47 protein-coding genes (1 of these 47 cut by a window edge) are annotated in these 57671 nt (G+C 71.2%); 21 read left to right on the forward strand and 26 right to left on the reverse strand.

What is annotated here, in order from left to right:
* Nucleotides 1-67: 67 nt before the first annotated feature.
* The 3 genes from RNC47_RS01240 to RNC47_RS01250 all read right to left on the reverse strand — a co-directional run bounded on the left by RNC47_RS01240 (nt 68) and on the right by RNC47_RS01250 (nt 2914).
* Nucleotides 68-1393 (reverse strand): hypothetical protein, encoded by a 1326-nt coding sequence (locus RNC47_RS01240; RefSeq protein WP_311594683.1) that lies wholly within the window; start codon nt 1391-1393, stop codon nt 68-70.
* Nucleotides 1394-2318: 925 nt separating this feature from the next.
* A complete protein-coding gene (locus RNC47_RS01245) occupies nt 2319-2732 on the reverse strand; it encodes a cytochrome P450 family protein (RefSeq protein ID WP_311594684.1) in 414 nt (137 codons plus the stop codon).
* Nucleotides 2732-2914: a hypothetical protein gene (locus tag RNC47_RS01250; RefSeq protein WP_311594685.1), complete on the reverse strand. Its 183-nt coding sequence runs from the start codon at nt 2912-2914 to the stop codon at nt 2732-2734. Before RNC47_RS01250 ends, RNC47_RS01245 begins: the two co-directional genes overlap by 1 nt.
* Nucleotides 2915-3590: 676 nt before the next feature.
* Here RNC47_RS01250 and RNC47_RS01255 point away from each other — a divergent pair.
* Nucleotides 3591-4511, forward strand: a complete 921-nt coding sequence (locus RNC47_RS01255) for a GNAT family N-acetyltransferase (protein ID WP_311594941.1) — start codon at nt 3591-3593, stop codon at nt 4509-4511.
* Between the two features lie 306 nt (nt 4512-4817).
* On the opposite strand, the gene RNC47_RS01260 is transcribed toward RNC47_RS01255, so the two are convergent.
* The 4 genes from RNC47_RS01260 to RNC47_RS01275 all read right to left on the reverse strand — a co-directional run bounded on the left by RNC47_RS01260 (nt 4818) and on the right by RNC47_RS01275 (nt 8116).
* Nucleotides 4818-5510, reverse strand: coding sequence for a lytic polysaccharide monooxygenase (locus RNC47_RS01260; RefSeq protein WP_311594686.1), 693 nt, complete (start codon nt 5508-5510; stop codon nt 4818-4820).
* A gap of 248 nt (nt 5511-5758) precedes the next feature.
* Nucleotides 5759-6394 (reverse strand): HAD family hydrolase, encoded by a 636-nt coding sequence (locus tag RNC47_RS01265; RefSeq protein ID WP_311594687.1) that lies wholly within the window; start codon nt 6392-6394, stop codon nt 5759-5761.
* A 108-nt stretch (nt 6395-6502) separates the two neighbouring features.
* Nucleotides 6503-7177, reverse strand: a complete 675-nt coding sequence (locus RNC47_RS01270) for a GntR family transcriptional regulator (protein WP_311594688.1) — start codon at nt 7175-7177, stop codon at nt 6503-6505.
* A gap of 21 nt (nt 7178-7198) precedes the next feature.
* Nucleotides 7199-8116 carry an NAD(P)-dependent oxidoreductase gene (locus RNC47_RS01275; RefSeq protein ID WP_311594689.1) on the reverse strand — a complete coding sequence of 306 codons (918 nt, stop codon included), beginning with the start codon at nt 8114-8116 and terminating at the stop codon, nt 7199-7201.
* A gap of 215 nt (nt 8117-8331) precedes the next feature.
* Between RNC47_RS01275 and RNC47_RS01280 the strand changes: the two genes are divergently transcribed.
* The 4 genes from RNC47_RS01280 to RNC47_RS01295 all read left to right on the forward strand — a co-directional run bounded on the left by RNC47_RS01280 (nt 8332) and on the right by RNC47_RS01295 (nt 13596).
* Entirely contained in the window at nt 8332-10377 is a 2046-nt protein-coding gene (locus RNC47_RS01280) for an alpha-amylase family protein (protein ID WP_311594690.1), read from the forward strand.
* 78 nt (nt 10378-10455) lie between these two features.
* Nucleotides 10456-11805, forward strand: a complete 1350-nt coding sequence (locus tag RNC47_RS01285) for an ABC transporter substrate-binding protein (RefSeq protein WP_311594691.1) — start codon at nt 10456-10458, stop codon at nt 11803-11805.
* On the forward strand, nt 11792-12742 hold the full coding sequence (locus tag RNC47_RS01290) for a carbohydrate ABC transporter permease (RefSeq protein ID WP_311594692.1): 951 nt from the start codon (nt 11792-11794) through the stop codon (nt 12740-12742). Before RNC47_RS01285 ends, RNC47_RS01290 begins: the two co-directional genes overlap by 14 nt.
* The gene (locus RNC47_RS01295) at nt 12739-13596 is read left to right on the forward strand and encodes a carbohydrate ABC transporter permease (protein ID WP_311594693.1); all 858 of its coding nucleotides are present in this window, start codon (nt 12739-12741) and stop codon (nt 13594-13596) included. The genes RNC47_RS01290 and RNC47_RS01295 overlap by 4 nt, the downstream gene beginning before the upstream one ends.
* A gap of 177 nt (nt 13597-13773) precedes the next feature.
* Here the strand turns inward: RNC47_RS01295 and RNC47_RS01300 are convergent, their stop codons facing one another.
* Complete coding sequence (locus RNC47_RS01300; RefSeq protein ID WP_311594694.1) at nt 13774-14448, reverse strand: response regulator transcription factor; 675 nt, start codon at nt 14446-14448, stop codon at nt 13774-13776.
* 376 nt (nt 14449-14824) lie between these two features.
* Between RNC47_RS01300 and RNC47_RS01305 the strand changes: the two genes are divergently transcribed.
* The gene (locus RNC47_RS01305; protein WP_311594695.1) at nt 14825-17053 is read left to right on the forward strand and encodes an MMPL family transporter; all 2229 of its coding nucleotides are present in this window, start codon (nt 14825-14827) and stop codon (nt 17051-17053) included.
* A 113-nt stretch (nt 17054-17166) separates the two neighbouring features.
* Here the strand turns inward: RNC47_RS01305 and RNC47_RS01310 are convergent, their stop codons facing one another.
* The 7 genes from RNC47_RS01310 to RNC47_RS01340 all read right to left on the reverse strand — a co-directional run bounded on the left by RNC47_RS01310 (nt 17167) and on the right by RNC47_RS01340 (nt 25447).
* Nucleotides 17167-18420 carry a sensor histidine kinase gene (locus tag RNC47_RS01310; RefSeq protein WP_311594696.1) on the reverse strand — a complete coding sequence of 418 codons (1254 nt, stop codon included), beginning with the start codon at nt 18418-18420 and terminating at the stop codon, nt 17167-17169.
* A gap of 238 nt (nt 18421-18658) precedes the next feature.
* A complete protein-coding gene (locus tag RNC47_RS01315) occupies nt 18659-19519 on the reverse strand; it encodes an aldo/keto reductase (RefSeq protein ID WP_311594697.1) in 861 nt (286 codons plus the stop codon).
* Between the two features lie 183 nt (nt 19520-19702).
* Nucleotides 19703-20473 (reverse strand): aldo/keto reductase, encoded by a 771-nt coding sequence (locus RNC47_RS01320; RefSeq protein ID WP_311594698.1) that lies wholly within the window; start codon nt 20471-20473, stop codon nt 19703-19705.
* Between the two features lie 180 nt (nt 20474-20653).
* The gene (locus RNC47_RS01325) at nt 20654-21907 is read right to left on the reverse strand and encodes an MFS transporter (RefSeq protein WP_311594699.1); all 1254 of its coding nucleotides are present in this window, start codon (nt 21905-21907) and stop codon (nt 20654-20656) included.
* Nucleotides 21908-22166: 259 nt separating this feature from the next.
* Nucleotides 22167-23045, reverse strand: a complete 879-nt coding sequence (locus tag RNC47_RS01330; RefSeq protein WP_311594700.1) for a helix-turn-helix transcriptional regulator — start codon at nt 23043-23045, stop codon at nt 22167-22169.
* 242 nt (nt 23046-23287) lie between these two features.
* A complete protein-coding gene (locus tag RNC47_RS01335; protein WP_311594701.1) occupies nt 23288-24427 on the reverse strand; it encodes a multidrug effflux MFS transporter in 1140 nt (379 codons plus the stop codon).
* A 750-nt stretch (nt 24428-25177) separates the two neighbouring features.
* Complete coding sequence (locus tag RNC47_RS01340; protein WP_311594702.1) at nt 25178-25447, reverse strand: TetR/AcrR family transcriptional regulator; 270 nt, start codon at nt 25445-25447, stop codon at nt 25178-25180.
* A gap of 551 nt (nt 25448-25998) precedes the next feature.
* Between RNC47_RS01340 and RNC47_RS01345 the strand changes: the two genes are divergently transcribed.
* Together RNC47_RS01345 and RNC47_RS01350 are read left to right on the forward strand one after the other, a co-directional pair.
* Nucleotides 25999-26256, forward strand: coding sequence for a hypothetical protein (locus tag RNC47_RS01345; RefSeq protein ID WP_311594703.1), 258 nt, complete (start codon nt 25999-26001; stop codon nt 26254-26256).
* A 156-nt stretch (nt 26257-26412) separates the two neighbouring features.
* The gene (locus RNC47_RS01350) at nt 26413-27117 is read left to right on the forward strand and encodes a GH12 family glycosyl hydrolase domain-containing protein (RefSeq protein WP_311594704.1); all 705 of its coding nucleotides are present in this window, start codon (nt 26413-26415) and stop codon (nt 27115-27117) included.
* 328 nt (nt 27118-27445) lie between these two features.
* Here the strand turns inward: RNC47_RS01350 and RNC47_RS01355 are convergent, their stop codons facing one another.
* From RNC47_RS01355 to RNC47_RS01375, 5 genes are read right to left on the reverse strand one after another with little or no spacing between them, the layout of a single operon-like run.
* Nucleotides 27446-29479 carry a right-handed parallel beta-helix repeat-containing protein gene (locus RNC47_RS01355; protein WP_311594705.1) on the reverse strand — a complete coding sequence of 678 codons (2034 nt, stop codon included), beginning with the start codon at nt 29477-29479 and terminating at the stop codon, nt 27446-27448.
* A gap of 28 nt (nt 29480-29507) precedes the next feature.
* The gene (locus tag RNC47_RS01360) at nt 29508-30707 is read right to left on the reverse strand and encodes a mandelate racemase/muconate lactonizing enzyme family protein (RefSeq protein WP_311594706.1); all 1200 of its coding nucleotides are present in this window, start codon (nt 30705-30707) and stop codon (nt 29508-29510) included.
* A 1-nt stretch (nt 30708) separates the two neighbouring features.
* Entirely contained in the window at nt 30709-31536 is an 828-nt protein-coding gene (locus RNC47_RS01365) for a carbohydrate ABC transporter permease (RefSeq protein ID WP_311594707.1), read from the reverse strand.
* Nucleotides 31536-32444 carry a carbohydrate ABC transporter permease gene (locus RNC47_RS01370; protein WP_311594708.1) on the reverse strand — a complete coding sequence of 303 codons (909 nt, stop codon included), beginning with the start codon at nt 32442-32444 and terminating at the stop codon, nt 31536-31538. Before RNC47_RS01370 ends, RNC47_RS01365 begins: the two co-directional genes overlap by 1 nt.
* Before the next feature lie 4 nt (nt 32445-32448).
* On the reverse strand, nt 32449-33714 hold the full coding sequence (locus RNC47_RS01375) for an ABC transporter substrate-binding protein (protein WP_311594709.1): 1266 nt from the start codon (nt 33712-33714) through the stop codon (nt 32449-32451).
* 150 nt (nt 33715-33864) lie between these two features.
* Between RNC47_RS01375 and RNC47_RS01380 the strand changes: the two genes are divergently transcribed.
* A complete protein-coding gene (locus RNC47_RS01380; protein WP_311594710.1) occupies nt 33865-34635 on the forward strand; it encodes a FadR/GntR family transcriptional regulator in 771 nt (256 codons plus the stop codon).
* A gap of 78 nt (nt 34636-34713) precedes the next feature.
* Here RNC47_RS01380 and RNC47_RS01385 read toward each other — a convergent pair whose 3' ends face one another.
* Nucleotides 34714-35628 carry an alpha/beta hydrolase family protein gene (locus RNC47_RS01385; RefSeq protein WP_311594711.1) on the reverse strand — a complete coding sequence of 305 codons (915 nt, stop codon included), beginning with the start codon at nt 35626-35628 and terminating at the stop codon, nt 34714-34716.
* An 86-nt stretch (nt 35629-35714) separates the two neighbouring features.
* Nucleotides 35715-36818 (reverse strand): non-reducing end alpha-L-arabinofuranosidase family hydrolase, encoded by a 1104-nt coding sequence (locus RNC47_RS01390; protein ID WP_311594712.1) that lies wholly within the window; start codon nt 36816-36818, stop codon nt 35715-35717.
* Between the two features lie 672 nt (nt 36819-37490).
* Here RNC47_RS01390 and RNC47_RS01395 point away from each other — a divergent pair.
* A complete protein-coding gene (locus RNC47_RS01395; protein WP_311594713.1) occupies nt 37491-38525 on the forward strand; it encodes an AraC-like ligand-binding domain-containing protein in 1035 nt (344 codons plus the stop codon).
* 47 nt (nt 38526-38572) lie between these two features.
* Here the strand turns inward: RNC47_RS01395 and RNC47_RS01400 are convergent, their stop codons facing one another.
* From RNC47_RS01400 to RNC47_RS01410, 3 genes are all read right to left on the reverse strand, one after another.
* A complete protein-coding gene (locus RNC47_RS01400) occupies nt 38573-40975 on the reverse strand; it encodes an FAD-dependent oxidoreductase (RefSeq protein WP_311594714.1) in 2403 nt (800 codons plus the stop codon).
* A 1-nt stretch (nt 40976) separates the two neighbouring features.
* A complete protein-coding gene (locus RNC47_RS01405) occupies nt 40977-42035 on the reverse strand; it encodes an alpha/beta fold hydrolase (RefSeq protein ID WP_311594715.1) in 1059 nt (352 codons plus the stop codon).
* Between the two features lie 343 nt (nt 42036-42378).
* Nucleotides 42379-43578, reverse strand: a complete 1200-nt coding sequence (locus RNC47_RS01410) for an asparaginase (RefSeq protein ID WP_311594716.1) — start codon at nt 43576-43578, stop codon at nt 42379-42381.
* 564 nt (nt 43579-44142) lie between these two features.
* Here RNC47_RS01410 and RNC47_RS01415 point away from each other — a divergent pair.
* The 6 genes from RNC47_RS01415 (at nt 44143) to RNC47_RS01440 (ending at nt 50982) form a co-directional block, all read left to right on the forward strand.
* On the forward strand, nt 44143-44979 hold the full coding sequence (locus tag RNC47_RS01415; RefSeq protein ID WP_311594717.1) for an IclR family transcriptional regulator: 837 nt from the start codon (nt 44143-44145) through the stop codon (nt 44977-44979).
* Nucleotides 44980-45077: 98 nt separating this feature from the next.
* Nucleotides 45078-47372 (forward strand): CaiB/BaiF CoA-transferase family protein, encoded by a 2295-nt coding sequence (locus tag RNC47_RS01420; RefSeq protein ID WP_311594718.1) that lies wholly within the window; start codon nt 45078-45080, stop codon nt 47370-47372.
* A gap of 32 nt (nt 47373-47404) precedes the next feature.
* Nucleotides 47405-48178 (forward strand): enoyl-CoA hydratase/isomerase family protein, encoded by a 774-nt coding sequence (locus tag RNC47_RS01425; RefSeq protein ID WP_311594719.1) that lies wholly within the window; start codon nt 47405-47407, stop codon nt 48176-48178.
* 121 nt (nt 48179-48299) lie between these two features.
* Nucleotides 48300-49175, forward strand: coding sequence for an alpha/beta fold hydrolase (locus RNC47_RS01430; protein WP_311594720.1), 876 nt, complete (start codon nt 48300-48302; stop codon nt 49173-49175).
* Nucleotides 49172-50026, forward strand: coding sequence for an alpha/beta fold hydrolase (locus RNC47_RS01435; RefSeq protein ID WP_311594721.1), 855 nt, complete (start codon nt 49172-49174; stop codon nt 50024-50026). The genes RNC47_RS01430 and RNC47_RS01435 overlap by 4 nt, the downstream gene beginning before the upstream one ends.
* Entirely contained in the window at nt 50026-50982 is a 957-nt protein-coding gene (locus tag RNC47_RS01440; RefSeq protein WP_311594722.1) for a zinc-binding dehydrogenase, read from the forward strand. Before RNC47_RS01435 ends, RNC47_RS01440 begins: the two co-directional genes overlap by 1 nt.
* Here the strand turns inward: RNC47_RS01440 and RNC47_RS01445 are convergent.
* Nucleotides 50951-52489, reverse strand: a complete 1539-nt coding sequence (locus tag RNC47_RS01445; RefSeq protein WP_311594723.1) for an AMP-binding protein — start codon at nt 52487-52489, stop codon at nt 50951-50953. The genes RNC47_RS01440 and RNC47_RS01445 overlap by 32 nt on opposite strands.
* Nucleotides 52490-52664: 175 nt before the next feature.
* Between RNC47_RS01445 and RNC47_RS01450 the strand changes: the two genes are divergently transcribed.
* The 5 genes from RNC47_RS01450 to RNC47_RS01470 form a co-directional block, all read left to right on the forward strand.
* Complete coding sequence (locus RNC47_RS01450) at nt 52665-53894, forward strand: Rieske 2Fe-2S domain-containing protein (protein ID WP_311594724.1); 1230 nt, start codon at nt 52665-52667, stop codon at nt 53892-53894.
* A 115-nt stretch (nt 53895-54009) separates the two neighbouring features.
* Nucleotides 54010-55383, forward strand: coding sequence for a M20 family metallopeptidase (locus tag RNC47_RS01455; protein WP_311594725.1), 1374 nt, complete (start codon nt 54010-54012; stop codon nt 55381-55383).
* A complete protein-coding gene (locus RNC47_RS01460) occupies nt 55380-56330 on the forward strand; it encodes a DODA-type extradiol aromatic ring-opening family dioxygenase (RefSeq protein WP_311594726.1) in 951 nt (316 codons plus the stop codon). Before RNC47_RS01455 ends, RNC47_RS01460 begins: the two co-directional genes overlap by 4 nt.
* Nucleotides 56327-57100, forward strand: coding sequence for an IclR family transcriptional regulator (locus RNC47_RS01465; RefSeq protein ID WP_311594727.1), 774 nt, complete (start codon nt 56327-56329; stop codon nt 57098-57100). Before RNC47_RS01460 ends, RNC47_RS01465 begins: the two co-directional genes overlap by 4 nt.
* Nucleotides 57101-57180: 80 nt before the next feature.
* Nucleotides 57181-57671, forward strand: the 5' portion of a protein-coding gene (locus tag RNC47_RS01470; RefSeq protein WP_311594728.1) for an NAD(P)/FAD-dependent oxidoreductase. The gene runs 532 nt beyond the window's last position; only the first 491 of its 1023 coding nucleotides appear in the window; the start codon lies at nt 57181-57183; the stop codon falls past the right edge of the window.

Raw genomic sequence — 57671 nt, forward strand, 5'->3', positions numbered from 1 at the left:
TCAGCCTGACCGACTTGAGTCGAAGCCGCAGGCGGGGACCGGCCAGTCGGGTGATATGAGCCGGCTGTTAGAAGATTCTGTCGTCCCCCTGAGTGAAGACATAGTTCTCCGGCGTCATTCCGACCCACCTGCCATTTTCGAAGTCGAGAATGGCATGAGGATTGCAATTAATCGCTGCGAGTCCCTTGAAGTGTTTGCTGCCCGTCTTGGCGAACTGTCCCGTATCTTTCACGGACACGTCGCCCGGCTTCTGTGCTTCGGCGCTGAACTTCAGCTCCAAGATCTTGTTGTCGCTTCTGCCGACAAGGAGCACCGTCCACCAAGTCTCGGTGCCCAGTTTCACGTGTTCCGCCGAGGCGCCCGGCTCGAAACCGGCAGGGAAATCCCATTCGGATAGTTTCCCCTTCCGTACCAGACTGTACCCTTCATTCCCGTTGAGGCGAATCCAGCTGTATCCTTGATCGGTGAAGAAGATGTATTCGCGATTCGCCACATGGCCGTGTAGTGTAATGGCAGAAGTGATTTTCTTGACATCGTCGAGGCCGGGAAACACGTCTCTTGCCTGCCCCTCGGTGAGGGTCTGGACTACATATCTGGAGAATTGCGTCTCGGCTTCCAGGTGAACTTCGCGGTAGGCGCTTCCCGAATACAGGTAGAAGAAATTGATTTTGTCACCTGTCGCGGCAGCGTCGGGCAGACTTCCACTTGCTTCCTGGGGGAACTTCAGGGAATTGATCATCGCGATCTTCTTCTCCGGGTGTTCCCACGAGATCGTCACCGTTGTTTTGTCGGGGCCGATGGGTGGCCACTCACGAAACCCCGCAGCAACGTCAGGCTTCTCGGTATGCCCGTATTCGGCTCGGCACACAATATTGTTGTACACGATCCATGACTCGTCCATCCCGGTTTCGATCTCCACACTGCGATGGTCCTTGGTCATGACCATGAGCCGCATGGGCCTAGTGCCTACGGCATCCGCGACTCCGCTGGGATTGAGCCTGTTGATGAGACCCAGCTTCCCGTCTGAGTGAACAAGCTCGGTCTGCTGAAAGTCGATCTTGATGCTCTGCTCCCACACCCATTCATAGACCTTCTTCGCCGCCTCCTCGATATGTCCGCCGCTGGTGACCAAGCCACCCCACAGCACTTGCGTTGCGAGGCCGACGATCCTGAGAAGGCCCCCCGCAGTAGCCGCTCCCTGAACGGCGTCGTACCCTCGAATGCCCTTCACCGTCGCGTTCAGCGCGCTCAAGCCAGATCTCACTTCGCTGACGCCGACGGCGATCATCGCGACATCAAAAACGATGTCTGCTGCCTGCCAAGCAGGGGAAAGGTACGGAAGGATCCTGATTTCCTGGTCCCGGGATTTAGCCGGGATAGAAAATCCAGACATGTTTGTCCCTGATTCATTATGTACGTAGATGTGCGTATCCCAGCCAAGCGCAGGCGTTCCAGTCATAAGGGATCCCATCAGCCTCTGTCAGCGACTTTACCGCTCATTATGTGAACCGGAATCAAGTACCTCTCGCTGCTCGCTGCATGTCTGGCAAAGTGCACTCGATGGGATGCTGGCGAAGCTGCCAGAGACCGCGGTCGCGGGCGTCCACGCCCGGGGAACACATGATCAGGCGAGGTCCGTCTCAGTGTCCGACCGGAACCGGACGGGCCGATGCTCGGCCGTTGACCGATGCCGGTCCTGAGCCGTCGTCACTCGGGTTGCGGACCGACTGCGGTGCGGGTTTCGCCGACGAGGCGCAGTGGGCCGAGGACGACGATCAGGCCACCGAGTCCGGCGACTTCGCCGGCCCGGTGCGGCGCCGACGGGGGCTTCGGCCGTCAGGCCATGGTCCCTGGCGGTCGAGGGAGAGCCAGCTGTGCGGGGCGGCGGTGTCCGCGAACTGGGCTGGCCGGGACCGCACCACGAGGACCTGCACGGTCGGCGAGCCGGCGGCGACTGGCGACCACGGACGCGACCTGTACGCAGTCGCCGAAACACCGTTCGGCGCCCGACTGATCGGCGGCGACGTCTCCGGCAAAGGTGTGGACGGGGCCGCCGCGGTGTCTGTGGTGCTTGGGCGTTCCGTGGGTGGGCCCAGACCGGCCCGACCTGCTCGCTCTGAGCGCGCGGGTCGAGCAGGCCCTGCTACGTGAGAACAACAGCTCCCGTTGCCTGGACCCTTACGAGGGGCTGTTGCGGCTCGGTACCTGCCAGCCCGCGAGAACGCCCTGTCCCCGGGGCTGTTCAGCAGGTGTTCTGCTTCGGCGCGGGGATCGGTCACGGGGGCTCTCCGCCCGGGTGGCCGGAGGCCGAGAGCGCGTCACGCCACCGCCCTGTCCAGACGACAACGCCAGGCCTCCGCCATCAGCCCGCCCCCCGGCCGGCGCGCGCCCGTCAACGCTTCAGACCGCTTCCCGTCCGCCGCGTCCTCGACGTAGCCCAAGATCCTTCCGCCACCGGGCGATGCTGCCCTCAGGCCAGCCGCGTCAAACAGTACATTGTGCTGGAGCAGAAGGGTGGTGCCCCGCGCGATCATGCTGGCGCTCGGCTCGTGACCGGCGACCAGCAGCAACACCCCGGTCCCGGTCGCCTCCTCGATCGACACCTCACCGGTGCGGATCGGGCCGGCCAGCCCCGAGAGCAGGTCATCACCCGGATCCGCGAGCTCGCCGGTCACCAGCTCGCGCAGGTAGTCACGCAGCGCGCCGGCCGCGCGGCCACGCTCCTGCGGCATCACGGTCCTGCTGTTGAGGACCTCGGCCTGCTCCTTGAAGAAGACGTGTACGGCACGCCGAGCAGTTCGCAGATCACCAGCAGGGAAACGGGCAGCGCCAACGCCTCGATCCGCTCGTCCACGATCCGCCGCACGGCCGGTCGCAGCGTCTCCACCCGCCGCGCGGTGAAGGTACCGGTCACCGGCCGCCGCAGACGGGAATGATCAGGATCGTCTCGGATGATGAAGCAGGCCCGAACCCGGCCACCGGGCCGGCGAACAGACGAGCCTGCGGGAACCCCGGGCTCGCCACGTCCGCGCTGACCTCGGATCGGCCGGCAGCGCACGCTGCTCGGCGTGGCGGGGCACCAGCCAGGGCGTGCTGCCGTCCCAGATCCGAACTCGGACCAGCGGCGCCCGCGCGTCGTCGGCGTCTTCGATGACCATGTGGCCGCGGAGGACCATCAGGTGGCCTTCGCCGCGAGGCACTGGCGGGCGGCACCGCAGCTTCGCCGGTCTCCGAGCTCAACCGGCCCCAGCGAGGTCTCCACGGCGTGCGGCAGGGACCCGCCTGGAGCGGCCCGACGCCCAGGCCCGCCAACAGCGCCGCAGCGCTGTCAATCCGCACCGGCCATGCCGGGTTCCAACGCTCCGTCGAGCGCGGCCTGGTGCTCGCCGCGGTGACGCGTGCGGAGGAAAACGACATGACCGGGCTGCATGTCACGGCTAGAGTGCCGGAGTAACTCCTATGCCAGCGACACGAGTTGAAGAGAGGAGGCGTCTGGTGTCAATCGATCTCCCACCGCGTCTCCGCCCCTGCGGGGGGCGTTTCGGGGACTGACCCGGAAGGCGCGGCCAGCCCTGCGGGAAGGACTCTGCCTGATGAGTCTCGTCATACGCGCCCTCGTCGAAGACGATGCGCACTCCCTCTTCTTCTCACTGACCGATCCCGGCCTCGTCGGGCGCGCGATTCTCGATCCGCCGCTGAACACCTACGAGACCGTGGCGCGTGGCGGCGAGTACCGGCCCGAATGGACCTGGGTCGCCCTACAAGACGGCCGGGTGGTCGCCCGGGCGGCCTTCTGGGGCGGGCCGGACGACGAAGCGCCCCGTGCTCTGGAATGGTTCGACTTCACCGACCGCACGGCGGCTGTGGAGCTCTTGCGGACCATTCCCCACCGCGCCGACTACGAACTCGTCCTGCCGCCGAACTGGCGAGCGGATCCCGCCGTGCGAGCGGCCGCCCGGGCGCGCCTCGACGCGGCGCAAGAAGCGGGCTACCACACGCCGGTGGAGCGGTACCACTATCTGTGGACCCCCGAGTGCGGGCTGCCCGAACGACCGGGGCGGCTCACCTTCCGCCCCGAACCGGACGACGAAGCGGTCCTGGCGATGCTGCGCCGTGTGCACGAGCACTCGTTGGACGGCCACACCTCGCGGTCCGTTGCGAGGGGAGGCGTGGCGTTGGCGGCCCAGGAGGAGTTGGACCACCTCCGCTGGTGTGCCTCACCGCGTGCCTGGTGGCGGCTGGCGTACACGTCGGACGGTGAGCCGGTCGGCTTCCAGGCCCCGGTCATCAACCAGGGCATGCCCGTGATCGGCGCGATCGGTGTCGTCCCGGAACACCGGGGCTGTGGCTACGGGTACGACCTGCTGGTCGAGGGCACCCACCAGCTGGTCGCCGAGGGCGCCGAACGGATCGCGGCCTCGACGGACGTGGGGAACAGCCCGATGGCGGCTGCTTTCACCCGCGCCGGTTACCCGATCCTCCATCACCGTCACCGCCTCACCTCGCCCTGACAACTGCTTGTCCCCCTGGTCGTGTTGGGGGAGCCAGCCGTGGCCGCCGCCATGCGGGTTGGTCAACCGCAGCTCAGGGGCGGTTGACCAACCCAGGCAACCTGGTCAGCCCTGGCCCCCCCAGGCAGGCACCGGCCGGACCTCTGTGGGTGGCCGGCCGGTGCCGAATCTTGCCCGCGAGCGCGGGCTACGCACACGTTGGACTTCCGCACTCCGAGGCGAAAACCCTCGACCTCGGGCTGTTCCTGGTCCCCGCCGGCGAGGCGGGAGGACATCGGTCGCTCGGCGGGGCCGCGGGGGAGCGGGTCAGAAGGTCACGTCGCTGCACATGAAGTAGATCTGGTCGGCGTGGGAGGCCTTCCAGATCGTGTAGACGACGTGGTGGCCGGTGCGGCCGGGCGCGCTGACGTCGACCGTGTAGTGCTCGGCCGGCCCGTAGCGGCCGGTCTCGGCGACCAGCTCCAGGTCGCCCCAGTCCAGGGCGTCGGTCATGGCGTCGTAGCCCTGCCTGGTGACGTAGACCTGCAGGTAGTCGGCGCCGTGCCTGGCCAGGTCGTAGACGTCGACGGTGAAGTCGTTGTCGAGCTCGGTGGTCCACCAGGGGCCCGGGGCGTCCATGGCCGCGAACTCGGCGTCGTAGGTGTGGCCGGCGCTGCAGAGCTGGTTGTCGGGGATGTGCGCCTGGAAGTCACCGCCGGTGCCCTCGCGGTACAGGCCGGGCCAGCCCCACATGGCGTTGGGGTTCTCCTGCCACGCCCGGTAGCACATGGGGTCCTGCTCTCCCACGGCCGGGTCGTTCCAGGTGTACTCCCAGCGCAGCATGCAGCCGTAGACGCGGGAGACGGGGTCCTGGACCGACCCGTGGGCGGAGGCGGTCGGGGCCGACCAGGGGCTGGCGACCACCATGGCCACGGCCAGGGCCGCTGTCAGCACGGCGGCCAGGAGGGCGCGGGGGGTCCAGGTCCGCGCCTCGGTTCGCTGGTGTCGAGGGGATGACATCACGGCTCTCCTCTCTGCATGCCCATGACATGCAGGCGGGTGTCTCGGCCCTCCGCTCCCGGCGAGGTTAGTGCGGGGCACTACGACTGTCGATAGCTTTCGTGAGCAACTTTCCGTCAAAAAACAGAGATAGTTTCCGACTTGATGGCTGCCGAGTGTCAGGAGGGTGCCCGTGTCGGAGACGAGAGGAGGCGATCACCGCGGACGCGCAGTCGTCTAACGCTGAGCCACCGTGGACTGCCCCCGGCTCAGGTCCTTGCGAGAAGTCCGTGGGTGATCAGCAGGTTTCGCACCTCTGTCAGGGACGCGGCGCACATGTGTGCCTGCCGGAGTGATTCCTCCTGGTGGGTTGTCGTCACGCCGATCACAGTGCAGCCGGCCGCCACCGCCGCGCTTATGCCAGCGGGGGCGTCCTCCACCACCAGGCACGCCGAGGCGGCGACGCCAAGCCGGGACGCGGCCAGGGCGAAGCAGTCCGGCGCGGGCTTCGCGTGTTCCACGTCGCTGCCATAGACCCGCACGGCGGGGAGGGGGAGTCCCGCCGCTGCGAAACGGGATTCGACGAAGGCCCGGTCGCCAGAGGTCACGATCGCCCACGGGCTGTCGGACAACTCCTTCAGCAGATCAGCGGCGCCGTCGACCGGCAGGACGCTGTCTCTTTCCTGGGCCAGCAGCCCGTCCAGTACCTGCCGCTCGACTACCGGGTCCAGATGCCCGGCCGCGTCCTTGACGGTGTCCTCGGGGCGCCGCCCGAAGGTGAGCTGCCACAGCTTCTCGGGGTCCAGACCTCGCGCCAGCGACCAGGAGTTCCAGGCTCTCCGGTGAACTGCCGCCGAGTCCAGCAGGACTCCGTCCACGTCGAAGAGCACCGCAGAGATCGTCATACTCCGGGATGTTCTCACCCGGGGCAGGCACAACACCGAAGACGTCAGCACGCGTGAGCGACGCCAGTGGCCTGTGGTGTCACTCCGCGTTCGGTGGAGTTCGCTTCGCTACTTCGAGACAGCGAGGTTGGCGACCAGGCGGTCGCGCGCGGCGTGCAGGTGGAACAGCAGTGCCTCGTGTGCCGCCTCCGGGTCGCCGGACTCGATGCCGGCCAGGATCGCGGCGTGCTCGCGCTCGATGTTGCTGGGGTGGGTGGCCTTGTGGGCCTGCGCCTGTCCCATCGTGAGCTGGACCTCGCCCATGATGAGGTCGTGCATCTTGGCCAGGTAGGTGCTGCCGGTCGCCGCGACCAGCGCCGAGTGGAACAGGATGTCGGACTCGACCTGGGCGGGGAAGTCCAGGTCGCGGACCGCGCGTTCGATGAGCCGCTGTGACTCCACCGCGTCCGGTGGGACGGGCGCGCCGCGGGCGGCGAGCGTGGTCACGGCGAAGCTCTCCACCGCCTCCCGGCCGAGGAAGAGGTCCAGGATCTCCTTCGCGGTCAGCTCGGGGACGACCGCCGACTTGTGCGCCGACCTGCGCAACAGCCCTCGGGCGATCAGCCGTTCCAGGCAGGCCTTGGCCGTCGGGCGGGCGACGGAGTACTCGGTGGCGACCCGGGCCTCGGTCAGCTTCTCGCCGGGCGCGATCTGGCCGTTGACGATGCGCTTGCGCAGGGAGTCGAAGAGGGCGTCCGTCAACGACGCGGGCTTGAGGACGAAGCGCTCCGCGTGGTCAGACATGGGTCACATTGTCGCACAGGTTTACTGGGCAGTCGTTTCTCGTCGCCCGCGCTCGGCGCCGGTCGGGCCGCCGCTCAGCCCCTTGATCAGCGCCAGCATCGCCGAGTGGTCCTGGCCGCCGCGCCCCTGGGCGACCAGGGCGGCGAAGAGTTGGGCGACCAGGCCGGTCATCGGCAGCGCGACGCCCGCCTCCCGGGCCGCGGCCAGCGCGATCCCGAGGTCCTTGAGGTGCAGTTCGGAGCGGAAGCCGGGGGCGAAGTCCCGGCGGAGCATGCCCTCGGACTTCAGGTCGAGGAACCGGTTGCCGGCCAGGCCGCCGGCGAGCACCGAGAGGGCGGGCGCGGGGTCGATGCCGCTGCGCTCGATCAGCACGATCGCCTCGGAGAGCAGCCCCGAGATCCCGCCCACCAGCAGCTGGTTGGCGGCCTTGACGGTCTGCCCGGCGCCGTGGCCGCCGACGTGGACGACGGTGGTGCCCAGGGCCTGGAGCACGGGTCGGGCCCGGGTCACGTCCTCGGCCTCGCCGCCGACCATGATCGACAGCGTCGCGTTGACGGCGCCGGTCTCCCCGCCGCTCACCGGGGCGTCCAGCGTGCGGACGCCGCGTTCGCGGGCCGCGGCGGCGACGGCGGTGGAGGTGCCGGGGCGGACGGTCGAGCAGTCGACCAGCAGCAGACCCTCGGCTGCGTGGGCCAGCACGCCGTCCTCACCGAGCACCACCCGCTCCACATCGGGGGAGTCGGGCAGCACGGTGAGCACGACGGTGGACCGCTCGACCACCTCGGCCACACTCGCCCCGGCCCGGCCGCCGGCCGCCACCAGGCGTTCGACGGCGGCGGGGGAGCGGTTGAAGCCGGTGACCTCGAAGCCGGCGCGCACCAGGTTGGCGGCCATGGGGCCGCCCATCACACCGAGACCGATGACTCCGACCCGTTCCATGGGTGAACCAGCCTTCCTGACCGTGGGGTTGGGCGCGGCACAGCCTGCCATCCGAAGGATGGTCGGGCAACCTCACTGACATGACCAGTATTTCTGGCAGTGGATATGTCCAGAGCACTTGACTGACAATCCTGCCGTGCATACGTTCCCGCCGACGCACCCCGACCGGGGCTCAGCCCGACCGAGAGACAACCCAACCGAGTACGAGGAGCGCGGTGTCCACGCACCTGACGGCCTGGTGGAATCAACCCTTCCGCATGTACCAGACCAATCTCGCCGAGATCGACGCCGGACTCGACGTCGCAGCCACCCTGGACCGCATCGAGGAACACGGAGCGGACGTCTGGCTGCTCAACGCCGGCGGCATCCTGGCGTTCCACCCCACCGACCGCCCCGACCAGCGCCGCAACCCCCACCTCGCCGACCGCCCCGGGCACGACCTGCTCGGCGAGGCGGTCGCCGCGGCGCACGACCGGGGCGTCCGGCTGATCGGGCGGCTCGACTTCTCCAAGGTCCAGCGCGAGATCGCGGAACAGCACCCCGAGTGGTGCTTCGTCGGCCCGCGAGGGCACTGGCAGGAGTACCAGGGACTGGTCAGCGTCTGCCCCAGCGGCGACTACTACCAGCAGCGCTCGCTCGACATCATCGACGAACTCCTCGACCGCTACCCGCTCGACGGCTTCTTCCTCAACTGGCTCTCCTTCAACGAGGCCGACTACAGCCGCGTCTACCACGGCGTCTGCCACTGCACCGCCTGCGCCGGCGGCTTCGCCGAGTACGCCCCCGGATGCCAACTGCCCACCGGCCCCGACTCCCCCGACTACGCCACCTGGAAAGCGTTCGCCGCCGGCGTCATCGACCGGCTGACCGCCCGCATCCACGGCCACATCAGGGCCCGCGACAAGAACGTGGCGCTCATCCTCGGCAGCAACGCCGACATCCTCTTCTTCGAGGCCAACAACGCCCTCGGCCGCCAACTCCCGCTCTGGATACACGGCACGGGCGAGGCCGTCAGCCGCTGGCGCAGCATCCACCCCGACAAGCCGGTCGTCGTCAACGCCGCCGCCTTCGTCGACATGCCCTACCGGCTGGCGTCCGAGGAGCCCGAGCACTACGCCCTCTACCAGGCGCAGGCCGTCGCGCGCGGCGCCAACCCCTCCACCTACCTGATGGGCGAGCCGGGACGGCTGGTCAACGCCGCGGCCGCGGAGGGCAGTCGGTTCGCCCGCTTCCACCGCGACCACGCGGAGCTCTACACCGGGCTGACCTCGCGCGCGGCGGTCGCCCTCGTCAAGCCGGCCTTCCACGGCTGGCACGACGACGGCTGGGACTCGCCCGCCGAGCGCGAGTACCGGGGCTGCTACCTCGCCCTGCTGAGCGAGCACGTCCCCTTCGACGTGGTCGCCGAGGAGGCGCTGCCCGGCCTGCTCGGCACCCCGGAGCGCGCGGCCCGCTACCGGGTGCTGCTGCTTCCGGAGACCCCCCTGCGCGAACCGGGCGTGCGGGCGCTCGTGGACGCCTTCGCCGCCGCCGGTGGGACCGTCGTGGCCACCGGCGACGTGGCCCCGGCCGGCGGCGACCAGATGGGACTCACCTGCCTCGGCGTCGAGGCCGTGACCGGCGTGCGGCAGGGGACGGAGGGCATGTTCGGCTGCTACCTCGCCGACGGCACCGACACCGCGGACCTGACCTCCGGGCGCGTGGTCTACCCCCTGCACGACCAGTTCCGCCACACCCGACTCAGGCCCGGCGCCACCGGCCGCCTCCGCCTGCTGTCCCAGGCCCCCTACGGGCCGCCCGAGAAGTGCCACGGTCACATCCCGCTGGACCACGTCGGCGTCGTCCACCACACCCACGGCGCCGGACGCACCGTCTACTTCCCCTGGCCGGTCGGCCGCGGCCACGTCGACTTCGGCCTCTCCCGCTTCGGCACCCTGATCGCCGACACCATCAGGGAGACCACGCCCGACGCCGTGCCGCTGCGCACCACGGGGCTGCCGGAGGCCGTGGAACTGATCCTCTCGGCCACCGGCGACGGCCGCACCCTGCTCCAACTCATCAACTACACGGGCCAGTCCGATCGCCGCTTCCGCGCCCCGGTCACCGTGCACGGCGCCCGCGTCCACTTCCCGGGCGACCCCGCCTACCGCACCGCCACCGCGCTGGTGGCCGGAGCCGACGCCGCCCTCACCGAGGAGGGCGGGGAGCAGGTGCTGACCCTGCCGGAACTCGGGCTCTTCGAAGCCATCGTGTTGGCGTGACCCACCCGCCCACCGCTGCCACCGCCGGCGGCCCGCGCCGCCGCACCCGACCATCAGCTTCAACGAGGAGGCCCCCGCATGGTCCCCGTCCACGGCTCGACCGCGCCACCGGCGCGCGCGACCCGCCCACCCTCCAGAACCGGACGCCCCGGGCCCACCCGGCGCGGCCTGCTCCGCGCCGCGGCCGGCGGCGCCACCGCCGCCCTGCTCGGCGCCGGCTGCTCGGCCGGCGGCGGCGACCGCGACCACATCACCTGGGCCATCGGGCTCGACCCCGTCGGCGGACCCCACTTCCAACGCATCGCACGGGAGTTCATGGACCGCAACCCCGGGGTGACGATCGAGCTCACCCCGGTCCCCAACGGCGACCTCAACGCCTGGCTGGTCACCCGGCTCGCCGCGGACCGCGCCCCTGACATCGTCAACATGGGCGTCTCCGCGGTGGGCCGCTACACCACCAACGGCGGCACCGTCGACATCGGCGACCAGCTGCCGGACGGCTTCCTCGACGACTACCAGCCCTCGCTGCGCGCCCTCGTCGAGAAGGACGGCGGCGTCTTCGGCATCCCCCAGGAGACCAACTGCGCCGCCACCTACTACCGCACCGACATCCTCCGGCGGATCGGCGTCGAGCCCCGGAACGACCTGGAACGCGCCTGGACCGCCGAGGAGATCCGCGAGATCGCCGTCGAGGCCAAGCGGGTCACCGGCGCCTACGGCCTCTCCTGGGGCTACATCAACGAGAGCTCGGGCAACCGCTGGCTGCCGGTCCTGTACATGTTCGGCGGCTCGCTCTTCCGCGAGGACGGCAGGACACCCGCCATCGGCGACCCCGAGGGCATCGAGGCCCTGGAGTGGACCCGCCGGCTCTACGCCGACGAGCTGATCCCGGCGAGCAACACCGTCAAGGCGAGCCAGGAGGACACCGCCTTCTCGCTCTTCACCACCGGCCAGGTGGGGCTGATGATCCACGAGTCGCAGTTCCGCAGCCTGAAGGACGTCATACCCGACGAGGACTGGTCGGTCGACCACCTCTTCCGCGAGCGGGGCGCCGCCACCAACCTCAGCGGCAGCGTCAACGTCGTCACCCGCAGCTCGCGCAACCCCGAACTCGCCGCCGAGTTCCTGGCCTTCGCCAGCACGCCCGAGCGCATCCTGGCCCGGGTCCGGGATTCGGGCGCCATCGCCCCCTACACGGGCGTCACCGCGAGGGACGTCGGCTACGCCTACCGGCCCGACCTCGTGCAGCGCTTCATCGACCAACTGTCCACCGTTCCGCCCCAGATGGCCAGGGAGCAGGCCGGTCCCGACTACCAGGCGATCCGGCAACTGCTCGGCGACTTCCTCGACCTGATGTTCATCGGCTCGGCGAGCGCCAGGGAGACCGCGGACGCCATCGCGGAGGGACTGCGCAATGTCCGGAACTGAGACCGTCACCCCGTCGCGCCCCGCGCCGGCGGCGGCGACCGGGCCCGCCCCGCGAACCGGGCGGCGCCGAGGCCCCACCGGCACCCGCGCCCCCTACCTCTTCCTGACCCCGAGCCTGGTGCTGTTCGGCGTCTTCTCGCTGTTCCCCATCGTCGCCGCCGTGCTGATGAGCACCCAGCAGGGCGCGGTGCTCGGCCAGACCGAGTACGTCGGCGGCGACAACTACCAACGGATGGTCGACGACCCGCTGTTCTGGACCGCGTTGCGGAACACGCTGGTCTTCACCGCCGCCACCGTCCCGCTCTCGATGGTCATCGGCCTGCTGCTCGCCCTCATGCTGAACCGGCCCATGCCGGGCCGGGCGCTGCTGCGCACCGTGTTCTTCACCCCCATGGTCGTCTCGGGCGTCGGCGTCGGCATGGTGATGGCCTGGATCTTCAACGGCGACTACGGGGTGCTCAACAACGCGCTGGCCACCGCGGGTCTGCCCCGCGGGGAGTGGCTGACCTCGCCGGACATGGGCATGGTCACGGTGGTGCTCGCGGTGCTGTGGACCCGGGTCGGCTTCTGCATGGTCCTCTACCTCGCCGCCCTCCAGTCCATCCCGCACAGCCTCCTGGAGGCGGCCAGCCTGGACGGCGCCGGCGCCTGGCAGCGGTTCCGGCACGTCGTCGTGCCCCAGCTCTCGCCGACCACCTTCTTCCTGCTCGTGGTCAACGTCGTCTTCTCGCTCCAGGCGTTCGACCTGCTGTACGTGCTGACCGGCGGCGGCCCGGGCTTCGCCACCACCGTGCTGATCCAGTACATCTACCGGTCCGCCTTCGCCAACGGCGAGATGGGCTACGCCAGCGCGCTCGGCGTGGTCTCCACCCTCCTGCTGATCACCTTCACCCTGCTGCGGTGGTACCTCGGCAGGAACGACGAGGACAACCGATGAGCACAGCACCCTCTCCCACCCGCCACCACCGGGGCCGCAACGGCGGCACCTGGGCGATCTGGACCCTGCTCGTCATCGCGGCCCTGATCACCGCCTTCCCGCTCTACTGGATGGTCGCCACCTCGCTCACCGGCGGCACCCTCACCCAGAGCCAGGACTTCCGGCTCTGGCCCGCCGACATCGGCCTCGACAACTACACCGCCGTCTTCCGCGAGCTGCCGGTGGGGCACTGGATCGTCAACTCGCTGCTCATCGCCACCGTCGGCACCGTGCTGACCGTCGTCGTCAGCCTGCTGGCCGGCTTCGCCTTCGCCAAGTACCGCTTCCGGGGCCGCACCGCGATCTTCTTCGCCTACCTGCTCACCATCATGGTGCCGATCCAGGTCACCCTGGTGCCCTCGTTCCTGGTCATCGTGAAGCTCGGCCTCGTCGACACCGTCTGGGGCGTGATCCTGCCGGGCGCGGCCGAGGCCACGGCGGTCTTCATCGCCCGCCAGTTCATGCTCAACATCCCCACCGAGCTGCTGGAGGCGGCACGCATCGACGGCGCCGGCGAGCTGCGGATCTTCCTGCGCGTGGTGCTGCCGCTGAGCGGTCCGCTGATCGGCGTGCTCACCGTGCTGGCCTTCATGGCCCGGTGGAACGAGTTCCTGTGGCCGCTCATCGTCCTCCAGGGCGAGGACAACCTCACCCTGCCGGTCGGCCTGGCCGGCCTCCAGGGCAGCGAGTCCTTCGCCGCCCCCTGGGGCCCCATCATGGCCATGGCCACCCTCACCACCCTGCCGGTGCTGGTCATCTTCCTGCTCTGCCAGCGCCAGTTCGTTCAGGGCATCGCCAACACCGGCCTGAAGTGAGGCGGCGCTCCCATGCTCGTCTCTCCTACGAGGCCGCACTGCGACGCCTCACGGGTGGGACCGGCGCCACGTTCTTCCACCCGACGACGAGCCCTCGCCCTCGCGCTCCCGGCATCCGCGGGAGCGCCGGGCGGATGGCCCCTCCCGCGGTCGACCAGACGCCGGACGGGCCGGGGCCTATCGCCGCCGGGCCTGCTCGACGAGGCCGGTCTCGTAGGCGATCACGACGAGCTGGGCGCGGTCGTTCGCCTGCAGCTTGCTGAACAGGCGGCTGACGTGGGTCTTGACGGTGGCGACGCTGATGTGCAGCTGTGCGCTGATCTCGGTGTTCGAATGTCCTGCGGCCACGTGGACGAGGACCTCTCGCTCGCGCTCCGTGAGCGGGTCGAGCAGGGCGGACGAGACGCCGGAGTCGAGGGCGTTGCGGTTGACGTAGTCACGAATGAGACGCCGGGTCACGCTCGGCGCGAGGAGAGCGTCGCCGGCGGCGACGGTGCGGATTCCCGCGAGCAGCGTCTCGGGCGGGGTGTCCTTGAGGAGGAAGCCACTGGCGCCGGCCTTGAGGGCGGCGAACACGTACTCGTCAAGGTCGAAGGTGGTGAGGATGACGATCCGGATGGCCTCGGTGGCCGGGTCGCCGAGTAGCTGCCGGGTGGCCTCGATGCCGTCCATGTCAGGCATCCGTACGTCCATCAGGATGATGTCGGGAAGGTGCCGGCGGCCGGCTGCCACGGTGTCGCGGCCGGTGCTGGTCTCGGCGACGACCTCCATGTCCGCCGCGGCGTTCACGAGCACGCTGAAGCCGGCTCGTACGAGGATGTGGTCGTCGGCCACGACCACCCGAATCGTCATCGCCGGCCTCCGAATGCGGACGTCGATCAGCTCACCGCGGGTAGCCAACATACAAGGCCGTACGCCCGGTCGTGACCGCCGATCCGAACGGCGGCCGCCCGACGGTGAGTAGCCGTCGGGTCACGGTCGCACCCGCGCGTACATCCAGGACTGTATGCCGACGGCCAGTACCCCCCTGGCCGGACGCCAGTACCGGACCGCGGCCTGACGACGCCGGGGCCGCCGCGGAGGCAGGCTTTGAGCCGCGGGAGAGGTCCGTGGGACAAGGCTGCGCGGACCGTGCAGCGCGGCAATGCGCTGAGCCCGACCTACGTCACGAAGGCAGAGTTGTGCACCATTTCGACAATCGTCAGATCGGGCTCCCGGGCGGGAGCCGATGAGCGGGATCGCGCGGTGGTGCTTCCGGCACCGGTTCATCGTCGTCGGCGGCTGGTTGCTGCTCCTCGCGATCCTGGCGGGCGGCGTGACCGCCGCGGGTGGCGCCTCCTTCTCGGAGGAGTACTCCCTGCCCGGCACCGAGTCGACCAGGGCCGGGGAACTGCTGGCGTCACAGTTCGAGCGCACCTCGGGTGACTCGGCCACCATCGTGCTGGACGCGACCAGCGGCAAGGTGACAGAGCCGGCCGTCCAGGCCGACATAGAGAGGATGCTGGCCCGGGTGGCCGAGGTGCCCCAGGTCGGCGGGGTGACCAGCCCGTTCGCGCCCGGAGGGGCGGCGCAGGTCAGCGAGGACGGTGGGACCGCCTACGCGACGGTCACGTTCACCGAGGAGCGCCAGGGCCTGGACACGGAGAACATCCAGCAGGTCGTGGACCTGGGCTCGGAGCTGCGCGGCGACACCCTGCGGGTGGAGTTCGGCGGCGCGGTGATGGGGGAGCTGGAGAGCCCGTCGACATCGAGTAGCGAACTGATCGGCCTCCTGGCCGCGGCGATCGTCATGCTGTTCGCGTTCGGGTCCTTGGTGGCGATGGCCATCCCGCTCATCGCCTCGGTCCTCGCGCTGGGCAGCGCGATTCTCTCGATCGACCTCCTCACCCACGCGATGAGCGTCCCCAGCACCGCCCCGATCATCGCCGCGTTCATCGGTCTCGGCGTCGGCACCGACTACGCGCTGTTCGTCGTCGCCCGCTACCGCAACGGCATCCGGGCCGGGCTCAGCCCGGAGGACGCGACCGTGGGGGCCATGAACACCTCCGGCCGGGCGGTCATCTTCGCCGGCGGTACGGTCGCGGTCGCGATGCTCGGCCTGCTCATGCTCGGGTTCAGCATCCTGTCCGGGATCGGCCTGTCGGCGGCGATCATGGTGGTGTTCGCCGTCGCGGTCGCCTTGACCCTGCTGCCCGCCCTGTTCGCGCTCTTCGGAATGCGGGTGCTCAGCCGCCGCCAACGCGCCCAGCTCAAGAACGAGGGGCCGATGGAGGCTCAGGTCTCCAAGGGATGGGAGCGCTGGGCCGGATACGTGCAGAAGCGGCCGGTGCCGCTGACGATCATGGCCACCGTGCTCATGGTGGTGCTGATGATCCCGTTCTTCTCGATGCGTCTTGGATCCTCCGACGCCGGCAACAACGCGGAGGACACCACCACACGTCAGGCTTACGACCTGCTCGCCGACGGCTTCGGCCCCGGACACAACGGCCCGCTGATGCTTGTGGCGGAGGTCCCGACCGCGGAGGCCGCGACCGCCTTCACCGAGCTGGCACAGGAGATCGAGACCGTTCCCGGGGTGGCGTCCGTGCAGACCCCGCCGGCCACGCCAGGCGCGACGGTGCAGACCATGCGGGTCATTCCCACGGAATCCCCGCAGTCGGAGCAGACGTCGGAGCTCATCGACACGCTGCGTGACGGCGTGATCCCCGACCACGAGGAGGGCGGGCTTGAGGTCCACGTCGGCGGGCTGACCGCCGTGCACAAGGACTTCGCGGCCGCGCTGAGCGGCAAGATGCCGCTCTTCGTCACCATCGTCGTCGTCCTGGGATGCCTGCTGCTGATGCTTGCGTTCCGCAGCATTCTCATCCCGCTCACCGCGGCGGTGATGAACCTGCTCTCGGCCGGCGCCGGGTTCGGCATCGTGGTCGCGGTCTTCCAGTGGGGCTGGGGCTCGTCCGCCCTGGGCGCGGGCCCGGGCGGGCCGGTGGAGTCGTTCCTGCCACCGATGATGCTGGCCGTCCTGTTCGGTCTCTCGATGGACTACGAGGTGTTCCTGGTCAGCCGCATCCACGAGGAATGGCTGCACACCGGGGACAACAACCTGTCCGTCCGGCGCGGCCAGGCCGCCACCGGCCAGCTCATCAACGCCGTCGCGATCATCATGATCTGCGTGTTCACGGCCTTCGTGTTCATGGGCATGCGCATCATCGCCGAGTTCGGTCTTGGCGTGGCCGTGGCCATTCTGCTCGACGCCCTGGTGGTACGCACGATCCTCGTACCGGCGGCCATGCAGCTGTTCGGGAAGTGGAACTGGTATCTGCCCGGGTGGCTCGACCGCATCCTGCCCCACGTCTCGGTCGAAGGACCCTCCGACGTGCTGGCCGCCAGCGGGCGGGCCCACGCCGCGGCCCCGGCCGATGACCAGCGTCCGGTCCTCACCGACAGGCACGGCGTCTGACGCCGTCCCCCATCCGCCGCGCCCCCGGCAGCGGGCCTACGCCTCAGGCCGCGCACCGGGGGCGCGGCCTGCCTGATCGTGGTCGACGAGACGACGGCGTGGGTGGCGCGGGCTCACGTGGCGTGGTGGCGGCGGTCAGGGGGCTGGACCGGCCCCGTACGCAGCAGTGCCTGGACTCGGAAACCGTTGCCGTGAGGGCCGGCGCGCAGGCGGCCGTCGAACAGGGCCGCTCGCTCGCGCATGCCGATCAGCCCGTGACCGGCCGAGGCGGCAGGCTCGGCGGCGGGGCGGAGTCCGGGGGCCTTCCGGCGGTGTGGCTCGGAGGGGCCGCTGTCGGTGACCTCGATGACCACGTCCTCGGTGCGGTACTCGATGCGGAGGGTAGCCCGGGTCGGCCCGGCGTGGCGTACGACGTTGGTGAGGGCCTCCTGGGCGATGCGATACGCCGACAGGTCCACCGCGGCGGGTAGCGCGCGGGCCGTACCGCGGATGTCGAGGCGCAGGTCGACGCCGGCACTGCGGATCTGGTCGGCCAGCGCGGCCGTGTCGGCCAGCCCGGGGGTGGGAGTGAGCGCGGGGTCGACGGCGTGCTCGTGGCGCAGCACCTCGACGAGCAGCCGCATCTCGTGGAGGGCCTGGCGGGTGGTGGTCTCGACGATGCCGAGGGTCTCCGCCACCTGGGCCGGATCGCTGTTCATGACCATGCGCGCGACACCGGCGCGTACCGCGATGAGGCTCATCGAGTGCGCGACGATGTCGTGCAGTTCACGGGCGATGACCAGGCGCTCGTCGATGGCGGCCTGGCGGATGCGGGCGGCGTGCTGACGTTCGCGTTCGGCCTCCTGCTCGGCAGCGGCGATGATCCTGTTCCGGTGTTCCCGAGCGGCAAGGCCGGCGAACCAGCCGACGCAGATGATCGCGACGTTGGCGGCGAGCACGGCCACCCAGCTCGAGGAGACACGCCCGATGGCGATCCCCGCGGCCATCAGCAGGCTGGCGACCCCGGGGCGAACCCACCAGAACGCGTATTCCGCCGTCCCCGCGGTGGTGTAGGCGGTGAAGGCGACGCAGATCGAGACCTGCGGTGCGCCGCCGAGCGCGGCGACCACGAAGGCACAGAGCGACGCCACGGCGAACGACGGGCGTGGACGGAGCCGGCGGACGGCGACGGCGAGCGCGGCGAAGACGATGCCAGCGGTCCGCAGCGCGAGCTCGCCGCCGACGGCACGGTGGGTGCCGCTGAGGGCGTCGGCCCAGAGCAGACCGACGCACAACAGGGCGGCGAGCGCGAAGTCGAGGAGGACCAGGGGGCGCGGTCGCCTGGCGAGAAATCGCTGAGCCTGCCGTGCTGGAATGATGCCGGACACACCAGCAGGCTACTGATGAGGAGAAGGCTGGTCGTCACGTCACAGTCGCGTTTGCCACGTGCATCACCGACCGCAGGCGGGCGGGCCGTACATCCCCGGTTGTACGCGAGGTCGTACCCGAGACCTCGATCAGTTCGGCCACGTCCGACTTCGGGATCCCGCCCTGCTCGCCCCCGCGAACCCGCGCACAGCCGTGGGAAGAAACCCCGGGCCGAGGAGGGCTTGGCGCGGCGTGGGGTCAGGTGTCGAACCGTACTCCGCCGAGCCACGCCGCCGCGGCGGGGTCGCGGTGGTCGAAGAGTTCGCTGCGGCCGGTGTCCAGGCTGGCGATGCGTGCCATGTCGTCGTCGGTGAGCTCGAAGTCGAAGACGTCGAGGTTCTCGGTGATGCGTGCTGGGCGCACCGATTTGGGGATGGCGACGATGCCGCGTTGGACCAGCCAGCGGAGCGCGACCTGCGCGACGGACCTGTCGTGCGTGCGGGCGATGTCCGCCAGCACCGGGTTCTCGAAGAAGCCCTGGCCGCCCTGGGCGAGTGGTCCCCACGACTCGTGCTGGACGCCGTGCTCTCGCATCAGCTTCTGGTCGTCGGTGCGCTGGAAGAACACGTGGGTCTCGATCTGGTTGACCGCGGGGACGATCTCGTTGTGGGTGACGAGGTCGGCGAGGCGGTCGGGGTGGAAGTTGCTGACGCCGATCGCCCGCGCGCGGCCGTCCCGGGCGAGGCTCTCCAGGGCGCGCCAGGCTCCGTAGTAGTCGCCGAAGGGCTGGTGGATCAGGTAGAGGTCGAGGTGGTCGAGCCCGAGCCGTGCGAGTGAGCGGTCGAAGGCGCGCTTGGCGCTGTCCTGGCCGTAGTCCTGGATCCACAGCTTCGTGGTGATGAAGAGTTCCTCCCGCGGGATGCCGCTGGCGGCGATGGCCCGGCCCACGGCACGCTCGTTCTCGTAGGCGGCGGCGGTGTCGATCGAGCGGTAGCCGGCCTCGAGTGCGGCCTCGACCGCTTGCTGGGTCTGGTCTTCGGGGATCTGGAAGACGCCGAAGCCGATGGACGGCATCTCCACGCCGTTGTTGAGGGTGATCCGGGGGACGCGCGTGGTCATGGGTGGGGGCTTTCTGTGGGTGGTGGTCAGCGGCGCCGGACGCCGGTCTGGGCGGCCGGGGCGAGGGTGGGTTCGGTGACTGGGCGTTGCCGAGGGCCTGGTCGACGGCCGTGAGCAGCAGCCGATGTGGCGCGGGAGAGCGTTGCGACCGGCGTCGCTCACCCGCGTCCCCGCTGGGCGGGGTCAGCGTCGGCGGGCCGCCGGTTGTAGGGCGGGATTGGTGAAGCTGGTGTCGGCCGGGTTGATGACCGTGCCGGGGGTGACGATCTGGTCGACGCGGTCCAGGACCTCGGGGGTGAGGACCACGTCGGCCGCGGGCAGTTGCGTCTGGAGGTGGTCCAGGGTGCGGGGGCCGATGAGGACCGAGGCGACGGCGGGGTGGTTGAGCGCGAAGGCGACGGCCAGCTCGATGAGCGTCAGCCCGTGCTCCTCGGCGAGATGGGCGAGGGCCTCGGTCGCCTCCAGCTTGCGCTGGTTGGCCGGCAGGGACAGGTCGAAGCGGTCGACCAGCCGCTGCCGGGCTGGGGAGGGGGTGGGCAGGTCGGCGTCCTTGCGCCAGCGGCCGGAGAGCCATCCCCCGGCGAGCGGGCTGTAGGTGATCACTCCCATGCCGTGCCGGGCCGCGGTGGGCAGGACGTCGGCCTCGATGCCGCGCACCAGCATGGAGTACGGGGCCTGTTCGCACACGAACCGCTCGAGGCGGCGGTCGCGGGCCGCCCACTGGGCTTCGACGAGCTGGCTGGCGGGGAAGGTGGAGGAGCCGAGGTAGCGGACCTTGCCCTGGCGCACCAGGTCGGTGAGGGCGCCCAGGGTCTCCTCGATGTCGGTGTCGGGCGAGGGCCGGTGCACCTGGTAGAGGTCGATGTGGTCGGTCCCCAGGCGGCGCAGCGAGTCCTCGACGGCGCGCATGATCCAGCGCCGTGAGTTGCCGCGCTGGTTGGGGTCCTCTCCCATCGGGTTGTGGAACTGCCCCAGGGGCCGAACTTCATCGCGCCTAGGCACATCTTGCTGACGGACAGCCCGGTCCTTCCCAGCAGGCGGTGCTCCATGGTGGTCTCCAACAGTCGTGAACGGGTTGTTCGGATCGAGGTGTCGGATGCCGGCGGGGATCGCCGGCACCCCCGGGTGGCGGTGTCAGCTCCGCGCTGTCGCCGCCTCGCGGTGGGATGCGGCCAGCAGGCCGAGGGGCAGCAGGGCCGCCAGGGCGAAGGCGAAGCCGGCCAGCGACGGGCCCTGCAGGCCCAGGCCGGAGGTCAGGGCGATGCCGCCGAGCCAGGAGCCGGCGGCGATCCCGACCTGGAAGGCGGAGGTGGCCAGGGCCATGGGTAGGGACCGGCCGGCTCCGGCTATGCGGACGACCTCGCCGACGACGATGGGGTTGCCCGCGAAGCCGGCTCCGCCGAGCAGCACGACCAGAACCACGGCCACGACGCTGTCGGTCGCCCACAGGGTGATCGCGCCGAGCAGCGCGGCGGTGAGGGCGGTGGCCGGGATGAGCGTGGCGTAGGGCCGTCGGTCACCGAGGCGCCCGCCGACCGTGGTGCCGGCCAGGGCGCCGACGCCGAAGCCGAGCATCGCCAGCGGCACCACGGCGGTCGCGACGTGGGCCCGGTCGGTCAGCAAGGGGGCGACGTAGCTGTAGGAGGCCATGATGCCGGCCTGAACGAGCGCGATGGCCAGGTAGACCAGCCACAGGCGCGGATGCCTGAGCGCGGCCGCCTCCGCACGGAGGGAGGTGTCGGCCCGTGTGGTGTCGGCGGGCAGCTGGCGGGCCACCACCACGGCGGCGGCCACGGCGAGCACGGCCAGCATCCAGAAGGGGGCCTGCCAGCCGGACAGCTGGCCGGTTGCCGTACCGAGCGGGACGCCGACGATGTTGGCGAGTGTGATGCCGCCGACCATCACCCCCATGGCGCGGGTGCTGGCGGCCGGTCCCGCGGCGGCGGTCGCCACCACCGCGCCCACGGCCCAGAACGTGCCGTTGCCCAGCGCGGCGGCGAACCGGCCGACGAGGGCGAGCCCCCGGTCGGAGCTGAGCGCGCCGAGAACGTGGCCCGCGGCGAAGACCAGCAGCGCGGCGACCAGGGCCGAGCGACGCGGCAGGCGCTGGGTGGCTACGGCCATCACGGGCGCGCCGATCATCATGCCGACGGCGAAGGCGGTGATCAGCGTCCCGGCGCTGGAGACGCTGACACCGAGGGCGCCGGAGATCTCCGGCAGCAGGCCGGAGACGACGAACTCGCTGGTGCCCATGAGGAAGGCGACGGCACCCAGCAGCCACACCATCGGTGGCAGCCTGACCTTCCCGGCAGGCACGGCCGTGCCGTCGTCGCCCTCGAGCGGTGCGGTGGCCGAGGTGTCCGGCTTCGTGGACGAGGGGGAACTCACTGACGGTCCTTCCAAGCTGAGGTGGCGCGGCCCCGGTCATCCGAAGGCGTACCGGCAGGTATGCGCGCCGAGCAGGGTGCGGGCGGAGTCCTTCCGGCCCGCCGCGATCCACGAAACCAGTGGCCGGGTCCGGCAGGCAGTCACGCCTGTGAGGGGTAACGGCAGGGTCCCCCTCCGGCCGGAACCGTGGCCCGCGGGAAACCAGGACGATCACTCACGGTCGCGGTGGAGGGGGCTGGACCGGCGTGGGTGCCTGGTGTCAGCGTTCGGCGTCGGACCGCGAGGCGGCCGCGTCCCGGTCCTGGCTCGCCGCCCAGCTGGCCAGGAGCTTCAGGGCGTCCGCGGCCGGGGTGTCCGGAGCAGCGCTGTAGACGGTGATGGACAGCCCCGGGTCGCCGGGCAGGTCCAGACTCTCGTGGACCAGCTCCATCTCGCCCACCGCCGGGTGGTGGAACCGCTTGGTGCCCTCGGTGAAGGTGTGCACGTCGTGCGCGCCCCACAGGGTGCGGAAGGCGTCGCTGCGGGCGGACAGCTCACCGATCATGTTCGACAGCTCACGGTCGTAGGGGTTCTTGGCGACCTCGACCCGCAGCACGCCCACCCCTTCGCGGGCCACGCGTTCCCAGTCGGGGTAGAGGCGGGTGGCGCGGGGGTCGAGGAAGACGAACCGGCAGGTGTTGGCCGGCTCCTGCTCGAACACCTCGCAGAGCAGGGCACGGGCGAGCGGGTTGGCGGCCAGGATGTCCATGCGGTTGTTGCGCACGTACGCGGGCTGGTCGTGCAGGCCCTCGATGAGGCGCAGCACGCTGGGCCGCACCTCCGCCTTCCTGGGCCGGCGCCGGGCGCGGGCCGGGCTGGCGTTGGCGGCGCGGGCCAGGGCGTAGAGGTGCTCCCGCTCGGTGTCGTCCAGCCGCAGGGCCTGGGCGAGGGCGTCCAGGACGCTGTCGGATACGCCACCGAGATTGCCGCGCTCCAGGCGCGTGTAGTACTCGACGCTCACCCCGGCGAGCATCGCGACCTCGCTGCGGCGCAGCCCGGGCACCCGGCGGTGCCCGTACACCGGCACCCCCGCCTGCTCCGGAGAGATCCTGCCGCGGCGGGACCTGAGAAACGCGCTCACCTCAGCCCTTTTGTCCATATCGCCAGCCTAGGCAGACGGCGCGGCCTCAGGGGGTCCCTGCCAGTACCCCTCACGGCACGGACTCCCACGGCCGAGCCCTCGGCAGGCGAAGGGGGACCCATGGCGACCGTGGGCCACGCACGGCGCGCCCCGCGTTGCGCGGCCGAGGCGGTGCGCCGCGGGCCGGGTGGGCGCCCGTGCCTGCTCCTGTCGCCGTGGGAGGTTCCGCGAGTGCCGCGCTTTTATTACCGACCAGGCTCTCATCGCCGCGTGACGAACAGCGCGTGGGCGACGGCGGCGAGTGCGATCGACGCGACGGTGACGAGGCCGAGTGGGAGGACGGCTCGATCGCCGCCGAGGCCGACGAGCGGGGCGGCGACTCCTCCGAGCCCGAAGCGGGCGCAGCCGAGTGCCGAGGACGCGGTGCCGGCGAGTTCCGGGTAGTCGGTCAGGGCGAGCGAAGTGGTCGGGGGCGAGGCGAACGCGACGCCGGAGGCGAGAACGAACAGGGAGGCGAGCACGACGGGAAGGGGCAGGTCACCCAGTCCGGTCGCGAGGAGCCCGAGGGCGCCGGTGGCGGCCATGGCGATGCCGATGACGAGCGTGCCGCGTTCGGACCAGCGCTCGGCGGCGCGACCGCCGACGTAGCCGAAGACCATGAAACCGAAGGAGTTCGCACCGAAGGCGACCGAGTATCCCTGCGGGGAGAGCCCATAGGCGCCCTGGAGAATGTAGGTCGCGCCGGAGAGGTAGGCGAACAGGGCGGCGTAGGTCAGACCGGAGATGAGCACCGATCCCACGAAGAGGCGGTCGGAGAACAGACGGCGGAAATCGCGGCCGGTCTGCTTCATGCCGCCGCTGGTGCGCTGGTCGTCGGGAAGCGTCTCGCCGAAGACGACCAGGGTGGCGACCAGCAGCAGCACTCCCACCACGGCGAGGAAGAGGAAGGTGCCGCGCCAGTCGGTGACGCGGGCGAGTTGCCCGCCCAGGACGGGGCCGACGATCGCGGCGAGACCGCCGAGGACGGTCAGACGCCCGTAATAGCGGATCAGGGCACCGCCCTGGTAGACGTCCCGGCCGGCTGCCTGCGCGATGACGATCCCCACCGCGCCCGCGAGCCCCTGCACGAGCCGGGCGATCACCAAGGTCACGAGGCTCGGGCTGATCGCGCACAGCACGGACGCGGCGATGTAGGCGGCGATGCCCATGAGCAGCGGTGGGCGACGTCCGAACCGGTCCGACAGCGGCCCGGCGACGAGCTGCCCCGCGGCGAGTCCGATCAGGCAGGCCGTCAGGGTGAACTGCGCCGCCGAGGTGGCCGCGCCGAGATCGCTCGTCAGCGAGGGCAGGAGCGGTAGATAGAGGTCCATCGAGATGGGGCCGAACACGGTCAGCAGCAACAGCAGGGGGGACAGTGCCGGGCCGACGCCTCGGGTAGGGCTTGTCGCCGAGCGGTGACCGGTGGGAAGTGTCGCCTGGTCGTTCACGCGATGGCCGCCACGGTGACGTCGCGTCCGTCGAGCCGGTCGAGTTCGTCGAGCGTGGCGTCGAGGTCGAGGGCAGGGCCTCTCAGGTCGCGCCCCGGTATGTGCTGGTGCATCGTGTCCTTCTTGGTGGTGGCCGTGCGGTGGTGGAGTGCGATGGCGCGGCCGCCGAAGCGTCGGACCTCCCTTCGGACAGCTCCTCGACACTCAGCCCGTTCTCCAGCGCCACGCGCGGGTGGCAGCCGAGACGAGCTTGGGCGCGATGCCGGTCAGTTCCCGGGGTGCGGTCTGCTTCGCCAAAGCGACGGCTCCTTCGCTCACGATCAGTGGTGGAACCCGGGCATCCCGCTCGGTGGCCGGGGCGCCCACCCCGGCGGCCCGAACTCTCGTCCGGGTGTCCGCCGGGAGCCGCGGCAGCGGCCTCTACCGAGGGAACCGCAGGTCACACTAGGGCGGAAGGTATGCCTGTACCAGGCACTGACAGGACCCCCCTCGTCGTGGCCCGGCCACCTCAGCCCGGAGGGTGTGTGCACCGAGAGCGACATCCGCGAGTTTCTGACCTCCCGCCACGGCAGGGTCACCCCGCGGCAGGCCGGACTGCCCGCGACCAGGTCCCGAGACCGGACGGAGGAGGGTTCAGTGCCTGCCTCGTCGTCAGCCCGGCCATCACCAGCGTGTGCCAGCGCGCGCGGTCGGCGGCCGGGCGGCTTCGGCCTCGTCCGGCGCTCGTTCGAGGTAGGCGGCCATGACCGACGCGACCAGGTCGGTTTTGGTGGGGAAGTGCCGGTACAGGGTGCCCACGGCCACGCCGGCCGCGGCGGTGATCTCGTCCGTGCCGACCTCCGGCCCGTGTAGAGCGATCTGTTCACTCGCCGCGGCGAGGATTCTCTGACGGTTGCGTACGGCGTCGGCGCGCTGCTGGCGGGGCGGTGTCACGGACGGCCCCCCTTGGTCGGTCGGCGGCATCAGGGCGACCAGCCCGGGCTGGGCCTCCTTCGACTTCGAGCCCCCACTCGATCCGCGCCTCACCTGGGCACGGACCAGCCACCGGACGGTACGAGTGGCCCGTACGGTCCCCCGACGGGCCGCGCTGATCGCCGCCGCCGTCACCACCGTCGCGCTGTACAGCGTCGTCTGGACATCACTGCGCTCGTCACCAGAGCCCGCATTCGCCCCGTCGTTGTCGAAGCGCTTCGCCTCTGGCCATAACAGCCGTCGAATCGCGAATCGAACTCTGCAGCGGGGGTTGTGCTACCCGCCCATAGACCTTAGTCTCAGCGTTTATCGAAGCGCTTCGATCATTCGTCTGACGTATGACCTGGCGCGGACGATGAGCCGCTTCCCCCACACCACCCACACCTCCCGTGTGCTCGCCCAGCGATCACCGCACCAGCCCTCGATCGCTCACGCTCGTGCCCACGTCACCTCCGCCGACAGGGCACGAGCCGCTTCACCTCTCGAGGAACCTCGCGCAAGAGGAGTGACTCGTGAAGCCTCGTCAGCACAGATTCGTGATCGCCTTAGCGGCGATCCTCCTCAGCCTGGTGGCCGTGCCGGCGACCGCGCTGGGTTCGACCGTCGGCACCGAAGCACAACAGGAGTGGCACCAGCCCTCCACGGCGGAGGTGGTGGTCGCGGCGATGCGGCCGGGCTGGAACGTGGGCAACACCCCGGACGCCATCCCCGACGAAACCTCCTGGGAATCCGCGGATCACTCCCGAACGCCACCCGCCAGATCACCCTGAACAGGACTTCTTCGCCGACGTCAACGACAACCCCCACCGTCGCGCTCACCTTCCACTTCCGGAGCGGCGAAACCCTCACCCACACCGGCACCGCAGCCTGACCGGTACCGGACCGATCAGAGACGAAGCGAGTTTCTCGAGAAAGGTGTGTCCTTCATGCGACGCAGATCGCTCCTCACCGCAGCACTGACCGTACCGCTGGCCTCCGCGGGCGCCGTCGGCGTCCTCCAGACCCCCGCACACGCCGCCACCTGGTCCTCTTCCGAGAAGTACGGGGAGTGGAGGGACGGCGCGTACACGGTGCACAACCACGTCTGGGGCAGCGGCACCGGCCCCCAGACCATCTGGGCGAACTCCTACTCGAACTGGGGGGTCTGGGCCGATCACCCGAACACAGGCGGCGTCAAGTCCTACCCACATGCCCGCTACATGCTGGGGCGCGACGTCTGGGGCATGGGGAACGTCTCCAGCAACCACAACGTCACCGTGCCATCGGGCTCGGGCCTCGCCTACGCCACCACCTACGACGTGTGGGGCAACGGCCACGACTACGAGATCATGATCTGGACACAGTGGCAGGGCCCGGTCGGCCCGATCGGCTCGTACGTCACGGACGTCAACCTCGGCGGCCGCGCCTGGGCTTACTACCAGGGCAGCAACGGGTCGAACGCCGTTCACAGCTTCCTGGCGCGCAACCAGACCACCGACTCGTGGGTGGACATCACCGCGCACTGCCAGTGGCTGGTGGGCCAGGGCCGAATGCCGCAGGTTCGCATCGACGAGATCGCGTTCGGCTTTGAGATCACCTCGTCGGCCGGAGGCTACAACTTCAACTGCAACAGCTACGCGGTATGGACGTAGCGGGCGATCCGCCGCCGGGCCCCAGTGCGGGCCCGGCGGTCCACCGTCTCAGCGTTGAAGGCGGAACCGCTCACGCATGCCCCGGACTTCTGGCCAGGGGATTCGTGAACACGGCCCGGTACTCCAGCCTGGCTACGCGATCTCGCGTCGGACCCGGTGCTGCGCGTCGCCGGGGAGACGGAGCTCCCCGTGGTACGTCGACATCGACGACGTCGGCGGTGCGCGGCAGGCCACGGAGCATCTGACCGGCACGGGCCGCCCAGGGAGCGGCGGCCCGGTTTCGCCGGCGATCGTCATGGAAGCGGGTGCGGTTGGGGGGGAGGAGGGTTCAGGACGGGTCGCGGTGTGTCCCTCTCGGTCCCGCGTCGGCGATGATCCGGCGGGCCTCGGCGGGGATGTCGCCGGGGGTGAAGACGACGGTGCCCTCGACGGTGTTGCCGCGTTCGCCGGTGACCAGGCCGGTGATGGCCGGGTTGGTGGTGTAGTTCCGGGTCAGGGTCTGGTCGCCGGTGCGGTTGCCGTTCTGGTTGTTGGCGTGCGCCCACTGGCCCGCGGTGTTGAGGAAGACGTTGCGGGTGGCGGTGAGGTATCGGGAGCCCTCGTCGAAGTACAGGCCGAGTTGCCCGCTGTTCTCGCAGAGGTTCTCCTCGATGGTGCTCCGCGGCATCGCGGAGAGCGTGTAGACGCAGCCGGCGTCGAACAGCGTGTGCACGACGTCTCGGATGTGGTTGCCGACCACACGGACGTCGGTCAGGGTGGTGGGCGTGTCGTAGACCGGCTGGAAGTCGTAGAGCCCGCGGTTGAGGTACTCGGGGCTGCCGCCCGGGTCGTTGGCGCCCCAGCCGTATCCGATGCCGATGCCCGTGTAGGGCATGTCGGACACCTCGTTGTGAGCGATGGTCAGGCGCGTGACGTAGCTGGCGAAGATCCCGTCCTGGTCGAGGTACTCGAGCGCCGTGGAGAAGACGCGGTTGTCGCTGATCAGGATGTCGCTGTTGGTCATCCGCCCGTCTGAGGGGTGGTGGGCGTCGGGGCGCACCCCGCCGACCACGATGCCGCCGCCAGCGCTGGCCGTGAACGTGTTGCCGGTGACGGAGACGTTCCGCGCCCCCAGGCCGACACCGGTGGCGTGCGCGTTGGCGTCGTTGCCGACGCCGAGGCCGACCGAGCCGAGGTTCACGAACGTGTTGCCCTCGAAGGTGATGCGGTTGGCCGCCGACACCTGCACGGCGGCGGGGGCTTGGGCCCAGTTGTTGCGGGCTCCTTCGAAGCCCCGGCAACCGACCGCACAGGAGGTGAACGCGTCGGCGGGCCGGTGCTCCTGGACTCCGGTGATGAACGCGCCGGTCTGCTGGTTGGCGTATCCGTCGGGCGAGCTGGGGCGCAGCCAGGTGGTTCCGGTGAAGGTCAGTCCCTCGAAGGACAGGTCGTGGGCCGGCTCGTCGTAGGTGCCGCCGACCTCGATCAGGGTCTCCAACCGCGGCAGCTCGACCCGCGCGTTCGCCAGGTCCTGCCCTTCGAGTGGCTTGTAGTACAGCGTGCCGGCCGTGGTGTCCAGGTACCACTCGCCGGGCTCGTCGAGGAACGCCCTGGAGTTCAGCAGCCAGAACGTCGGCGTGCGGAACGGCGACTGGATGGTGTCGTATCCGTAGGTGTTGTTGTCCCAGGCCGGCTGCCGCATGACGACCGTGGAGCCGGTGATGCGGTCCACGGGCGCGAAGCGGTTGGTGAACGACAGCATCGCCTGGAGTTCGATACGTCGCTGGTCGGGCAGTTCGGCCAGGTAGTCGAGGTCCGGGTTGTTCAGGGTGAAGCCGGTGGCGTTGAGTCTGATGTCCGACGGGGACAGGCTCGTGCGGGCGCGCTGGGCGAGGGTGCCGTCGACGTAGAGCTGTCGGGTGTCGAAGCCGGTGCCGACGTCCGCCCGGTAGACCCCGGTCGTGGGGTCGTCGAGTTCCCAGCCGGTGACCGGCTCGGCGCCGGTCAGGACGGGGCTCGCTCCCGGGGCGGCCCGCCAGGCGACGGTGTGGCCGTCGCGGCCGGAGTCGGCGGCGTCGAACCGCAGTGGCTCGCTGAGCCGGTAGGTCCCGTCCTGCAGGGTGACGGTGACGTCGGCGTCGGCCCGGGCGGCGAGTTCCCGCGCCCGGCGCTGTGCCTCCGCCAGGGTCGCGAGCGGCTTTCCCATGGTGCCCGGGCCGCCGTCGTCGGCGTTCTCGGCGCCGGCGGGCGCGACGACCAGCGTGTGGTGGGGGGCCGCGGCGTGCGCCTGGGGGGCGGGCATGGCGGTGATGACTCCGGTGGCCAGGGCCGCGGCGGCTGCCGCGAGGGAGGTTCGCAGGCGTGATGAGAGCGGTGGGGACACGCTTACGTCCTTTCGTCGTGAAGGGGTGTCACGAGGGGGCCGGGGTGGAACGGGGACGCGGCAGGGGGTTGGCGGCAGGCGACGGCGGGGACGCCGGGAGCAGTCGCCGTCCGGCCTGCTCCGGCCTGACGTGGGGGCCGCCTGGTGCGGCGGTGTGCGGTCGGCGGGACGTGGTGATCGCCTTGGCGTCGACCCGGAGGCCGAGTCCCGGTGAGTCGCCGAGGACGAAGGCGCCGTCCTCGACGCGCAGGTCGACCGAGAGGCCGGTCGGGGGGCGCAGGTCCTGTAGTTCGCTGACGATGTGGTTGGGCACGGCCGTCGCGGCGTGCAGCAGCCCGACGGGGGTGGTGCCGACGGGGCTGACCGGGAGGTCGTGGGCGTGGGCCAGGGCGGCGACCCGCAGGAAGTGGGTCACCCCGTGGACCGCCGCGGTCTGCACGATGTCGAGCCCGCCCGCCGCGAGCAGCGGGCGGTACTGCTCCAGGCCCGTGAGGTTCTCCCCACTGGCGACCGAGGCTCGGACACCGCGTTGGACGACGGCCAGGCCCTCGGCGTCCCAGCGCCGAACGGGCTCCTCGACCCAGGTGAGGTCCAGGGTGCGTTCGAGTTCGGCGACGTGACGGACGGCCTGCTTGCGGGTCAAGGACTCGTTCGCGTCGAGCATCAGGCTGGGCCGCACGCCGCGCCCGGCCTCGGTCAGCACCTGTTCGACCAGGGTCAGCCGGTGCCGGTCCTGGTCGACGTCGAGGCCGCCCTTGAGTTTGGCCGCCCGGATGCCGTGCGCCGCGTACTCCTGGTGGATCGCGACGAGTTCGTCGTCGGTCAGCTCGATGTCGAGACCGGAGGCGTAGGCGGGCACTCTCCGGTCGCGTCCGCCGAGGAGCCGCCACAGGGGTTCGCCGGCCGCCTGTGCCTTGATGTCCCACAGGGCGGTGTCGAGTGTGCCGATGGTCCCGAACCGGGCCCCGGCGTGCCCGGCCTTGAAGGTCTCGCGCAGCATGCGGTCGTAGAGCGCGGTCACGGCGCGCGGGTCCTCGCCCTCGATGGCGGCGAAGAGGACGTCCACCTCGACGTGCGATCCCAGGCCGACGCCGGTGATGCCCTCGTCCGTGTCCACGAGGACGAGCGGGACGGGGACGACCCCGTCGGCGAAGACTCCGTTGGCGTCACCGACGGGACGGCCCCACTCCTGGACCGTCGTCAGGGTGCGATACCCGGTGATCCGCATGTCATCCCTTCGTGGAGCCGGCGGTGACGCCGTCGGCTATCTGGCGCTGGAAGAAGACGTAGAGCACGAGGACGGGGAGCGCGGCGACGAGCACTCCGGAGGCGAAGACGGGGATGTCGTCGGAGTACTGGCCGCGGAGCGCGGTCACGCCGACCATCAGGGTGCGGTGGTCCGCGGACGGCATCATCAGGAGGGAGATCAGCACGTCGTTCCAGCAGAACAGGGTGTTGAGGATGCCGACCGACAGCAGGGCCGGGCGGCCCAGCGGCAACATGACGCGCCGGTAGACGCCGTAGGGCGTGTTGCCGTCGATCCTGGCCGCGTCCACGATCTCGCCGGGAACACCGGTGTAGTAGCTGGTCATCAGGAAGATCGTGAAGGGGAGGAACTGGGCGACGTAGGCGAGGACAAGACCGGCGTGGGTGTCCAGGAGCCGGCCGTCCGCCATGATCCGCGCGAGGGGGACCATGATGACCTGGAAGGGGACGAACAACGCCGCGAGGCAGCCCAGGAAGACCGCCCGCGAGCCCCGGAACCGCAGGTGGCTCAGCGCGAAGCCGGCCATCGAGCCGATCAGCAGGAGCAGCGCGACGGCGGACGTCACCACGATGAGGGAGTTGACGACGTACCGTTCCATGCCGACGTTCGTCCACGCCGCGGTGACGTTGTCCAGGTTCGGGGAGCGTGCCAGGGAGAACCGGTCGAGGACGTAGTCGTGCCGGGTCTTCATCGCGACGTTCGCGGTGAACAGCAGGGGATAGATCGTCGCCAGGGCGAGCACGCCCATGGGGACGGCCACCAGCCACCTGCCGACGCGCCGCCCCGGCATCAGCTCTCCCTCCCCGTGCGGCGGAGCAGCGCGATCTGCGCGAGTCCGACGACGAGCATGATGACGAAGAGAACGGTCGACGCGGCCGAGGCGAGCGCCGGGCGGTTCATCTGTCCCTGCTGGATCCAGATGTAGTACTCCGGCAGGTAGGTGGAACCCTCGGGACCGCCGCTCGTCATCACGTACAGCAGGCCGAACATGGACGTCAGCATCCCGATCATCGTGGTGACGACGACGAACTGGATGGTGCGGGACAGGCCCGGAACGATCACGTGCCGGATCACCCGGGGCAGCGACGCCCCGTCGACGCGGGCGGCGTCCAGGAGCGAGGGGTCCAGGGTGGAGAAGCCGGCCAGGAAGACCACCAGCGCCATACCGAAGGTCGCCCACACGTGCACGCCGACGACCGTGAACATGGCGACGTCCGGATCGCCCAGCCAGTCGACCGGGCCGATTCCGAGGTACCCGAGGCCGGAGTTGAGCGGGCCGTCGAAGGCCAGCAGGAGATTGAAGATCGCACCGACGATCACCGGTGAGAGCACGGCCGGGAAGAAGTAGACGCCGCGATGGAACCGGTGCCCGGGCACGCGCAGGTGGATGAAGGTCGCCAGCAGGCCGGGGATCGCGACCGCCACCGGCAGCAACAGCACCAGCAGCCCGACGTTCTCCAGCGCGGTGCGGAAGACCGGGTCCTTCAGCAACTCCGTGTAGTTGTCCAGGCCGACCGCCTGTCCGTCGCGCTCGCCGTCGCCGGTGAAGGAGTAGTTGACGCCGAGGAGCAGCGGGTACAGCCGGAGTACCAGGATGATGAGGACGGCGGGAGCGATCAGGACATAGGGCGCCAGCCGTTCGGCGCGGCGGCCACCCCCGGGTGGGCGAACCGACGGCGGGGAGCTTCCGATTGACACGGGGTCAGCTCGCCCGGTCGGAGTCGGCCAGCTGTCGCAGCGCGTCCTCGACGTCCACCGACCCGCTGAGGAGTTGCTGGGAGAGCCGCCCCATCAGGTCCAGGGTCTCGGCCGACAACGCGACGTGCAGCGCGGGTCTGCCGGTCTCGATCTCCGGCATGATCGCGGCCAGGGCGGGCCCACCGCCGGAGGCGTCGACCGTGGTGTCGGCGACGATCGCGCCGGCGTCGGCCTGGAACGTGGCCAGCGCCTCGGTGGAGGTCAGCGACCGGACCAGGTCGGCGGCCAGGTCCGGGTGTTCGGTGCCCGCCGCGACCGCGTACCCGATGCCGCCGTCGTAGGGCAGGCCGGGCCTCGCACCGTCCGTCACGACGGGGGCTGGCATCACGCCGACGTTGTCCTCGCCGAGGAACTCGCCGAAGTCCTCCCAGTGGCCGATGTCCGACATCAGCCCGACGATGTGGGCGGCCCGCCCCGACTCGAAGAGCGCGAGGGAGTCGTTGAACAGCGCGGTCGAGTTGACCCCGTCGTTGTTCAGGCCGGCGTCTTCGACCTCCTGCCAGAGCTCGAAGATCCGCCGCACGTGGGGAGAGGTCCAGTCGCGGTTGCCGGCGATCCAGTCGTCGTACTCCCGCGGTGTGAGGACGGCCGACCCCAGTCCCGAGAGGAAGAACTGGATGCCGTAGCCCTCCTTGTTCCCCAGGGAGAAGCAGGCGGCCCCCGTCTCCTCGGTGATCGTCCGGCAGTCGTCGAGGAAGTCGGCCCACGTGGTGGCCGGGTCGTCGGGGTCGAGTCCGGCCTCCTCGTAGAGAGCCCTGTTGTAGTAGATCGGGTGTCCCTGGAGGGTCACCGGGGCCGCGTAGACGGTGCCGTCCCTGGAGAACGCCTCCCAGCCCGCCAGCCGCCGCATGTCCTCGGTGACGTGGTCGTCCAGGGGCAGCAGGTCGTCGGCGCGGTCGCGCAGCTGGCCGCCGCCGTTGAATAGCATCACGTCGGGGCCCTCGCCCGTGCGCATGGCCGTGCCGAGCAGCGTGTAGTACTGGTCGAACGGCTGCGCCACGAACTCCACGGTGACGTCCGGGTGCCGCTCGGCGAAGTCGGCCCTCGCCGCCTCGACGTACCCGGCGGCCGTCTCGTCACCGGACTTCCAGTCCCAGACGACCAGCGTGTCGTCCCCCGAACCTGACGAGGAGCCGGACCCCGCGCTGCCGCAACCGGTCACAGCCAGAGCACCCGCCAACGCGGTCGCCCACAGTGTTCGCCGCTTCATCGTCGCTCACTCTCCGGAGGGTGCCGGGGCCGCCCGCGTCGGTCCAGATCGCCGGAAACGTAATTCGTATGATGTCTTGCGTCAAGAGGTGGCGCGTATACTTGCCACGCGAATCGTGGCGCCGCCTGATCGCGGCCCACGGGAGGGACTATGACGGCATCACAGGAAGCCACGTCGGGCGCCGCGGTGCCACCGGCCTGGGTGCGACGACCGGCGAACCTCGCGAGGGCGCTCACCGCGGAGCTGGTGGGGCGCATCGTCCGCGGGGTCTATCCGTCGGGCACGTCCCTGCCGGCCGAGCCGGGGCTCTGCGAGGCGTTCGGGGTCAGCAGGACGGTCGTCCGCGAGGCGGTGAAGCTGCTTCAGGAGAAGGGCCTGGTCCAGGTCCGACAGGGCGCGGGCACCATGGTGACCCCGCCGACGCGGTGGAACATGCTCGACGAGCTGGTCCTGGGGGCCAGCATCGAGGAGGACGAGAGCCTGGGGATCCTCGACGACCTCGTGGTCACGCGGCGCCTGCTGGAGTCCGACATGGCCAACCTCGCCGCCCAACTCGCCACGGACGACGTCGTCGACCGGTTGCGCACGCTCGTCGACGAGATGGACCGGCTCGTGGATGACCGCGTGACCTACGAGGAGCACGACCGCGCCTTCCACGACACGATCATGCGGGCCTCCGGGAACCGCATCGCCCGCGCCGTGGTGCGTTCGCTGGAGGGGCAGGCCATCAACACCGCCCGGTACGTGGGCAAGACCGAGCGTGCCCTGTGCGTCGCCTCCAATCAGGGCCATCGCCGCGTCTACGAGCGCGTCGCCGCTCACGACCCGAGCGGCGCCGCCGAGGCGATGTTCAACCACATCACCGAGGCGTGGCTCGTCCGGCGCGGTGGGACGGGCGACCCCGTGCGTCTGCGGCGCTGACCGTCGGCGTCGCCCGGTCCCGCCGAGGTGGGACCGGGCGACGCCGAAACCCCGGTACGGCTGGACGGTCGGGCGGGGCTATGCCAGCCTCGCCTCCCACCTGGTGCCGTTCGCGGTGGCGCCGGCCGGGAGGCGGTCGCGGGCGGCGGTGTCGCCGTAGAGACTCCAGCGGAACCAGTCCAGGAAGGTGTTCTCGGTCTGGGGGTAGGTCCGGAAGCCGGGGACCAAATATCCGCCGTGGTCCGCCCCGACGTGGGTGAGGAACGCCTTGGGAGCGGGGAGTTCCTCGTAGGCGCGGCGTGCCGAGTTGTAGTCGCAGGTGGGGTCCCGGTCGCCGTGGATGAAGAGCACGTTGGCCGTGACCTGGCCGGTCGGGTTTCCCATGTCGACGCAGGCGATGGGGACGGCCGCGGCGATGCGGTCGTCCGGCCACGCGGTGACCAGGCCGTGGGTGGTCATGCCGCCCATGGAGTGGCCGGAGACGCCGACGCCGGCCCCGGTGGCGATGTGCCCGGCGAGCGGGTCGCCCGAGGCGCCGTTCAGCGCGAGGGTCCGCGTGATGACCTCGGACACGTCCCGCGACCACTCGCCGCCGTAGACGCTCCCGAGGTTGGTGTTGTCGGAGAAGGAGGGAGCGGGGCAGACGAAGCCGGCGGCGGCCAGGCCATGGGTCTGGGAGGAGTAGCAGTCGGAGTTGCAGCCCATGCCGTGGCTGAACTCGACGACGGGGAACACGCCGGCCGCGACAGGGGCGTTGGGGACGGGCGCGCCGCCGGGGGTGCCGGTGGCCGGGTAGAACACCTTGGTGAACAGCGAGCGACCGCCGCGGGCCCAGCGGTACTCCCGGACGCCGATGGCGTAGGTCGCGGTGGGCGCCGGGCTGGCGGCGGGGGCGGTGTGCGCGTGCACCGGCGCGGCGCCGAGCACGGCGGCGCTCATGCCGATCGCTCCGGCCGCGCCGAGTCCCAGGAGCGTGCGTCGTCGCATCGTCATGGGTGACTCCTCGAGTGTGGGGGATGGTGGTGGGGAGGTGCGAGGGACGGCCGGGTGGCCCCGGTTCCGGGTGAGGCTTTGAGGCTTCAGCAGCCGTCGGTGGTGTTGGTGGCCAGGCCCAGGCGCCAGGGGAGTTGGGAGTATTCGCCGCCGGCTGAGGGGTCCATGCCCTGGTAGAGGAGCCGGAGGTCGCAGGGGTCGATCGCCATGGTCTGGTCGTGGGTGCTGCGGACCAGTTCGCCGTGGCTGAAGTCCCGGGTCCACGCGCCGCCGGCGTCGAAGGTGACGTTGTTGGCGCGGGCGAAGGGGTTGTCCTGGGTGGCGGCGAGGGGCGTCCACTGGCTGGTCAGGCCCTCGGCCGTGAAGGAGCGGTACCAGCGCCGCCCGTCGGAGCCGATGGCCTCCCAGATCAGCAGGTACGTGTCGCTGTCGCCGACGCGGTAGACGGCGCCGCCCTCGAAGAGGTTGTTCGCGCTGTCCTCCAGGACGATCCGGGTGTTGCCGAAACCGGCCGGGAAGTCGGCCACGGTCGTCTCGGAGCGGTAGACATGGCCGTTGTCGTCGGCGGAGAACAGGTAGCACATGGTGTCGTCGCAGATGACGAAGAAGTCGAGCCAGTGGCCGTTGCCGATGTTCTGCCGCACCACGTCGGGGACGCTGTCCATGAAGTTCCGCGGCGCCGACCAGCTGGTGGGGTCGTCGGGGTCGGTGGTGGTGGAGAACGAGGGCAGGCCGGTCTGGTAGACGAGGTACCACTCGTCACGGGGTGCGAAGTAGAAGGCGTGGGGCGCCGCGCGGTAGCCGGGTCCGATGGCGGAGCTCGCCTCCAGGTCGGTCTGCGGGGAGGTGGCGGCCTGGGACCAGTCGGTGAAGCTGGTGTGGGCCAGCCCCCAGTCGCCCCTGGTGTCGACCCTGGTGAAGAAGACGTGCCAGGTGCCGTCCTCGTCCTGGACCACGGACGGGTCCTTGACCGCGACGGAGCCGATGTTCGGCGCGGGGGAGATCAGCGGCCCGCTCGAGGTCCACTGGAAGCTGGCGGGTAACCGCTGCTCGGCCGGGGCGCCGGCGGCGGCCCCGTCCGCCTGCTCACCCGAAGCGGGTGCGGCGACCAGTGCGATGACCAGGCCGAGCAGGAGGACGACGGCCGTGTGGAGGGGCCGGGAGCGGGAACGGCGTGCGGGTGAAGGCATGGGGGGACTCCGAGCGGCTCGGCCGGTGGGTTCACCCACGAGAACGTCGCCCGTCCATGGCGTCCGGCACGGTGGCGTGTGGGGGACCTCACCGGGACAAACGGATGGTGCGCGTACCGTCCTGCCAGGTCCGTGCGGGCACGGACCCGTGCGGCCAGACCGAGCGTCCGTCATGTCGAACGCCAACTGGCTCTCCGGACATCTCGGATGATAGCCGGGGCGAGACCTTAGTCAACATACGTCATATGATTTTTCCGCGGCGCCCCGATCGGCGGCGGGTGGCAAGGCAAGGCGTCGGATGTCGGTGAGTTCGACGGTGCTCGCTGTTCGAGGGCGCCTCACCCCGCGAGCCGGACGCCCGCCACTCTCGTCTGACCTCGGTGTATCGATTGCTGCGGTACGGACGAGAACCTCGGGGGGACTTCCTCGCGGCGACACCTTCTGTCCCGCGGTCCACGCCATGTCGAATTCTTGCGCCCTGTTCCGACGTACCTGAGGAACCCCGAACCACACGGGGACGCTCGGACGAGGAAGAGGTCGGAAGATGCTACTCAGAAGAAGCGAACTCGTGCCCCAAGGAGTCGGAGAGTCGATCGGCGAGGCGTTCGCGCGTGCGTCCGCCCGCGGACGCGTCGACGTGCGCCTCCCCGGGGGGTGGCGATGCTGAGGCAGGTGTTCGACAGCGATGCCCTGCCGCCGGGTGACCGGGTGGATGCCTGGCACGAGGTGGTCGCGCGGTCCCTGATCGCGAACCGGATGCACATCGAGCGGCCAGACGACTTCCACGCGTCGATGCGGGCCGCACAGTTGGGGGCGGCGTACATGAGCGTCGCCACCTACCCGTCGCTGCGGTCGCTGCGGACGGAGCGGATGATCAAGCGCTCGGATCCGGAGCTGTACATGCTGGCGAGCCCGCTGCGGGGGCGGTACGTGTTCGCACAGGCACGGCGACAGGCGCTCATTGAACCGGGGGACTTCGTCGTCTTCCCGACGTTCCGCCCCTACGAGGGGATCGTGCGGGCGGGCGACGGCGCGGCCGGCACCCTGGTGTGCACGTTTCCCCGCGGGCTCCTGCCCATGGCGGAGAAGACCGACGGGCTGTGGGGACGACGGTTACCCGGCGAGGAGGGGATCGGCGGCCTTCTCAGAAACTTCCTCACCCAACTCGCCGGCGACGCCCAGACCCAGCTGCCAGGCGACGGACCTCGGTTGGGGGTGGTGCTGCTCGACCTGATCAGCGCCATGCTGGCCCATCACGTTGAGGCCGAGGAGCGGGTGCCACCGGAGTCGCGGCAGCGGGTCCTCTACGCCCAGATCCTGGCGTTCATCCAACGCAACCTCGCCGACCCGGACTTGACCCCCACCGCGATCGCCGCCGCCCACCACGTCTCCCTGCGCAGCCTGCACCGGCTCTTCCACGACCACGGACACTCGGTCACCGCGCACATCCGGCAAGAACGCCTCGAGCGCGCCCGCCGCGACCTGACCAATCACGCGCTGGGCGATCGGCCCATCCACGCCATCGCCGCACGCTGGGGCTTCACCCACCACGCGGCCTTCACCCGCGCCTTCCACACCACCTACGGCACGTCGCCCCGTGACTACCGCCTTCAGGCCCACGGCCGTGCGACGCCCGGTCGCTCCCGCGCGCAGTATCCGTGGTTGGCGGCATCTGATACCGCGGGCCGGGACAGCGGCCGCGCGTGAGCGGACCTGAGGCCGGACCCCGCCCGGCCGGTGGTGCCGGGCGCGGTTCATTTCCGCCTGCGGCCGGGCCATCGAGCTCGTGGAGCGTAGAAGTGCCAGAGCCGGCCGAGGAAGAACCGGCCGAAGCGGTCGAGCGCGGTGGCGCCGCGTGGTCCGGTGGTACGGAAGGTCGTCAACTGGTGCAGGAAGTCGGTGACCGGAATGTGCAGTCGCCCTGCGCCGACGACCGTCGCCCGTGGTTCTTCCTGGCTTCGGACGTGGCCGTCCAGCAGCTGGAAGGGGAGGATGGTCGTCTCCGGCCAGAGACTCAGCGGGGTTTCGCCCGTGAGTTCCTTGCGTCCGGTGAGGGTGTGAGGGCGGTCCTCGGCGTCGGTGAAGTGGAGCCGGTACGTCAGTGCCCGGCCTTCGGCGGCGTCGTCCGGGGAGAATATGCGGCACGAGCCATGCAGGATCGGCCGTCGGCCGCCGAGGCCTGGCGAGTCGATCCAGCCGTCTACCCGGGCCTGGTGACCGGGTTCGTCCAGGAAGCTGTCCACGTCGTCGATCGTGACCGTGAGCCGAGCCGAGATCCGTTTCCGCACCGCGCCGGCGTCGCCTCCTGGTGTGCCCGCCGCGTGCGGATCCCGCGCCCCGGGATCGTAGGACCCACGCATCCGCTCGGTGAAGGTGAGAAAGGTGGTGGCGCGGTATGTGGTGGCGGTGGGCGGGAGGTTCACCGACCGCCGGGCACGCGTGGCGGAGCGGTTCTCCAACAGGCGTGTGCACATGCGGTCGGCCAGCGCCGCGATGGTGAGCGACGGGTTGGTGCCCACCGGCCCCGGGATCGCCGCGCCGTCCGCCACGTAGAGTCCCGGGTGGCCGTGCACCTCGCCGTACGCGTCGCACACGCCGTCCTCGGCCCGGTGTGCCATCGGCGCGCCGCCGACTGGATGGACGGACACGACGCGCTTGCGGTACCACAGCGGGTTGTCCACGTAGCGGGCCTCCAGGACGTCGGCCACCTGCCGCATGGTCGCGCGCAGCCGGTCGAAGTACGCGGCGCTTGTGGCCGTGCTCCAATCGACGTCCAGCCGGCCGTCGCGCAGCCGGAGCATGCCGTCCGGTATGTCCCGGCCCATGCCGAGCAGCGGAACAGAGGTGCTTGAGAGCAGCCCCTGCCCGACCAGTTCCGAAACCGCCCGGGACAGGTTGGTGTCCGGTGCGCGGGTGGCGTTCGCGAGGATCCGCCCGAGCGCGAAACGCATGCCGCGGGAGAGTTGCTGCGGGAGGTGGGCGCCCTCCGAAAGCCAGTCGACGAAGGCGGGGTATCCACCGTCCTCAAGGTATCCGCCGCGACCACGCTCGCCAGGGCCGTCGAGTTCGTCGGGCAGTCGGATCGCGGCTGTGATCACCGGCCCGCGGCTGGGCTCCAGGGGGCGAGGGCGGCCGCCCCTCCCGGCCCTGACCAGGATGGCGAGTAGGTCTCCGTTGGGCGAGAAGCGGGTTCCGAGGGCCGGGCTCAGGCCGGGGAGGTGTCTGCGGGAGCGCAGCAGCAGGGTTGAGGTGCCGTAGGTGCCGGCGGCCAGCACCAGTCGGTCGCAGCCGATCGTCTGCACCGTCGGCGGACCGCTGTGGCCGACCCCTCGGCCCGTGCTGTTCGGGTCGTACCGTACGTAGTCCACCGCGTATCCGCTGCGCGGGAGGGGGCGGATGGCCCGTGCCTCGTGGTGGCTGCGCAGGTCGGCGCCGTGGTGCCGAGCGGCGGAGAGATAGGTGTGGTCGAGGCTGTTCTTCGCTCCTTCGTTGCAGCCGAGGTTGCACTCGCCGCACAGCCGGCAGGTCCTGCGGGCCGTGCCGTGCAGATTGCCGTACGCCGGTTCGTTGATCGGGAGTCCCGGTTCGGGGTCGGCGCCGGGCTCGGGGGCGAAGCTGACGGCGAGGGGCGGCAGTTGGAAGTCCAGTCCGAGCATGTCCGCGGCCTCCCGCATCGCGTGCGTCTTGGGCGTGCGCGTGTAGGGGGGACGCTCCAGCGGGTAGGGCGTCGCGCTGAGCATGCGCTCCACCGCGTCGTAGTGGGGATCCAGGTCGGCGCGGCTCACTGGCCAGGACTCGAATCCGCCGCCGGGCAGTGGCTGTTCGTCGACGAACCAGTGCTCGTCCTTGCGTAACAACACGTTCGCGTAGACGAGGGAGCCGCCCCCAAGGCCACTGGCCACCACGGAGTCGAACCTGCGGAAGCTGCGTACGTCGAAGAGTCCGTGCAGACCCGCTGCCGGGTCCCAGAAGGCGCGGCCCAGTTCCGCCGGGGTGCGGGCGAAGGAACCGGGCGGGTAGGCCCGGCCGCGCTCCAGCAGCACCACCGACAGGCCGGCCTCGGCCAGCCGGTACGCCGTCACGGAACCGCCGAAACCGGAGCCGACGACCACGGTGTCCACGTGCTCTGAGGGAGTGGGAGCCACGTGGTTCGGCATGTCAGTTCGCCCGCCTTTTCAGGAAGTCGAGCATCACCGGGAACACGTCGCGGTGTGCGTGCTTGCCGAGGATGGGGTCGATGTAGCCGTAGCCGGGCAGCACCGCCAATTCGTAGAGGTCGGGGGAGTGCTGCGAGAGGAGCCGGTGGCAGGCGACGTTCGCGTCCCCGAAGACGTTGTTGTGGGCGCCGGTCAGGAAGAGAATCGGTGTGTCCTGCTGTGCCGCGTCGACCAGGTAGTCGTCGGGCAGGTCGGCGTGCCGCCGGTCGGCGATGTCGTACTTCACGGCGCGCCCGGCTCGGGCCATCTTCCGGATGTGCCGGTAGTAGTGCATTCCGACAGGGCCGAGGAGGTCGGCGATGCGGTCATGGGTGGCCGGCGCCAGATTGGCGTGGCTGTAGAGCGCCGGCCACCCTGTGCCCCACATGAAACTCACCATGTGGCAGGCCGGGTTGTCACACTCCTGATGGGCCAGCGACACCAGCCGGGAAAGCAGCCATCCTCGGCTGAATCGTGTGGCCTCGGCCATGCGAGGGTCGACGGAGGCGAGTCCCAGACCGAGTTCGAGGGCTTCCGGCGCGTACTCGAGTTTCCAACGCGACCACCTCGGCACCCGCATGACCAGCGCCACGCTCTGAGATATCAGGCTGGCGACCCCGGAGGCGGCGCCTGCGAACAGGCTCATCATGAACGAGGTCGAGCCGAGGCAGTGCGCGATGACATGGATCCGCCGTTTCCCCACATGCCGGCGCACTTCCGCCAGCGCGGCCGGATGGTCGTAGTGGGCGACATCGTCCAGGGTGAACTGTCCCGGCTCCGTGTTGTACGGGTACCGGTTGCTCATCCGCAGGTCGAGTGTCCACACGTCCTCAAGCCCGTTGTCCAGGAGGTATCGGGCCAGGTTGTAGTGCTCGGGCATGATGAACATGTCGCTGGATCCGGTCAGCCCATGCACCAGCAGGACAACGTCCTCACACTCGCTCCGCTTGAAACGGGTCAAGTCCAGCCTCAGGCCGTCCTGTGTCGTGAACGGGTGCGACGTGACCTCGGCGTCCGGCACACCCACGAGCGTGAACCTGGGAATATTGCGTTCCATCCGAACTCCGACGTAGCCGAATCCCACACGGGTGGCACAGCCGCGACCCCGCCCAGGGGCGAGAGCAGCGTCGCTGCGCGCGGCCCTCCGACCGACGGTGAGCGGGCGGCCGACGACTCCCCGGGCTCATGGTTCCGTGACATCTGGCAGCAGGCACACAACAGTGCGTGCCAAGCCTTTGACCTTCCGAGCCATCCGATGCCCCTGGGATCTCGCAGGACTGAGCCGAGAAGCGGTTGCCGGGGTGAGGCCGTGGGCCGGCGAGGCGCAGCGATCTGCCCCGCCGGCTGACACACCGGGCCCTGTGTTATTCGACGCCGTTGAACTCGGGGGCGCCGATGGTGGTGAACCAGTCGCGGATCTGGTCCTCGTCGTCGGAGAAGGTCAGGGCGAGTTGGAGCAGGACCCGGGCCTTCTGCGGGGTGAGGTCGTAGCCGGGGAGGACGCCTTCGGTGCCGTCGTCGTAGATGGATCCGGAGCCGGTCCTGGTGGTGTTGGCGAACAGGACGTCGTCGTCGGCGATCGCGGCCTCCCGCGCCTCGGACTGGGCGGCGGAGATGCCGCCGGCGCCGTGGCCGGCGGTGACGATGCCGTCGACGCCGGCCTCGGCCAGTGCCTCAATGGGGGTGGCGTCGGCCTCCACGTAGCTGTAGACGATCTCGACCTGGGCCAGGTCGTCGACGTCGACGGTGCTCAGGTCGAACGGGGTGGCCCACTCCTCGGTGCCGCAGTCCAGGACCCGGGCGGGGGCGCGCACGGTCCTGACGTTGTCGCCGTCGACGGTGCCCAGCGCGCCGTAGCGGCCGCCGCTGAAGGTGTCGGTGCGCCAGGCGTCCGTCTTGGTCACCTCGCGGGCGGCGACGAACTCGTCGTTCAGCAGCTGGACGGCGCCGAAGCAGCGGGTCTCGCCGCTGGCGGCGACGCGGATGGCGTTGAAGAGGTTGGCCTCGCCGTCGAAGGAGAAGGTGTTGGCCTGCCGCATCGAGCCCGTGAACACCAGGGGCTTGTCGCTGCGCACGGTGAGGTCGGCCCAGTAGGAGATCTCCTCCATGATGTTGGTGCCGGTGTTGACGACGACGCCGTCGACCTCGTCGTCGGCCATGATGCCGTCCAACTGCCGGGTCATCTCGAAGAGCTGCTCGACGGTCGTGGTGGAGGAGACGCCGGGGATGGCGCCGTCGACGATCTCCAGGTTCGCGACCTCGTCGATCTCGGGGGAGATGCGGTCGAGGACGTCCTGGATGCCGTCCAGGCTCTCGTCGCCGTAGTGGGTGTAGTCGGCGGGGCCCTCGGCGGTGGAGACGATGGTGCCGCCGCCGTCGAGGATGACGATGTTGGGCTTCTCGCCGTCGGCGTCCGTGAACTCGGGCGCGGCGGTCTCGACCGGGGTCGGTTCCGCCTCGGCCTCGGCCTCGGCTTCGCTGGCGGCGTCGCAGCCCGCCAGGAGCAGCAGGGAGGCGGTGAGGGGGAGAGCGACGCGGGCGCGTCGTGGCAGGCCGTACCTCATGGTGGTTCCTTCGACTGTGGTGCGGTGTTGGGGCCGGACGGGCCCGGGGCCCGTCGGCGCGGGCACGGCGCTGTGCCAGGAGGGGGCGGCAACCTCTCGCGGGGAGCGGGGGTGCGCTGGTCCGAGCCGGGTGGCGCAACGATGGTCACCGGGGGAGGCTCGGGGCGGTCAGTGTGGCAGTCGACGTCGAACGCCGGGAGGGCGAGAGCCGCCCTTCCGCCGCGACGCCGCTTCGGGTTTAATGGGCGCTTTTGCCGCACCTGCCGCGCGGCGGGACGAGTGCGCGGGTGCCCGGATGGCGCGGCCGCTGAGCCCCGGGTGACGGCGCCGGGGGTGTTACCGGGTGACCGTGTATGTCAACAGCGGCGTGTTCGCGTGGTGACCTGATGTTTACACGTGGATTCCTCGCCGAAACGTCCCGTTGGTCCACTTTCCGTGTCCGTCCGCGGAAGTCATGGTCGCCAGGGGGTGTTCGTGGGTCTTTGTCCCTGGTTCACTGCGGGTGACGTCCGGATGTTCGGCCGGACGAACGGATGGACAGGCAGCGGAGTGAGGAGAACACAGATGGTGGCAGGCGCCGACGAGGAGACCGAACGCCCCAACTCCGTCCTGGGCAAGGCGCAGCTGCTGCTTGCCGCGTTCGAGTCCGGTCCCTTCCAGCTCCGACTGACCGAGCTGAGCAGGCGCTCCGGGGTGCCGAAGGCGTCGGCCTACCGGCTCGCGCAGGAGCTGGTGCAGTGGGGGCTGTTGGAGCGTCGCGGCGAGTCGTACCAGCTCGGCATCCGGATGTTCGAGCTGGGGGAGCGGGTGCTGGCCTCCGCCTCCCTGCGGGCCGTCGCGCGCCCGCTGCTCACCGACCTGTACACGAGCACCCGCGCCACCATCCACCTCGCCGTGCTCGACGGGACGCACGTCCTCTACCTGGAGAAGATCGCCGGCGGGGCCAGCATCCACAGCCACTCGCAGGTCGGCGGGCGGCTGCCGGCCTGGTGTACCGCGACCGGGAAGGTGCTGCTCGCCGTGTCGCAGTCCGGCCGGGAACAGACGGAGCGGCTGGCCGAGACCGGACTGCCCTCGCTGACCGAGCGCACCGTCGTCTCCGTCGACGCGCTCAGGCGGCAACTCTCCATCGTCGCCGAGCGGGGCTTCGCCCTGGAGGTCGGGGAGACCCTGTCCGGCTACGGCAGCCTCGCCGTCCCGGTGATCGGGGAGGACGGCACCGTGCACGCGGCCGTCTCGGCCACGGCGCCCGTTGCCCAGGTCACGGCGCAACGCCTGGTGCCCCAGCTGCGCGCGACGGCGGCGGGCATCGCGCGGGCGATGGACCGGCGCATGCCCGCCGCACCGGCGACGACGACGCGAAGGCCAGCCGCCGGCTCCCGGGGCCGCGCGACGCTCTGACGACGTTCCGCCGGCGGTCTGATGAGCGGAACGCGCCGCTGGCCGAGCGCCCCGCACCGGGCGATGGTGAGGCGGTGCGACACGCTCGAGGAGGAACCGTGCTGGTAGGGCGCTCTGTGCCGTTGCGCGTGCTCGATCTCACCGACGAACTCGCCTTCCACGGCGCTCGCTCGCTGGTGGGGCTCGGCGCCGACGTTCTGCGGATCGATCCGGGCACCGGGTCGACGCCGGCGGAGCGGGCGCACTGGCACGCGGGCAAGCGCTGGACACGGGCGCGGGACCTGGCGGGTCTTGACGAACTGGCCGCCGGCGCCGACGTCGTGCTGGAGAGCGGGCCGGTCGCCACGCTGCGCGGGCTGCGCGCGGACGGCACCTCGCGCTGGCCGCACGCGGTACACGTGGTCGTGACGCCGTTCGGGCTCACCGGGCCACGGCGTGACTGGACGGGCGATGACCTCGTGCTGGCCTCAGCGGGCGGGATGACCTGGCTCGGCGGTCGGCCGGACGGGCAGCCGAAGCCACCACCCCGTGAGCAGGCGCTGGGGGTGGCCGGCGCCCACGCCGCGATCGGCGCGCTGCTCGGCGTGCTGTCCGGGACCGGTCAACTCGTCGACGTCTCCGTGCAGGAGGCGACCGCCGCCACCCTGGAGACCGGTGCCGTGGCGTGGATCCACGCCGGCCGCCACCCGGTGCGGAACGGCGGGGTGTACGAGCACGTGGCGCACCGGATCTTCGAGGCCGCCGACGGCCACGTGGCCGGCGGCTACTCCGGCAGCGACCGGATGTGGACGGATCTGTTGGCATGGCTGGTCGAGGCCGGCGAGGCGGGCGACCTGGTCGACGAGCGCTGGGGCGACGCCGCCTTCCGGTGGCGCGGTCGCCCGCACGTCGACGAGATCGTGGCCCGGTTCGCGGCCCGCCGGACGGCCGCCGAGATCGCCGAGGGCGGCCGGGCCCGCGCGCTGCCGTGGGCCGAGGTCGTGCCGCCCGAGCGGTTGCCGGACAACCCGCAGCTGCGGGACCGCGGGTTCTTCGTGACGGTCGTCGGCGAGGGTCTGCCCGATGGCGGGGTCGAGGACGTCGGCTTTCCCTGGTCGGAGCTGCCCCGGCCGGTGACGCTCGACGCCGTGCACGAGGCGCCCCGGGCGGCGCCGTGGCGCCACGGGCGGCCACGAGGGCTTCGGGCGCGGGCCGGCGTCCGCCCACTGAGCGGGGTGCGGGTGCTCGACCTGACGTGGGTGCTGGCCGGCCCCTATGCGACCAAGCAACTCGCCGAGCACGGCGCGGACGTCGTCAAGATCGAGTCGCGGCACCGGCAGGATCCCACCAGGTTCGCCCCGTCCATGCGGCTGCGCCCTGGCGCCGGCCACGACGACAGCGGTTACTTCCTCAACTTCAACCGGAACAAGCGGAGCGTCGCGCTCAACCTCCGCACCCCGGACGGGCAGCGCCTGCTGCGCGAGCTGGTGCCGCACTGTGACGTCGTCGTGGAGAACTTCAGCCCCGGCGTGCTCGCCCGGTGGGGCATGGACTACGCCAACCTGCGCTCCCTCAACCCCGACGTGATCCTCGTGTCGATGGCCGGCGTCGGCGGGACGGGACCCTGGCGCGACGCCGTGACCTTCGCCGACACGCTGGCCGCGATGTCCGGTCTGTCCAGCGAGACCCGTGACCCCGGCGGCCCGCCACAGGGCCTGACCTTCGGACTCGGCGACATGGTCGCGGCCAACGCCGCCGTGCTCGCCACCCTCGACCTGCTGGCCGGGGGCCGGGGCGGGCACGTCGACCTGTCCCAGCTGGAGGCCATGGCGGCGACGATGGGCCCGGCCGTGCTCGAACCGGCGCTGGGCCGGCCCGGACCCGACCCGCGCACCGCGGCGCATCCGAACCGCTCGCCGCTCGCCGTGCCGCACGGCGTCTACCCGGCGGCCGGGGACGATCGCTGGGTGGCGGTAGCGGTGCGGGACGAGCCGCAGTGGCGCGCCCTCACCAAGCTCGTCGACCTGCCGGGCGACGGCGACCTGGCGACTCGCCGGGCGCACGAGGACGCCATCGACGCCGCGCTGGCCGCCTGGACCCGGGGTCAGGACGCCGCCACGCTGGCCGCCCGGCTCCAGGCCGAGGGCATCGCCGCCGCGGTCGTGGCGACCGGTCGCGACCTGGTCGAGGCCGACGAACAGCTCGCCGCCCGAGGCTTCTACCAGGAGCTCGACCACCCCCTCACCGGGCCGGTCCGCCACGAGGGCGTCGTGGCCCGGCTGGCGGCCACGCCGGGCGCGCTCACCGCCCCGGCGCCGCTGCTCGGCCAGCACACCACCGCCGTGCTGCGGGAGTTGCTCGGGCTGAGCGACGAGCGGTGCGCGGAGCTCGCGGCCGCGGGCGTGCTCGAGTGACCGAGAGAAGCAGTGAACGAGGAGGACTCCCCATGACGGTGTCGGTGCTCGACGTGGTTCGCGACGGCGCGGTGGCCACCATCCGGATCGACCGGCCCAAGGCGAACGCCGTCGACCCGGCCATGATCGAGGAGTTCCTGGCCGTGCTGCCGCCCCTGGTGGCCGATCCGACGGTGCGCTGCCTCGTCGTCACCGGCACCGGCCGGTTCTTCGTGGCCGGCGCCGACATCGCCGTGATGCGGGACCTGTCGGACGAGAACCAGGCCAGGATGCGGCGCTGGATCGACGTGCAGCGGACGCTCGAACTCGCCCCCAAGCCCGTCGTCGCCGCCATGAACGGGCACGCCCTGGGCGGCGGCGCCGAGCTGTCGCTCGCCTGCGACCTGCGGATCCTGCACGCCGACGCCAGCTTCGGCTTCCCCGAGATCGCGCTCGGCCTGTTCCCCGGCGCCGGCGGCAGCCAGCGGCTGCCCCGGCTGGTCGGGCCGCACCTCGCCAAGCGGCTCATGATCGAGGGCGAACGGCTCACCCCCGGGCGGGCGTTGGAGCTCGGCCTGGTCGACGTCGTGGCCGACGCCGCCGAGTTCGACGCCGTGGTCGCCGAGCACGCCCACCGGCTCGCCGCGAAGCCGACCGCTGCCATCGGGCTGCTCAAGCGGGTCGTCGACGAGGGCTTCGGGCTGCCCGTCGAGGAGGCGCTGCGCCGCGAGGAGAAGGGCGTCCGCGAGCTGACCAGGACCGCCGACGCCGCCGAGGGCCTCCAGGCGTTCCTCGACAAGCGCGCGGCGGCCTTCACCGGCCGCTGACCCGCACCGGCCGGCGACCCGCCGCGGCGACAGTCCGCCCAGCGGACCTCCGTGCTGGCTTCCGGCGGCCGCCGATGGTGGGCTCTGCCCGGCAGGACGCCGGAGAGACGGAAGGATCCGCATGACAGCACCACCGGAGAGCCACTACGCCGACGGCGGTGGGATCCGCTACCACTACCACGACCTGGGCGTCGGCCCCGACACGATCTTCCTGCACGGTGGTGGCCCAGGCTGCACGGCGTGGAGCGACTTCGGCCCGGTCACGCCGCTGTTCGCCGCCGACCGGCGCTGCCTGCTGGTGGACATCCAGCAGTACGGCAGGTCGGAGAAATCCCGCATCGAGGGGCCGATGTGGGACCACCACGCCGCGAAGACGGTCGGCCTGATGGACACGCTGGGCGTGGACCGCGCCGACTTCGTCTGCAACTCCTGGGGCGGCACCATCGCGCTCAACCTGGCCGCGACGTACCCGGACCGGGTCCGCTCGCTGGTGGTCACCGGCAGCATGCCGGTCTTCCACGGCCCGCTCGCCCCGCTGCCCGAGGGCGGCCGCCGCGGCCGCAACGCGCGCGACGTCTACTACGGCGGCGAGGGCCCGACCCGCGAGAAGATGCGCGAGCTGATCACCCGCCTCGAGTGGTACGACGGCGCGAAGCTGCCGGAGGAGACCCTCGACCTGCGGTACGAGCAGAGCCTCGACGAGGGCGAGCGTGCGCTCGCCGCCAGGTCCGACTCGCCCCGCGGCGACTGGCAGGACCTCACCGAGGAGCTGGGACGGATCCAGGCGCCCACCCTGTTCGTCTGGGGCATGCACGACGCGTTTCTCACCCCGGACTACCCGCTGATGCTCGCCCGCATGGTGCCGAACGGAAACCTGCACGTGATGGACCACGTCTCGCACCACCCCCAGGAGGAGCGCCCGGCGGCGTACCACGCCGTGGTCACCGGCTTCCTCGACTCGATCGCCCCCCGTCACACACCGGAGCACCGCCCGTGAGCATCTGGACCGAACTGAGCCCGACCCCCTTCCGCGTCGAGTACGTCGACGCGGGCGGCGTGCGGACCCGCGCGCTGCGCGCCGGCGACCCGCAGGCCCCGGCCGTCGTCTTCCTGCACGGCACCAGCGGCCACCTGGAGGCGTTCACCCGCAACATCGGCGCCCACGCCGAGTTCGACCTGCACGCCATCGACATGCTCGGCCACGGCTACACCGGCAAGCCGAACCGGCCGTACGAGATCGCCGACTACGTCGCGCACCTGCTGGACTACCTGGACGCCGTCGGCGTCCGGGCCGCCCACATCGTGGGGGAGTCCCTCGGCGGCTGGGTCGGCGCGCGCGCCGCGATCGACCGGCCGGGGCGCGTCCTGAGCCTGCAACTGCTGTGCTCAGGCGGCACCGTGGCCAATCCGGCGATCATGGAGCGGATCCGCACCAGCACCAGGAACGCCGTGGCCAGCGACGACGTCGACCTCACCCGCAAGCGGCTGCGGCTGCTGATGGCCGACGACGCGGACGCCACCGAGGAACTGGTCGAGGTCCGGCACGCGATCTACCACCAGCCCGACTTCGTGGCCAACGTCGACAACCTGCTCTCCCTCCAGGACATGGAGCGCCGCCAGCGCAACCTGCTGCGGCCCGAGCACCTGGCCCGGATCGTCCAGCCCACCCTCGTCGTGTGGGGCAGGCAGAACCCGTTCGGCGAGGTCCCGGAGGCCGCGGCGATGCACAAGGCGATCCCCGGCTCGCGGCTGGAGCTCTTCGACGCCTGCGGGCACTGGCCGCAGCACGAGCAGGCCGAGCGGTACAACGCCCTCAGCCTCGCCTTCCTCCGCGGGGCGGTGGACTGATGCGGGCGGCCAGGTTCCACGCCTGGGGCACCCCGCCGGTGCTCGACGAGATGCCGGAACCGGTCCGGGAGGCCGGCCAGGTGCTGGTCGCCGTCCAGGCCGCCGGCGTCGCGCACCTCGACGTCAGTGTCGCCTCGGGCGACTTCGGAATGCGGCCGAACCTGCCCTACGTCGGCGGCGTCGAGGGCGCGGGCGTCGTCCTGGAGGCCGACGCCGACTCCGGGCTCGCCCCCGGCACCCAGGTCCTGCTGCGCGGCGCCGGCCTCGGCCTGCTGCGGGACGGCACCTGGACCGAGCGGGTCAGCGTGCCCCGCAAGGCCGTCACGCCGCTCGCCGCGCCGCTGCCCCCCGAGGTCGCCGCCAGCTTCTTCGTCCCCGCGACCACCGCCCACGTCGCGCTGCACGACGTCGGCGGGGTGGCGAAGGGCGAGGAGGTCGTCGTCGTGGGCGCGGCGGGCGCGGTCGGCTCGATGGTCGCGCAGCAGGCGCTGGCCGCCGGCGCCACGGTGATCGGCGTGGTGGGCCGGGCCGACCAGCTGGCCCGGGTGCCCGAGGGCGTCGAGGCCGTCGACGCGACCGACCCCGAGGCGGCCGGCCGCCTGGCGGCGGCCCGGTCGGCGGACCTGTTGGTCGACACGCTCGGCGGCGCGGAGCTGATCGGCCGCAGCCGGTGGGTGCGGCCGGGCGGCCGCGCGGTCGTGATCGGCTATGTGACGGGGCCCAGGGTCGAACTCGACCTGCCGTCCTGGCTGCTGAACGACGTCGCGCTGCTGCCGGTGAACATGATCAGGCGGGAGCGGCGGGCGCGCGAGGTGTCGGCGGAGCTGGTCGGCCGGCTCGCGGCCGGCGAACTCCGGCTCGCCGTCGAGACGTTCGACCTGGCCGACACGGCCGCGGCGCTCGACGCGCTGCGGGCCGGCCGGGTCAGGGGCCGGGCGGTCGTCGTCCCGACGTGACGGACGCGGCCGCCGCCCGGTCCCAGGTGTCGGCGGTGACCCCGCGTTGCCGGAGGACCGCCTTGCGGACCTTGCCGGTCTCGGTGAGCGGCAACGCGGGTACCACCTCGACGTACCGGGGCACGGCGAATCCCGGCAGCTCCAGCGCGCAGTGCTGGGCCAGGTCCGCCGGGTCGAGCACCGCGCCGGGGCGCGGGACGACCACGACCATGACCTCGTCCTCGGCCAGCTCGGAGGGCACCGGGAACGCCGCGGCCTCGACCACCGCCGGATGGGTGCGGAGCGCCGACTCCACCTCGTGCGAGGAGACGTTCTCGCCACGGCGCCGGATGACGTCCTTGATCCGGTCGACGAAACGGAACCAGCCGTCGGGTTCGCGGACCACCCGGTCGCCGGTCCGGCGCCAGGAGTCCGACGGCTCCGGCGGACCGCCCAGGTAGCCGGTCGAGAAGGCGTGCTCCCGGTGGCTGCGGACGACGAGTTCGCCGGCCGTCCCGTCCGGGACGGGGGCCAGCGCCTCGTCCACGACCCGCGCGTCGAACCCGGGGCGCACGGTGCCCATCAGCCCGGGGCGGGCGTCCCGCGGGGTGGAGCCGATCACGAGGTTGGTCTCCGTGGAGCCGAAGCCGTCGACCAGGGTGACGCCGAACCGCTCGCGGAACGGCCCCCACGCCGGCCCCGGGGTGGCCGGCGACAGGCCGCGCCGCACCCGGTGCGCCCGGTCCCCGGGACCCGGCGGCTGGGCCAGCAGCATGGGCACCATCGCCCCCAGCAGGTAGCCGACCGTCGCCTCGGCCTCGGCCACCCGCGACCAGTACCGGGAGGCGGAGAACCGCTCGTCGAGGACGCAGCTCGCGCCGACCGTCATCGCCTGCGCCAGCATGTTGATCGCGTTGGTGTGGAACAGCGGCAGGCAGCTGTACAGCACGTCGTCCGCCGTGAGACACAGCGCCTCACCGACGCCGCGGCCCCACCAGACGAACTGCGCCTGGGGACAGCGCACGCCCTTGGAAGGACCGGTGGTGCCCGAGGTGAAGAGGACCGCGGCGGTGTCCTCGGGCCGCGCGGGCGCGGGGGCGACCGCCTCGGCCGCGCCGGCCCGTGGCGCGTCCGCGGCGCCCACCAGCCACGTCGGGCCGCGGTATCCGGCGGCGTGGGCCCGCGCCACCAGCGGCGCCTCGCCGTAGAGGAAGGACGGCTCCGCCACGTCCAGCGCGTGCCGCAGCGAGCCGCCGACGAGACCGGTGTTGAGCGGGACCGCGACCGCGCCGAGCCACGCGCAGCCCAGGATCAGGTCGACCAGCTCGATCCGGTTCGACATCAGCGCCGCGACCCGGTCGCCGGGCCGGCAGCCACGGGCCGCGAGCGCCCCGGCCATGCCGGCGACGGCCGTTCTCGTCTCCGCGTAGTCACGCGTCACCCCGCCCAGGCGCAGGAAGGGCCGCTCGCCGAAGCGGCCGGCCGCCTCCTCGACGAGCTCGGGCACGGTGGCCGCCAGGGATTCCATACCCGGATGCTGCCCGGCGCCGCGCCCGCGATCAAGTGCCCGGTCTGCTGAGCGGCACCCCGCCGGGGCCGGGCCGACCGCCCCGGTCTGTTCAACGGAACAGGCCGGTAGGCGAACCGGCCCCCGCCGCCGATGCTCGACGCCAGGAACCGAAAGCGGCAGGAGGTCACGCACCATGACGACGGGTGAACGCCCACTCGCCTCCACGGGCAAGGCCCGGGCGGGGCGCACTCCGGCGGAGGCGCCCGGCCGGCAGGACTGGGCTTCGTGGCCCCACTACGACGGGGCGGCCGAGGGCTTCCGCGGCTACTGGTACCCGGTGACCTGGTCGAGCCACGTCACCGACAAGCCGCGGCCGTTCACGATCTGCGGTGAGAAGATCGCGCTGATCCGCGACGGCGGCACGGCCTACGCCCTGCACAACCGGTGCCCGCACCGGGGCGTTCCGCTGTCCGAGGGCGACCAGCAGTTCCCCGGCACCGTGAGCTGCCCGTACCACGGCTGGACCTTCGACCTGCCCACCGGCAAGCTCGCCGCCGTCATCACCGACGGCCCCGGCTGCCGGCTGGTCGGCAAGGTCGCGGTGCGCGCCTACGCCGTCGAGGAACGCCTCGGCATGGTCTGGGTGTACATCCCGATCGCCGACGAGGAACCGCACCCGATCGACGCGCAGCTGCCCGAGGAACTGGTCGACAACCCCTTCGTGATGGGCGGCCGCATCGAACCGCGCGGCGGCAACTGGCGGTTCGCCTGCGAGAACGGCTTCGACGAGGGGCACGCCAAGTACCTGCACCGGACGGCCCTGTGGCGGCTGTTCAAGCCCATGCCGACCTGGAACATCACCCGGATCGTGCCACGCGGCCGGTGGATCTACCGCGTCCAGGACGAGGTGCACTGGGAGGCGGACTTCCCCGGCGTCGGGCACTGGTCCAACAAGCGGTGGTGGAAGAAGCGGCCGCCCAAGGAGACCTTCAACATCGGCAACACCGGGAAGGCCGACAAGGTCGACCCGACGATCGAGGCCCAGGAGTTCCCCGGCTTCGCGTCCCTGTCGATGCCCGGGGTGCTGCGCATCGCCTACCCCAAGTTCATCCACTACGAGTTCTACGTCCCGGTCGACGCGGACCACCACCGCTACGTCGGCGTGATGGTCAACTTCACCGAGGGCTGGGAGACCCTGCGGTTCTACGCCAAGTACCTGGGCGCGATCCGCTGGCTGTTCCACGGCCAGTTCTCCGGCCAGGACGCCTGGATGGTCGATGTCACCGACGCGCCGCCGGAGAAGCTCTACCGCCCCGACATCTCGCTGACCGCCTGGCGGAACCTCAGCGAGGAGGAGTACGGCGGGAAGCTGGCCGCCGTCGGCGCGCGGCCCCAGGACCCCACCGCCCGGAAGAAGGCATGACCATGTCCCGCACCCTGCTCACCCTGCTGGCCGGGGCCGCCATCGCCGTCGCCCTCCCGCTGGCCAGGCGGCGCCTGGCCCGCACCACCATGACCCAGGTCCACAGGATCAACCAGTGACCGCCCAAGGCCCCGAGCGCCCGGACGGCCTCGCCGGCCTCGACGACCGGCGGCGGGCCTGGACCGCGGCGGCGTGGCGGCACGTCACCGCCGACCGGCTGCGCGAACTCGTCGTCGGCCTGGTCGACGTGCCGAGCCCGACCGGCGACGAGGCCGCGCTCGCCGGGCACATCGCCGACACCCTCGCCGCCGCCGGATGCCGCGCCCGCGCCCAGCCGCTCGACGACCGGCAGGCCAACGCCTGGGCCAGGCTCGAAGGCGACGGCACGGGTCCCGACCTGATGCTCTACGCGCCCATCGACACCCTGACCGTGGGCGAGGAGCGGGAGGACCTGCCGTGGATCGGCCCCGAGCTGCGCGAGGACATGCGCCCGCGCGCCACCGTCGTCGACGACGACCTGGTGACGGGGCTCGGCGCCTCCAACCCGAAGGGCCACGCGGCCTGCGTGATGATGGCCGCCGAGGCGATCGCCCGCGCGGGCGTCCCGCTCACCGGCGACCTGGTCGCGGCGTTCGGCGCCGGCGGCATGCCCACCAACGCCCGACCGGTCGGCGTCCGACGCAACACCGGCCAGGGCGTGGGCTGTTCGTTCCTGCTCGAACAGGGCGTGTGGACCGACTACGCGGTCATCGCCAAGCCCGGCTGGACGGTCTCCTGGGAGGAGGTCGGCCTGGTCTGGTTCGAGGTCACCGTCCGCGGCACGCACACCTATGTCGGCTCCCGACACCGGCTGCCGTACGACAACACCATCGCGGGCGCCGGCGAGGTGGCGCGCCACCTCGAGGAGTGGTTCGTCGGGTACGCCGAGCGGCACACCCGGGGCACCGTGGCCCCGCAGGGCGTCGTCTCCTCGGTGCGCGGCGGCTGGCCGCGCATGGCGGCCGTCACCCCGGCCGCCTGCACCCTGATGGTGGACCTGCGGATCGGGCCCGACACCAGCCCGATGGCGGCCAAGCGGGAGTTCACCGCGGCGCTCCGCGCGCTCGCCGAGGCGCGGCCGGGGCTCGACGTCACCGCCGAACTGGTCCTCGCGATCCCCGGGACCAGGACCGAGCGGGACAGTTGGATCTTCCGCAGCGCAGCGGCCGGCTGGGTGGCCTTCGAGGGGCGCGAGCACGAGGCCGTCCCGGGCAACAGCGGCGCCACCGACGCCAACATCCTGCGGGGGCGCGGCATCCCCACCGTGCGGGTCGGCATGCCGAAGGTCGCCCGGGAACAGGCGCCGTTCCCGATCGACTTCGCCCGGGGGATGAACACCGTCTCCGTCACGGCCATGGCGAGCCTCACCCGCCACCTGATCCGCACGGCCGTCGACACCGTCACCCGGTCGCGCGCCGAACTCGAAGAACCGGAGGGAGCAGCCGCATGACCGAGATCGTCCTGGGCGTGGGTGCCTCGCACAGCACGCTGATGAACACCCACTGGGAGGAGACCTTCCACAAGGACCGCGCCGAGCGGTTCCGCGACGCGCTCGGGGCGGCGCGCGACGCGCTCGCCGCGGCCCGCCCCGACACCGTGGTCCTCGTCGGCTCCAACCACTTCCGCGGCTTCTGGCTCGACCTGATCCCGGCGTTCACCCTCGGCGTCGGCGAGTGCGTCGCCAACGGCGAGTCGGGCACCCCGGAGGGCCCGCAGCCGGTGGACGTGGAGCTGGCCCGGCACCTCGCCGACTCGCTGGTGGAGAGCGGCCGCTTCGACCTCGCCTTCTCGGCTAGGCTGCGGATCGACCACGGCCAGTCGCACGCCATTCAGTACCTGCTCGACGGCCTCGACGTGGAGATCGTGCCGTTGGTGGTCAACATGTTCGCCCCGCCGCTGCCGACCCTGGAGCGCTGCGAGCGGCTCGGCGCGGCCGTCAGGGACGCCGTGCTGGCCTTCCCGGGCGACCGGCGGGTCGCGGTGATCGGCTCCGGTGGCCTCTCGCACCGCCTGCCCTGGCCCGACTGGCGTGATCCGCACGGCGAGGACGAGGAGTTCATGGTCGGCGCCTGGCTCGACGGCCGCGAGAACTCCGGGGAGTACGACGCCCGGCGCCGGGAGATCATCAGGGCCGCCGAGGCCGCGCTCTCGCCCGAGTTCGACGAGGAGTTCCTGAGCCGTCTCGAACGCGGCGAGCTGCGGCGGCTCACGGCCCTCAGCTCCGCGGAGCTGGAGAAGGCGGCCGGCAACGGGGCGCAGGAGGTGCGGTCCTGGCTGCTGATGGCGGCGCTGCTCGACCACGCCCCCGGCCGGCGCCTCGCCTACGAGCAACTGCCGGAGTGGCTCACCGGGATGGCCGTCGCCGTCATCGACCCGGCGCGGGGGACGGAGCCGTGACGGTCACCACGCTGCGGCCCGCGGAACGCGACGACGCGGACCCGACGAACTCGGTGCTCGGCAAGGTGCGGCCCATCCTGGAGGCCTTCACCGCGGACGACGACTCGCTCTCCCTCGCCGAACTGGTGCGCCGCACCGGGGTGGCCAAGGCCACCGTGTACCGCCTCGCCCAGGAACTGGTCCTCTGGGGGCTCCTGGAACGCGCCGGCTCCGGCTACCGGCTCGGGCTGCGGCTCTTCGAGATCGGCCAGCGGGTGCACCGGCAGCGGGTGCTGCGCGAGGCGGCCCAGCCGTACATGGAGGACCTGCTGCTCGTCACCCGGGAGACCATCCACTTCGCCATCCACGACGGCCTCGACGTGGTGTACCTGGAGAAGATCTACCCGCACCGCGGCCTCAACGAGGAGTCCCGGGACGGTGGTCGGCTGCCGCTGTACTGCACGGCCACCGGCAAGGCGATCCTGGCCTACTCGCCGGGCTCGCTGTTCGCCGCCGTGGTCGGCGACGGGCTGCCGCGCGTCACCTGCCACACGGTCACCTCGCCGGGCCGGCTCCGCGCCCAGCTGGAGCGGATCAGGGCGGAGGGCGTCGCCGTCGAGGCCGAGGAGGTGCGCCTCGGCTACGTCAGCATGGCGGTGCCCGTCTTCAGCGGCCAGAACGTCCTCGTCGGTGCCCTGTCCGTCACCGCGCCCAGCTACCGGATGGACGTCTCCGCGCACGCCGCGGCGCTGCGCACGGCGGCCCTGGGGATCGGCCGGGCGCTGCGGTGAACGGGGGTCGGGAGGGAACGTCCTGCTCACCGGAACGATTTCGTGGGGCGGGGCCGGGGGCGTCCCTACGCTCCGGGGCCATGAGTGTGCTTCCCGACGTGCCGACGAGCACGGACGCGCCGGCCACGATCGAGACGGACGTTCTGATCGTCGGCGCCGGCCCCGCCGGACTCTACGGCGCCTACTACGCGGGCTTCCGGGGCCTACGGGTCGCGGTCATCGACGTCCTGCCCCAACTGGGCGGCCAGGTCAGCGCGATGTACCCGGAGAAGCCGATCTTCGACATCGCGGGACTCCCCGCGGTGCGCGGCCGCGACCTGGTGGCCAACCTGGTCGCCCAGGCCGAGCCCTACGGCCCCCACTACCTCCTCGGCCAGCGGGCCGTCGAGCTGTCCCACGGGCCCGAGGGACGCCCCGTCGTCACGAGCGACCGGGGGACGACGATCGTCGCCGGAGCCGTCGTGATCACCGGCGGCGTCGGCACGTTCACCCCCAGGCCGCTGCCGGCGGGCGAGGCGTACCTCGGCCGCGGCCAGGTCTACTTCGTGCCCGACCCGGCCGCGCACGCCGG

The sequence above is a fragment of the Streptomyces millisiae genome (genome assembly GCF_031845425.1).
Classification (GTDB): Bacteria; Actinomycetota; Actinomycetes; order Streptomycetales; family Streptomycetaceae; genus Streptomyces; species Streptomyces millisiae.

Bases quoted from the DNA above. Each gene is read 5' to 3' on its own strand.
- RNC47_RS01290 (WP_311594692.1), top strand. From the start codon at position 11,792: ATGTCCGGAACTGAGACCGTCACCCCGTCGCGCCCCGCGCCGGCGGCG.
- RNC47_RS01440 (WP_311594722.1), top strand. From the start codon at position 50,026: ATGCGGGCGGCCAGGTTCCACGCCTGGGGCACCCCGCCGGTGCTCGAC.
- RNC47_RS01350 (WP_311594704.1), top strand. From the start codon at position 26,413: ATGCGACGCAGATCGCTCCTCACCGCAGCACTGACCGTACCGCTGGCC.
- RNC47_RS01375 (WP_311594709.1), bottom strand. From the start codon at position 33,714: ATGAAGCGGCGAACACTGTGGGCGACCGCGTTGGCGGGTGCTCTGGCT.
- RNC47_RS01460 (WP_311594726.1), top strand. From the start codon at position 55,380: ATGACCGAGATCGTCCTGGGCGTGGGTGCCTCGCACAGCACGCTGATG.
- RNC47_RS01315 (WP_311594697.1), bottom strand. From the start codon at position 19,519: ATGACCACGCGCGTCCCCCGGATCACCCTCAACAACGGCGTGGAGATG.
- RNC47_RS01275 (WP_311594689.1), bottom strand. From the start codon at position 8,116: ATGGAACGGGTCGGAGTCATCGGTCTCGGTGTGATGGGCGGCCCCATG.
- RNC47_RS01415 (WP_311594717.1), top strand. From the start codon at position 44,143: ATGGTGGCAGGCGCCGACGAGGAGACCGAACGCCCCAACTCCGTCCTG.
- RNC47_RS01450 (WP_311594724.1), top strand. From the start codon at position 52,665: ATGACGACGGGTGAACGCCCACTCGCCTCCACGGGCAAGGCCCGGGCG.
- RNC47_RS01270 (WP_311594688.1), bottom strand. From the start codon at position 7,177: ATGTCTGACCACGCGGAGCGCTTCGTCCTCAAGCCCGCGTCGTTGACG.
- RNC47_RS01410 (WP_311594716.1), bottom strand. From the start codon at position 43,578: ATGAGGTACGGCCTGCCACGACGCGCCCGCGTCGCTCTCCCCCTCACC.
- RNC47_RS01425 (WP_311594719.1), top strand. From the start codon at position 47,405: ATGACGGTGTCGGTGCTCGACGTGGTTCGCGACGGCGCGGTGGCCACC.
- RNC47_RS01320 (WP_311594698.1), bottom strand. From the start codon at position 20,473: ATGGGAGAGGACCCCAACCAGCGCGGCAACTCACGGCGCTGGATCATG.
- RNC47_RS01430 (WP_311594720.1), top strand. From the start codon at position 48,300: ATGACAGCACCACCGGAGAGCCACTACGCCGACGGCGGTGGGATCCGC.
- RNC47_RS01285 (WP_311594691.1), top strand. From the start codon at position 10,456: ATGGTCCCCGTCCACGGCTCGACCGCGCCACCGGCGCGCGCGACCCGC.
- RNC47_RS01265 (WP_311594687.1), bottom strand. From the start codon at position 6,394: ATGACGATCTCTGCGGTGCTCTTCGACGTGGACGGAGTCCTGCTGGAC.
- RNC47_RS01385 (WP_311594711.1), bottom strand. From the start codon at position 35,628: ATGACGATGCGACGACGCACGCTCCTGGGACTCGGCGCGGCCGGAGCG.
- RNC47_RS01390 (WP_311594712.1), bottom strand. From the start codon at position 36,818: ATGCCTTCACCCGCACGCCGTTCCCGCTCCCGGCCCCTCCACACGGCC.
- RNC47_RS01330 (WP_311594700.1), bottom strand. From the start codon at position 23,045: ATGGACAAAAGGGCTGAGGTGAGCGCGTTTCTCAGGTCCCGCCGCGGC.
- RNC47_RS01295 (WP_311594693.1), top strand. From the start codon at position 12,739: ATGAGCACAGCACCCTCTCCCACCCGCCACCACCGGGGCCGCAACGGC.
- RNC47_RS01305 (WP_311594695.1), top strand. From the start codon at position 14,825: ATGAGCGGGATCGCGCGGTGGTGCTTCCGGCACCGGTTCATCGTCGTC.
- RNC47_RS01300 (WP_311594694.1), bottom strand. From the start codon at position 14,448: ATGACGATTCGGGTGGTCGTGGCCGACGACCACATCCTCGTACGAGCC.
- RNC47_RS01400 (WP_311594714.1), bottom strand. From the start codon at position 40,975: ATGCCGAACCACGTGGCTCCCACTCCCTCAGAGCACGTGGACACCGTG.
- RNC47_RS01380 (WP_311594710.1), top strand. From the start codon at position 33,865: ATGACGGCATCACAGGAAGCCACGTCGGGCGCCGCGGTGCCACCGGCC.
- RNC47_RS01260 (WP_311594686.1), bottom strand. From the start codon at position 5,510: ATGTCATCCCCTCGACACCAGCGAACCGAGGCGCGGACCTGGACCCCC.
- RNC47_RS01365 (WP_311594707.1), bottom strand. From the start codon at position 31,536: ATGCCGGGGCGGCGCGTCGGCAGGTGGCTGGTGGCCGTCCCCATGGGC.
- RNC47_RS01445 (WP_311594723.1), bottom strand. From the start codon at position 52,489: ATGGAATCCCTGGCGGCCACCGTGCCCGAGCTCGTCGAGGAGGCGGCC.
- RNC47_RS01240 (WP_311594683.1), bottom strand. From the start codon at position 1,393: ATGTCTGGATTTTCTATCCCGGCTAAATCCCGGGACCAGGAAATCAGG.
- RNC47_RS01245 (WP_311594684.1), bottom strand. From the start codon at position 2,732: ATGCCGCAGGAGCGTGGCCGCGCGGCCGGCGCGCTGCGTGACTACCTG.
- RNC47_RS01360 (WP_311594706.1), bottom strand. From the start codon at position 30,707: ATGCGGATCACCGGGTATCGCACCCTGACGACGGTCCAGGAGTGGGGC.